This window comes from Sporolactobacillus caesalpiniae (assembly GCF_040513385.1).
Taxonomy (GTDB): domain Bacteria; phylum Bacillota; class Bacilli; order Bacillales; family Sporolactobacillaceae; genus Sporolactobacillus.
In genome coordinates this window covers 172,073-229,743 of the sequence record NZ_JBEVCB010000007.1, presented here as the reverse complement: position 1 = coordinate 229,743, position 57,671 = coordinate 172,073, and the positions used below count along the sequence as shown (strand labels likewise).

Genomic DNA, 57,671 nt, shown 5'->3' with positions numbered 1-57,671 from the left:
TGCGTGTCTGACGATGAATCGCATCGACCTGCCGCACTTTGTCTGGTCGCTGGCGCAGATTGCGGCAGGTACACCGGACAATATCATCTCTGTCCCTGATGCGGTTGCGCGCGATGCCGTCTTAGCGCTTGAACGGATGCTTGCGCAATCTTGAGCAGGTGTCCCCATGTGGCTCGTATAGGACAAAACAACAGTGATGATGGGGTCGAAACTTTTCATTGATAAAAAAACGATCAATTAAAACGTCAATCAATCGGATCTTTTGAATTCGGCTGGTTGACGTTTTTTAACAGGTCAAGAAAGTTTAATGATTTTGCCTTGCTAGTACGATTAGCGTCATGAAAAAGGAAATTGTAAAGGAACTTTCGCTAAGTACGCATACGTCCTGTATGCAACGCGAAAGCCATCCCATCCTGTGAAAGTACATCCTGTGCACAACGCAGAAGTCACCGCGTCCTGTGGAAGTAGGAACTTCTGCTAATTGTAAAGGGAGATCAGGTTAAGCCCCCAATCTGATAAATGGACGGAAAAATTTCTCTTAATGAGAAAATGAACTAAAAAGTAGCTTAAATAGACGGAGAGATTCCGCTTATCAACTTGAAAAACGTGAAAATGGGGGATTTTTCTTGGCATAACCGGAAAAATTCCCCTTATCTCCCGCCGAAACGAGCTCTATTCTGATTTAACCGAAAAATATCCGCTTATTTTATACGCTACTTAATTAAGGACCAGAATGCTTAATGAAAAAGAAGTGAGATGGATGGAACATTGATTCATACACACATAAAAGTATGTTGAAAGCGGAGAGGCAATTCTATTTCTCTCCGCTTTTTTGGGAAAAAATGGAGTTGAAAAATCGGTATGGTCTTTCAGAAACTGATGATCACTTTACATCGATTTGATCGAAAGTTTTCACAACCCAATAAAAGGAGAAAGCTTTCTTTGTCGAATGATCCGTTTGTATTTTAAGTTGTTGGTATCTGAAGTTGCCTATGGATTCAACCGATTTTTCAGTAGCCTCTTGAGAGACTCTGGTGTTCCACATAGAATGGGCATTAATAATCCTTCCGTTTAGGGATTTTAAAATAATCCTTGACAAAATTAGACAGCGCTTTCATAATGCTGTTAGATGCTTAATTTGGGCTAGGTCAGATCGGACGAGAACACGTTTGGATAAAAGAACACCGTTGTACTGGAAGTTGACGCTAAGATGATCGCAGCGAAGTGTTTGCGACCTGAATGTCTATAAATTGGGAAATGCTTCTGACAGAATGAAAACGAGATAAAGGAGATAAGGGCTATGTTATTAGGCAGTATTGAGGCAGGCGGGACTAAGTTTGTGTGCGCGGTAGGAAATGAAGACTATCGAGTGATTGAAAAAGTATCGATCCCTACGACAGATCCAAGTACCACGTTCACTAAGGTAATCGATTTTTTCAAACAATTTAAGGATTTGGCTGCGCTATCGATAGCCTCTTTCGGACCAATCGAAATACAAAAAAACAACAAATTATATGGATACATTACCGAAACTCCTAAAAAAGGGTGGAGCAAAGTTGATTTTGTAGGACCTATCAAAAAGGAATTAACTATTCCCATATATTTTACAACCGATGTTAATGGATCGGCATATGGAGAATACATTATGGCACAACTGTTTAATGAAAAAATACAGTCTTTAGTATATCTAACAATCGGAACAGGCATTGGCGGCGGTGCCATAATAGACGGAGCGATACTAGGATCCCAGGGACATACTGAAATGGGGCATGTCTATGTCAAACGACATCCTGATGATTTGGAATTCAAAGGCATCTGTCCCTTTCATAAAGATTGTCTGGAGGGCCTAGCATCCGGCCCAACATTTGAAGCCAGAACGGGTATTAAAGGAAAAGATATTCCGAGTGATCATCACGTCTGGGATATTATGGCGTACTATGTTGCTCAAGCCGCTATTCAGCAAACGATGATTCTCAGACCGGACAATATAGTGTTTGGTGGCGGCGTAGTCAGTGAGGCTTTTCTAGAGAAAGTCAGACGCGACTTTGCTGAACTCAACAACAATTACATCAAAGTTCCGGATCTAACTACGTATATAAGAATGCCACGAGTTAAAGATAACGGATCAGCAACACTAGGAAACTTTGCATTGGCATTCAAAGAATTAAGTAAGTGACAGACTCAGGGTTTACAGAGGAAGATCACATTCCCATATATATTGAAAAACATCAACGACTGCCTGATTTTTTAACAGGTGGTCGTTTTGTCAACCCAAAGTTTAAAAATGTTCGATGTTATAAATGCGAATTAAACAAACTGCGTCAGTTGTCGATAATACGTTTGAGTTTTATCGGTATTAAAGGAGGCAGTTAAAGGTGATAAAAGAGAAAAGAGAGAGAAAGCATTTAAGTTTTACCGGGTTTATGATGATTTTTCTCATTGTTGTCATAGTCATACCCAATTTTTTCTTTGGAATGATTATCATTCAGCAGGTGAAAAAATCAAGTCAAGTACAGTTGGATGACACGACGACGAACAGCATTAAACTCTTAAATAAGAACTTAAGTCAATTCATTGATGGCAAGGTTCATGTTGTCACGAAATTGAGTAATCAGTTAACGGGTGACATTGACAGCAATAAAGTTAAAGCAGCTCTTGGGAATATTCAGGGAGCAGATCAGGATCAAGCGGCGTTGTATCTTGCCAATACGAAAGGCGAACTTGCCTTTTTCCCTTCGTCTGTCAAAGTTCCTAAAAGTCTTGATCCTCGCACGCGACCTTGGTACAAACAGGCAATGGAGTATCCGGGACAGTTAATCATCACATCTCCATATCGCTCTTCTGATGGATCTAATGTCACGACGGTAACCCTTGCGCAAACAACAAAAGATGGCAAGGGTGTCATTGGTATGGACATAAAACTGGATAAGATTAACGAATTGGTCAACCAAGCAAAAGTCGGAGCATCAGGCTATGTCTCTCTACTTGATCGTGAAAATAAATGGGTGGTTAATAAGAATAATAAGATTGGAGTAAAGGCTGCTGATTCGTTTACGAAGCAATTGGCAAGCAATAGGTCCAAACCCTTTGTGTATCATGATCAGAAAATTTACAGTGCGATCAATAGTCTTACGGGTTGGCGAGTTGCCGGTATCATGAATGTTAAAGATATTAATGGACTAGTGAATCCGCTCGCGTTCACCATTATTTGCAGTGTTATTGTTAATTTGATTATTGTCATTCTGCTAACGGTATGGCTGGTTCGTAAATATGTGACAAAACCATTGAAAAAAATGGTTACTGTATTTGAAAGAATAAGCAATAATGACCTGACTGAAGAGCTGGATACGTCAATGAGAACCAATGAGGAATTCACGCAACTTGGGCGGAGCACCAATAAAATGCTGGTTTCGCTAAAAGAAATTGTCCATACGTTGAGCAGTAAATCTGAATTGCTGGCTGCGTCCTCTGAAGAACTGACCGCTTCTACTGAAGAAAACAAGGCGACAACGGATGAGATTGCGCACTCGATCGAGCAGATTGCAGGTGCGGCAGATCAGCAGACAGGCGGAATTCAGAAGCTGACAAAAAATGCTCAATTGATTAACCAATCCATTGCTTCCGTGACCGATCAGATGAATCAGCTCACGATGCGCTATGAAGATTCGAGAAAAATTATTGATAACGGGCAGGAAACCGTTGATGTAACGAACAATCAAATGGCTAAGATTAAGCAAACGGTTACTCAATTGGCCGAAATGGTTGGCAACCTAAGTAAACAGTCGCAAGAGATTAATGAAATCATTCATGTGATCAATGATGTTGCCTCGCAAACTCAGCTGTTGTCACTGAATGCCTCCATTGAAGCTGCCCGTGCAGGCGAACATGGAAAAGGCTTTGCTGTTGTTGCGACTGAGATTCAAAAACTGTCCGCTCAATCCTCTGAAAATGCCGACCGCATCAGCTCCATCATTTCAACGATTCAGGAAGATACGGAACGTGTTGTCCAATCAATGAATATGGGGATTGAAGAAGTCGATAAAGGGATCGATGCAGTTAAAGAAAGCGATCAATCGTTTAGCGACATTGAGGCATTCGTGAATCATTCGATTGCAGAAATCGAGAAGATATCAAAGATCATCCGTCAAATTGCTGATTCAACGGAACAAGCGACGGCTGCGTATCGCCCGATTGAAGCCTTTGCTGAGCAGACTTCTGAGCAGACACAAGGTGTGTCGGCAGCAACCGAAGAACAATCGGCGTCTATTGGCGAAATAGCCAGAAGCGCAACCGAACTCAGTGCTATCGCGGATGAACTGAACCAAATTGTCCAAACATTTAAGACAGAGAAATAAATACTTTTATTGATTAAACCGTCCTGTGGTCTTATGGGATGGTTATTTTTTTACACCTTCGCGCAGAAAAACGCCGACCTTGCTGATCAGTTTACCTAAACAAAAATTGACGTCTTTTTCGTTCAGATTTTTTATGTCAAAATTGCAAGGAGGTATAGTTTTGAATGAAAGAAAAATGTGACGGTTTTCAGAGTCTTCTCCTTTCATGCATGGGACAACTAGGTAGTCACATAAATTTTTATAGCATGCATTTGGAGGCTGACGTATATGATTCGTTTTTCTGTTGTTCAAGTACCCATTGAAACGATTGATCCGCTCTATTTTGAGTTTATTTCGGAAGAGCGGCTGTCTGAAATGGTTCGACGGGTTCAGTTATCCTCTCCACTTGAACATGCCGTTTGGGTTGAGCGGAAAGAGAATCCAAACGGTTACTGGCTTGTCGATAACTATGCGGACTACATGGCGTATAAGCAATGCGGCTATTCATCTATTACCTGTTTGTGCCGTCCGCGGACATCTCAAGTTCGCCATATGTTGGAACTGTTACGGGACATGTATTCATGAGATGCAGAGACAGTATTCAAAGAAAAACGTCTGAATAATTGAAACCACAGTTTAAAAGTGGATAAGCAGATATTTTTACAAAAATGAAAGCGCATTCTAAAATGGGAACTGTGAGTAATTTTGCAGAAAACGAGAATAGGTTGGACTATTTTTTGCTCTGCAAAAATATAATGAATCCAGGGGAAAGTACCGCTCTGTTGCGATATAGGACTCCAGGTTCCATATGGGAGGTTTTGCGATTATGACAAAGGGTACAGCAGTCATTACAGGAGCAGGACAAGGAATTGGAAAGGGTATTGCAGCACGTTTGGCAAAGGATGGATTCGCAGTTGTTCTGAGCGATGTGAATGAAAAGGTATTGACGAGCACGATCAAAGAATTCGAAGATGCCGGCTACCAGGCGGCGGGATCTATTAGTGATGTAACAAAGCCTGAAGATCAGAAGGCACTCGTCCGTAAGGCGGTTGATACATTTGGAAGCGTTGACGTTTTTGTTAATAACGCCGGGGTTGCGCATGTCGGTCCGGTGATGGACTTAAAGGAGCAAAATTTGGACCTTCTGTTTAAGGTGAATGTATACGGCACGGTGTACGGGATGCAAGCAGCGGCCGATCAAATGAAAAATCAGGAGAACGGCGGAAAGATTATTAACGCTTGCAGTATTGCCGGACATCAGAGCTTCCCGATGATGGGGCTCTACTCAGCAACCAAATTTGCCGTGCGCGGCTTTACTCAGGCTGCAGCAAAGGAACTTGCCAAAGATCATATTACGGTCAATGCCTATTGTCCGGGAATCGTCGGCACCGGCATGTGGGACCGTATTGACGATGTCATGACGAACTATCAAGGGACCAAAAAAGGTGAAGCGTTCAAGAAGGCGATCGAGAGCATCTCACTGGGACGACCTGAAGAACCCGAAGACATTGCTAATTTCGTTTCGTTCCTGGCTTCGAGTGATTCCAACTACATCACCGGCCAGTCCGTGCTCGTTGACGGTGGGATTGTGTTTAACTGATGCATAGATTCTACGAAAATTGAAAGCGCTATAATAAAGATCAGCCCGCATCGGAAAGTTGGTGCGGGTTGATTATGCACATAAACGATAAAGATCATATCCGGTGTATCCAGTCCCGTAGCAGACACACAACTGACTCGGATTTCCTAATCGGCTCATTTGTTTACGAATCGCTTCTGTTTGATAATGAATCATCACGATGTACTTCTTCCTTCTTCGACAACCGCATCCGCTATTTTTGCCATAGAGACGTCTAAACCTATATATTTCTTGATATCAATCGTAGTGCGAGTTCCTTTTCGTAGGATGCTTCTGTATGGAAGGGAAGAAATTTAAGTGATAAAAAATGTTGCAGTTGGGATTTATTTAATATACAATAATCCTCATACAATTACTTTGATAATTAAATAGTCAGCTTCTTATCAAGAGTGGTGGAGGGACCGGCCCAATGAAACCCAACAACCAGCGCGTGAACGCATGGTGTTAATTCCTGCAGATCTATTCTGAAAGATAAGAGACCAATTGACTCAATTCATTGCGAGTTTAATAAAATTGTCTCCTTATCTCATGGGGACAATTTTTTTATTCTTCAATAAGATTAAGAGGTGGTGCAACGAGAAGATTTTTTACTCAAAGGCAAAATATGTGATCATTAAATCTTAGTTTACATATGGGATAAATAAAAATGAAGAAATGTTTCATAAACAAGAAAAATAATTCTGTATTTTCATCGGTATTAATTAGAGACAGATGGGACGATCGGCATGGACAAGGAGAAAGTGTATCGTGATTTAATACAACAAATGCGGGCCCTGTTTGATCAGGAATTTGATTTGGTTGCAAACATGAGTAATATGGTCTCTCTTATTTTTGAAAAGGTTCCCGGGCTAAACGGAACGACCTTTTACCGATGGAAGAATGATGAATTAATTCTTGGACCGTTTCAGGGCAGGGTTGCTTGCATGCATATTCCTCTTCAGAAAGGCGTGTGCGGTAAGGTAGCTTTTACGAAAAAGACGGAAATTGTCCCGGATGTTCATCAGTTTCCTGGTCATATTGCGTGTGATCAGCGTTCGAAATCAGAGATTGTCGTTCCTGTTTTTGAACCGGACAGTAATCGATTCTTTGGCGTTTTGGATTTAGACAGCCCATTAGTGAATCACTTTGATGCCGTAGATGCCAGGCATCTGGAACAGCTGGCACCATTGGTTTTTGGTATTCAGAAAGGGGATGAACGCTAATCATGGATCGTCGGAGGAGGTGCGGTTTTGGTTGATTTTAAGCCTTCCGAACGTGCTCGGAAGCTGCCTGTTAATTTTTTTGACCAGTTGGATAATAAATTGGCTGCTATTGAAAAGACAGGGGCACCGTTCATTAATTTATCCAAGGGGAATCCCGATCTGCCGACTCCGGAACACATTGTAGCTTCGTTAAAGTCGGCGGTGGATCAGCCGGAAAATCATGCTTATCCCCCGTTTCTCGGAAAAGAAAAGGTACGAGTGGCAATTGCTGATTTTTATAAAAAGGAGTATGGAGTCACATTGGATCCGGTCAATGAGATCGCTGTTTTCCATGGCGCGCATATCGGCATCACCGGGATCCCGCAAGCGCTGCTTAACCCGGACGATTACATGCTGATTACGGATCCTTGTTATCCGATCTATTATTCTTCGGCCATGCTCTCGCAGGCAAGAACCTATGCTATGCCGCTTGAGGAGTCAAATCGATATCTTCCTGATTATCGAAGCATTCCGGACGATGTGCTGCAAAACGCGCGGCTCCTTATGCTCAATTATCCGAACAATCCGACCGGTGCGCTGGCAACGAAGGATTTCTTTCGAAAAACGATTGATTTTGCCCGGACACATCGCATTCCGGTTGTTAATGACTTTGCCTATGCTTCACTTGGATTTGATCATAATAAGCCGCTGAGTCTGCTCCAAATTGAACAAGCAAAGAGCGTTGCGGTCGAAGTATATACTCTATCGAAAACATATAATATGGCAGGCTGGCGGTTCGGGTTTGCTGTGGGCAATGCTTCAGTTATAAAGGCATTGAATCACTTCCAAATGCATGCCTGCAGCACGGTGTTCGGTGCGGTTCAAGATGCCGCGGCATGCGCGCTGCAATCATCGCAAGAGTGTGCACGCGAGCTGGTTCACATCTATCAACGGAGGCGTGATGTGCTCATCGGTGGGTTAAGTCGAATCGGTTGGAATGTTGCTTCTCCGCCGGGCACATTTTTTGCCTGGCTAAAGGTACCTGCAGGATACAACAGTCAGTCTTTCTCGGATATGTTGTTTCGCGAAGCACACATTGTGACGGCTCCGGGGATTGGATTCGGGAATAATGGCAACGACTTTATAAGGATCAGTCTCGTACACAGTGAAGACGTGCTGGTGGAGGCGGTCAGACGAATTGACGCGTTGCACTTATTTTAATAGGTTGGGAGATTGAGAGTGTAGGATGATAAAGATAGATTTAACAGGTCAAAATGTATTCGTTACCGGAGGCGGTTCTGGGATCGGCAAGGGGATTGCCGACCTCTTTCTCGAAGCCGGTGCCGCGGTGGCTGTCGCTGATGTCGCTTTTGAACAAAAAGCGGAACGAAAATCCGGTCGTTTGGTGCATCTCAAATTGGATGTGACGGATAAGAAGGATGTCAACCAAGCGGTGAAGACAGCTGCCGATCTTCTGGGGGGACCAATAAATGTTGTCGTGAACAGCGCGGGCATCTCGACGATGGATTATGCTGTGGACATTAAGGAAGAAGATTGGGACCGCGTTATGGATGTCAACGCTAAAGGAACTTTTCTTGTATCACAAGCGGTTGCCCGTCAGATGAATGAGCATGGGATTGAAGGGAGGATCATTAATATTGCGTCACAGGCTGGCAAGAACGGCTACCGCTGCATGGGAAATTATTGTTCATCAAAGCATGCGGTACTCGGATTCACGAAGGTCATGGCAGTCGAGCTGGCACATCAACAGATTCTGGTCAATGCAATCTGTCCGGGCATTGTCGAAACAAGTATGAAGCATCGGGAGCGAATTGACGGTGCCAAGCTCAGAACTATGACACCGGAACAGATCTATCAGGAAGATTGCTCGCAAGTACCGCTGGGAAGAACGGCGCTTCCATCTGATGTGGCAAATGTTGCTCTGTTTTTGGCTAGTCCGCTTTCTTCCTATATGACTGGTCAAGCAATCAATGTAACTGGCGGTATGACCATGAATTAAAGACCGGCGTTATCATTTTGTTATTAAAGGAGTTCAAAGCAATGTCTTTTCACGTGGTTTCCAGAGTCGGACCGCAGCAGTATAGTTCTGAAGAAGGTGCCTATGATTATCTGCCGAAATTTCTCGAAGCATTGTCTGCCACGCGGATTCTAATTCTTCATGGCATCAAGTCATGGCAAAAGGCGGCACCGTATTTCCCAGATCTAGCTCAGGCAGGCTTTGATGTGTTCGACATGACGTTTGGCGGTGAATGTTCGCACAAAGAGATTGATCGAGTCATTGAAGAGATTCACAGGTTGGGGATTGATCTGGTCATTGGAATCGGCGGGGGAAAGGTCATCGATACGGCGAAAGCTGCAGCAGTTAAATCGGGTGGAATTCAACTTGTGATCCTGCCGACGATGGCAAGCAACTGTGCCGCATGGTCGGCACTCAGCGTTCTTTATAAGGATAACGGAATTTCGATTGGGCATGAACTCTATCCGAGACAGTCCAGCCTTGTTCTTATCGAGCCTAGAGTGATTTTGGATTCTCCTTTGGATTATTTTATCGCGGGAATTGCCGATACATTGGCGAAATGGTATGAGTCCGACAGCTTGCTGGCACGTGTCGGTACCAATCACCTCTCGCTCATGTATGCACGCGAGTCTGCCAAAATCTGCCGAGATATTCCTTTGAATCACGGCGCGCAGGCGGTCGAGGATATGAAGCAGGGCGTTTTATCGGACGCCTGGCAGCTTGTCATGGAAACGAACATTATCGCGGGTGGTTTGGTCGGCGGTTTTGGAGATGCCTATGGACGCGCGACTGCGGCGCATTCCATACATGATGCGCTCACTTATTTTCCAGAAACGGTGCATCTGCTGCATGGAGTAAAAGTGGCTTATGGCATTATGGTCCAGTTAGCGCTTGAAAAAAAGTGGGATGAAATTGGGCGCCTACTGCCGTTTTACCATCGTCTGAAGCTGCCGGCAAGTTTACAGGATTTGCATCTTAATAAACGTTCTGAGGAAGATATTCGTCAGTTAGCTGCTTATGCAGTCAGCCCGGATAAAACCATTCATTTGCTCCCTTTTAAAGTGACGGAGGATTCTGTTCTTGAAGCCATTACGCAGCTTGATAAGTATACGGCTGACTCTGCAGAAAGGAATAACTAGGTCTTAAAACCAAGTAATCCTACTAGAAAATATATAAAAGGAGGCGCTAACCGGTGACGTCGGAAATCATACGTACCGAACATGTAGTTAAAACCTTTACTGTTGATAAAAAGGCGCACTCTGTACTAAAAGATGTCAATCTCTCCATAGAAACGGGCGAGATCTTCGGTATCATCGGGTACAGCGGTGCCGGAAAATCAACGCTTGTCCGTTGCTTTAATGGGATCGAAAAAGCGACTGAAGGCAGTATCTTCTTTGAAGGGCAGAATATTGTCGGGTTAAAATCGCGGGAATTAAGAGCGATCCGTAGGAAAATCGGTATGATTTTTCAGCAATTCAATCTTATGCCGTCTCGAACTGTTTTTGGCAATATAGCGCTTCCTCTAAAACATAGTAGATTGTCAAAGCAGCAGATTAATAAACGGATTACCGAATTACTGGAACTTGTTGATCTGCCGGACAAACGAGATGCCTATCCCTCACAGCTGTCCGGTGGGCAGAAACAGCGGGTGGCCATTGCACGAGCCCTAGTAAACCATCCGAAAATACTTTTGTGCGATGAAGCGACAAGCGCTTTGGATCCGAAAACAACGAAATCGATCCTTTATCTCTTGAAAAAATTGAATAAGGAACTCGGCTTAACGATCGTGGTGATTACGCACGAAATGTCTGTGGTCAAGGAGATATGCCAGAAGGTCTCAGTCCTTGACAAGGGGAAGATCATTGAACATGGCGATGTTTATTCTGTCTTCTCTAATCCGCAGCAGGAGCTGACGCGGTCATTCATTGAAACAACATCTGCGCTTGGTAGTGTGAAGGCATTAATTGAAACGCAGTCTCCCGTTGTGCAGCTGCAGCCGGGACAATTGCTGCTTAAAATAAGCTATACGACAAGCAGCGTCTCAGAGCCGCTAATCTCCTATATTTCGAGAACGTTTCATGTTGACGCCAATATTGTGTTTGGCGACATTCAAATTTTGAGCGGCAATCCGCTCGGCGGACTCATTGTTATTTTGAGTGGTCAGAAGTCGGCTATTGATCGCGCGCTTGAGTATGTGAAACAAAGACATGTTGCTGTCGAGGTGTTGAATCATGGATAACGTGTTGCAATTCTTGCTTCCGAATGTTTCTCAAGTCATGGATGAATTTTATCTCTCAATCATTCAAACACTGCAAATGGTCTTTGTATCCGGACTGATTTCTTTTGTACTCAGCCTGATTATCGGCATTGTGCTCGTTTCTACAAGAAAGGGCGGTATCCTAGCGAATTCTTTTGTCTTTAACCTGTTTGATAAATTAATCAACCTGTTCCGTTCAATTCCATTCATTATTCTCATTGCGGCTCTGATTCCGCTTACCCGTTTGATTTCTGGAACTGCCGTCGGCGTACAGGGAACCCTTTTTCCGCTCATTGTCGGAATAACTCCTTTTTTCTCGAGACAGATTGAATCTGCTTTGAGCGAGGTGGATGACGGACTGATTGAATCAGGGATCGCTATGGGTTTATCGCCTTTTCAAATTATCGTTTCCGTCTACTTAAAAGAAGGCATTTCGTCTATCGTACGTGTGACGACAATCACGGTGATCAGTTTGATCGGACTTACTGCGATTGTCGGTGTTGTCGGAGGCGGCGGGATTGGTGATTTCGCCATTCGTTACGGCTATCAGCAAAATCAGCTAGATGCAACGTATGTGTCCATTATTGTTTTACTCGTTTTTGTCAGCATCGTTCAGATACTAGGCACATTTATTTCAAAAAAAACCACACATTAGGAGGCGTTTCTCATGAAAAAGATTACTAAATTCAGCAGTTTTATCCTCATTCTCAGTTTTGTCCTGGTTCTTGCGGCTTGCGGTTCATCTTCGTCGGGTGCTAACTCAAATAAAGTCAAAGAAGTGAAGGTGGGGGTTGTCGGAAACAGTGATGATCCGATCTGGGAGCAGGTTAATAAGAATTTGAAGAAGGACAACATCCAGGTTAAGCTGGTCAAGTTCACTGACGGTATCATTGCCAATCAATCTGAGTCTAATAAAGAACTGGATTTAACTGCATTCCAGCATCATGCATTCTTAAATCAGGAAATAAAACAAAAAGGTTATAAATTTACCGTCATCGGTGAGTCGTATATTGTTCCTTTAAATGTCTATTCAAAAAAGATTAAAAGTCTCAAACAAATTAAAAGCGGAGATAAAATTGCGATTCCGAACAATGTCACCAATGCCGGCCGCGCCCTTAAGGTTCTGGAGAGTGCGGGACTGATCAAGCTTGATCCAAGTAAAGGGTACTCACCTGCTGTGAAGGATATTACGGAAAACAAAAAGAATGTGAAGATTGTTGAAGTAGATCCGGCCAAAATTCCTAGTCTGCTTCCGGACTTTGCGGCGGGCATAACAAACAGTAACTTTATTATTGATAATAAAATGAATCCTGTCACCGACTCTATTTATCGCATTAAACCTGATCTGAATGATCCGAACAATAAACCATGGATTAACGTCATTGTTGCGCGTACAGCTGACAAGAATAACAACACATATAAGAAAGTGGTCGATGCTTATCATACGGCATCGGTCGCAAATAAAATTAAGAAGCTTTACAATGGGGTTTATGTCCCAGCGTTTAAGTATTAAAAGAAACATAACCTTCTTTTATCATGCAATAAATAGTATGCTACTGATAAAATGGTAAGGAGTCATCACGAAACTACAAAAAGCGAGGCGATTGTGATTATGGCAAAGGTTGAAAGCTTTACACTTGATCATACGAAAGTCAAGGCCCCATATGTCCGATTAATTGCGACACAAAAAGGACCAAAGGGCGATGTAATTCAAAATTATGATTTGCGGTTTGTACAGCCAAATGAAAATGCGATTCCGACAGCAGGGCTGCATACGATTGAACACATGCTGGCAAGTCTGCTGCGTGATCGGCTGGAAGGTGTGATTGACTGCTCGCCGTTCGGTTGCCGCACGGGATTTCATTTGATTCTTTGGGGAGAACATGATCCGATTGACGTTGCCAAAGCGCTGAAGGGTTCTCTTGAATTTATCGCGAATGAATCTACTTGGGATGACGTTCAAGGAACAACGATTGAAAGTTGCGGCAATTACCGTGATCACTCACTCTTCTCAGCTAAAGAATGGGCGAAAAAGGTTGTCGATGAAGGTATCAGCTCTGACCCATTCGAACGCAAAGTGGTTAAGGAATCCTTGTAATTGCAGGTGGAAGCAGCAAATTGTGTGAGTGGAGGTCATCCAAGCGTAGTTTGTGATGCTGCCGTATAAATCTCAATACCTAGGATAAAAAAGAAGCGAAGTGATCTGAGCCTATTGTTCTAGCGGGCTTGGATCGCTTCTTTGTGTTGAAGGGAAAGCGATTAAACAGATGAAAACAATGTCATCGATCACAAGCCGCCCTAGGATTGAACGAGAGAAAACGCCTACACTTTGTTACCGTCTACAGATTCGTCGGAACGAGGATCGTTTTGAGCAATACAACACTTTTCTGCTTTATCTAAAAATTTAGCATATTATCCCAACACGCCAATACTTTATATAAAACGGGATTTGTCATCAATGGGCAATCGTTTAGTCCCATTCGTGGGGGGATTACGCATGAAATTCGAGGATTATCAGCCTTATTTAAGTCCTGCGCTTGCCAAGGCGACGGATCTGATTGCAGTCAGTGGCAAGGGATGCTATTTGACTGACAGTAAGGGTGATCGGTATCTGGATTTTGTTCAGGGGATTGCAGTCAATGCATTGGGCCACTGCCATCCGAAGGTTGTTGAGGCCATAAAAACGCAGACAGAAAAGCTGATTACGGCATCGTTTAATGTGGTCAATTATCCGACGACGCTTGAACTTGCGAAACGGATGGCCGAGGTGACGCCGGGTGCGTTGAACTCGGTATTTTTCTCCAATGGAGGAGCGGAAGCAATCGATGGTGCGTTGAAGCTGGCGAAGGCCTATACAAAAAGACCGGCGATTATTGCGTTCCAAGGCTCTTTTCATGGACGGTCGTTCGGAGCGCTATCTGTAACCGGCTCGAACGCATACTATCGCAAGTATTATGAGCCTATGGTCGGTTCGGTTTACTTTACGGCATATCCTTCGACGGATTTATGTCCTAAGGGTTTCAATGCGGAGCAAAGAACAGAGTATTGCTTGAATGAGCTTGACCGGCTTTTTCAGAATCTCGTGGCGCCTGATCAGGTAGCCGCGATTATTATGGAGCCTGTTCAAGGGGAAGGTGGTTATGTTGTTCCTTCGAAGGCATTCGTACAGGGAATTCGCGAACGCTGCGATCAGTACGGTATTCTGCTGATTTTGGATGAAATTCAATCTGGTTACGGACGAACAGGGAAAATGTTTGCCAGTGAACATTTTGGTGTGGTGCCGGATATTATGACGGTAGGAAAAGCGATTGCCGGCGGTCTGCCGATGAGTGCGGTCATTTCAACGCAAGTGATTATGGCTGAATGGCGATCGGGCATGCATGGCACCACTTTTGGCGGCAATCCGATTTGTGCGGCTGCGGCTTTGGCAGTATTGGATGAATTCAAACAATCGTATCTGCTGGAGCACGTGAATGAGGAAGGCGTGTACTTAAGAAACAGATTAGTTCGGCTGCAGAAGAAATATAGCTGCATTTCCGATGTTCGTGGACTGGGCCTAATGCTGGCAATTGAATTCTCCCATCCGGATGGCAGTCCGGCCGGAGATCTATTGGAAGCCGTCAGAGCAGCTTGTCTGAAAAATAGATTACTGACTCTTTCATGTGGTGTACACCATAATGGCATGCGATTTGCTACGCCGCTTAATGTGACCAACGATGAGATTGATCAGGGCATCACGATTATCGAATCTGTTCTAGATCAACTTTACGCTCAATGAGAAAGGAACTGAGGTTATGGCAAAAAAGAAAGTCCTTTACTATAACATCGACGATACCTTGGATTATGAACATAATTTGTTACGTGAGTGGGGGATTGAGGATCTAGAATTGATTGAAATCAAAGATTATGACAGCGTACAGTCGTTTGCTCACTATGCGAAAGAGGCAGATGGGGTTGTTGTCGAATATCAGCAAATTACCCGGGAAATTATGGAGCAATTGCCGAATTTGAAAATAATTGCACTTCAAGCGATCGGTGTCGATAACGTGGATGTCGAAGCAGCGACTAATTTTGGCGTGTGTGTGACCAACTGCCCGGGTTTTTGTTCGGAGGAAGTGGCGCTTCATACGATTGGGCTGATGATTGATCTGACCCGGAAAATCACACTACTCGATCGGTTGGTGCGACAGGGAAAATGGGATCCGTTATATGGCTATAAGACACACCGGCTGACAGGCAAAACTGTTGGACTCTATTTCTTCGGAAGCATTCCCAAAGCGATGATACCGATGCTTCACGCGCTGAAGGTGAAGATCCTTGCCTATGCTCCGACAAAAACAGGGGCCTTCTTAAGAGAATACGGCGTCTATAAAGCCGAAACATTTGAGGAGTTACTGATGCAATCCGATATTCTGTCGCTGCACTGTCCGCTTCTGGAATCGACCACACATCTCATTTCCGAACGAGAATTGAAGCTGATGAAAAAGGATGCCTTTCTGGTTAACACCGCGCGCGGTAAGGTCGTTGATGAGGCGGCACTGGCAAAAGCATTAAAAACAGGAGAAATCAAAGCCGCAGCGGTTGATGTCATTGAAGATGAAGCGACGGAAAACAGTCCGTTATTTGCTTTAGAAAATACGATCATTACCCCGCACTCAGCCTTTGTCTCCGAAGATTCCTTTTATGATGCACGGAAGACTACCTTGGAACAACTCGTACAGCGATTGAGCAAAAATGAAAAACCGGCTAATTTAGTGAATCGGGATGACAAGATTCAATAGGAATCATTAGCACTATAAATTCCGGCAAGGTGTGGTAGACAAATGAGCGATATTTACCGAAAAGTCCAATTCCAGCTAACTCGCTGAGTACGGAGCTAACCTGTTGAATAAATCGGCTAACCTGTTGAATACGGAGCTAACCTGCTAAATAAACTGCTAACCTGTTGAATACGGAGATAACCTGCTAAATAAACTGCTGACCTGCTGAATACGGAGCTAACCTGCTAAATGAATCGCTAACCTGTTGAATACTCAGCTAACCTGCTAAATAAATCGCTAAACCTGTTGAATACTCAGCTAACCTGCTAAATAAATCGCTAACCTGTTGAATACGGAGCTAACCTGTTGAATAATCGTCTAACCTGCTAAATAAATCGCTAACCTGTTGAATAATCGTCTAACCTGCTAAATAAATCGCTAACCTGCTGAATACTCAGTTAACCTGCTGAAAAATCAATTTAGCAAAATCTGATCTTACCATTGTTCATTTTGTGCAGGAGATATCTCTAAACAAGTCGAATTTAATCATTGAAATGAAAATTAGAAAGGAAGTCGATGTATGTTTCTTAAGCCTGTAGAATTACCATTCTATATTGAACAATATCAAGCTTATGTACGGAGATTGCCCCCTAGTAAACTTAGAAATGATCTCGAGGCGCAATACAAAAAATATTGGACCGGATTCAAAGGCGAAAAATTATTAGAACCCATACTTGCATCGCTCCCTGATAAAGATTATCTTACAATTCACGATCTCCGTTTATTCAATGGCGTCCACTATTTTCAAATTGATTATCTAGTCCTCACGGCAAAATTCATTTTAATACTGGAAGTCAAAAATATTGCAGGAACATTGACACTTGATTTTCTATCGCACAGTCTTACGCGAACGCTCAACAATAAACGAGAAGTATTTCAAGATCCAACGGTTCAGTCAGAAATGCTAAGCCGACAACTACAAGATTGGCTTGCAGAACACTGCGACTACCTTCCTGAGATTCCGGTTGAAGATTTAGTTGTTTTCGCTAGTCCGGCCACCTTTATCCGATTTTTAAATGCGAATAATCATAAGGAACAAAAAGTGATCCGTAGTTCGCAAATGAAGAAAAAAGTTGCAGCTATCAATAGTAGAATGACTACAAGAATTATTTCATCAAAGATGCTCAGATCCGTTTCAGAAGAGCTTTTGAAGAACCATCATCCCAAAACACTGGATCTTATTGGTGATGGGTCTGTGAGCGTTGAAGAATTAATCAAAGGTGTGCAATGTCCCTATTGTGAATGCATTCCGATGATTCGACTTCACCGAAATTGGAAGTGTCCAAGCTGTCAGCAAACATCACCCAAAGCTTACCTTCGTGCGCTTCGTGATTATCGACTATTAATGGGTTCAAAAATTACAACTCAGGATTGTAAAGAATTTCTGCAACTAGCCTCCTCCTCAACCTCAAAATATCTACTTCAAACAACTCACCCAAACCATTCTGGTAATACAAGAGCGAGAATGTATTATTTATCAAGTTCAGAAAGAAGGAAATAAAGAATTATTTCGAGTAATGGAACAATAGTGTTTTGAAAAGATATAAAAATAGTAAATCGCTACTATCTGTTGCTTTATTCTGATTTATCAGACGAATTTGTGGTTTGTCACATTGTTTCCTAGAAAACTGAGTTCGACAAGGAGGAAATAATTGTGGTCAATCAAGGTTCTCATGTTATCGAAATTGATGGAGGGTTTCATGTTTGGACGCGTAAGGTGGGTGAAAGCCCGATAAAAGTACTGCTTATGCACGGTGGTCCCGGCATGACACACGACTATCTCGAACCCTTTGAGGATGTGCTCCCTAGGAATTGAAATTATTTTTACGACCAGTTGGGGTCTTATTTTTCTGATCAGCCGGATGATGCCGGTCTATGGACTATTGTGCATTTTTGCAAGAAAATTGAATCCGTTCGTACAAAGCTGGATCTGGATCAGTTCTATTTGCTCAGCTATTCTTAAATTCATTGATGACGTGGAGAAGAAGAAGGAAATTTAAAAGTAATTGATCAGTTATATGGCCGGATCTGACTATCTAAATTGAGATTAGGGTTCTGATTTCTTTCGCTCTACTCTAGTTTGAAGGATGATTCGTATTTCTCTTTTTCATGAATAATCTTGCTATCTTCACTATTTTCCTTTAGTTTATAAGTATCATTCTAGTTATTGAGAAGGGGAAAAATGTCAAACTCAAAGATATGCATTAATGATTGTACGTCGGTATCAATTATTCCGGATTTCCTCAACTTTCTGGATTATATCGGATCACATCAGGTAAAGCTGACAAGCAGGGGCGCGATGCAGCGGAAGGATTTGATAGCTGCTTACGGGTTCGTGCAGGATCCAAAGCCGGAGATTCCGGTAACAGCGAATCAATTGGATTATCCGGCTCTGCATTTGTTCTTTCAGCTTGCAAATGGACTGGGATTACTACGCAAAATGAGTCAAGGATCGGCAAGATATCTTGTGCTTCAAAAGAAAAATGCGGATGAATTTAAACAAAAATCAACGGAAGAACAGTATGTATTGCTGCTTAAGACGTTTTGGATTGATGTCGATTGGGATGAGACGCAAGGCGGGAAGCATCATCGTGGACCGGATAATATTGATTTTTTGTTTCAAGAGTTGACCACCTATCCTGCAGGTGAAAAAATAAATGTGAATGCGCATTCGGATAGTAAAGAGATGCTTGTGCAATTTGGATTTTATCTCTATTATTTCGAGTTCTTTGGGCTGTGGTCTTTTGAACGCGATGTTGAGAAAGAACAGACACAATCTTTGCTAAGAATATGTCCGCGAAACATTACATTGACGTCACTTTTTAAAAGATTGGCGCTTCCTCTAGAAGAGACGTGGGTTTATGCCTCATATGATGACACCCCATCTTTTTTAGATCCACTTTTTACGAACAGCGAGCGCAACGAGCCGGATGAAGATTATGAGGAAAAGAGGGTCACCGAAGAACAATTTTATGCAAAAATTGTTCCACTGTTTGCAGGCAACCTAAATCTTGATTTAGGTGAAAAGGTGAAACCTGATGATCAGAAGGTTTCAGCGTATGTATTTAAAGTCCGACTTCGACCGTCATGCTGGCGCAAGATTCAACTATCCGGATCTTGCACGATGGAGCAACTTCACATGGTGATTCAAAGTGCCTTTGATTTTGATAATGATCATTTGTATGCGTTTTTTATGGATGGCAGGAAGTATGGAAGGAATGGGATCTATGCTCCGATGGACAATCAGGGACCGCATACGCCTCAGGTAACCATTGATAGCTTGCATCTTTATGAGGGACAATCCTTTATGTATCTTTTTGATTATGGTGATGAATGGACGTTCGCCATAGACGTCGTGAAAATTGTCCCTGGTGAAACGTGTGACGCTCTGGTTTGTGAGTCTAAAGGTCAGGCTCCTGATCAGTATGCGTGGTGATACATTATCGAATAGGGGATTCCAATATTGCTATCACTAATAATCTGTTAAACTGAAAACACAAGGTTTGTATTTCATGGATGGTGATACATTTGGAGCAATACCTATTTAAAATGGATCGTGAATTGTTTGATCTTAATGTTATGGAAATGGACAAGGTACTCAGCGATTTTTATAAAAAAACAGGTGTGAAATCGGATGAGTCCTTTGAGATGGTTAATGATCAGGGCACATTAAGGAAATTCAAGATAAATTGGGAAGATGGGACGCTGCAGGGACGCGGAATTAAGGGCTTTTTTTCTCCTTATGACGCGGCCTATTTATTCATTTCTCAGACAACAGACGGCGTGATTCGGGTTTCTTCGCCGCTTTATGAGACTTTGCCACAGGAGAATGATCGCGATTCGTTGAACGAAGCGGATGGAACAACATTGGCGGCAATAAAGGGGTTTCGAGGAGATCCGGAAATTTGGTTCCAATTTTATCAGGAGGCACAGGCATTTCTCGTTGGTGCGAACGATAATCAATTGGTTTGTCTGCCCTACATCAATGAGATCCGAACGTTTGATTACCAGACGCGCACAGTGGAATCGATTCTTCACCGATTTAAAGGCAGAGTTATGCTAAGTGACGAAGTTGGCCTTGGGAAAACGATTGAAGCGGGTATGGCTATGCTTGAATACATCATGCGCGGGCTGGTAAAAAAAGTGCTGATTCTCACGCCGCCTTCACTTGTCCAACAGTGGGAAAATGAAATGAAACGTAAATTCAATCAAGATTTTATTAAAGCAGACGATCCGAATTTTAAGAAGATGGGCGTGCAAGCATGGTCTCATTACAAGAAAATCATCGCTTCGCTGTCTACCGCGAAAAGGCAGCCACACAGACAAGCGATAGCTAACGAGCATTATGATCTGGTTATCGTTGACGAGGCGCATCATTTGCGAAACCGCAAAACGCAGGCTTGGAGCTTCGTGAATGCGATCAATAAAAAGTATATTTTTCTGCTCACCGCAACGCCGGTTCAGAATCATTTGGAAGAATTGTATAATCTGATTACACTGTTAAAACCAGGCCAATTAAGGACTTATCGATATTTCAAACGTAATTTCATTGACAGCAAGGATGGCATTGAAGTGAAAAATTCGGACAGGTTGAAGGATTTACTATCCGACGTGATGATACGTAACAAGCGAAGTAATGTCGATGTGCGGTTCACGAAAAGGAAGGCGTACACGGCCACTGTTGAACTGCCCCATGCACAGCATGAATTGTATGATGATCTCAGTACGTTTATTCGCAATAAATATCGGGAACAGTCTCCCTCGATCAGTCGATTCCAGCTAAAAAATCTTCAGGAACAGATGGGCAGTGCCTTTACATCGATGTTGCCGACTCTTGAACGGCTTGCTGAAAATCCAAAACTGTCTGTATTCGATCGAAAGGCACTTGCTAAATTTGTAGAAAGAGCGCGAATGATTATGGCTGAAGAAGACAATCAAAATCCGAAGATTCAACAGTTATTGGAAATACTCAGCCGGTTTGGCGATAAAATGATTGTTTTTACAAAATATAAAACTACACAGATTTTTCTAACGCGCTTATTGAAAAAGCATGGACTTAAAGTCGCAGAATTTCATGGAGGACTTAGGCGTATGGAAAAGGAAGAACAGGTGGCTTTCTTTAAAGAACAGGCGGATGTGCTTGTCAGCACGGAAGTCGGCGGCGAGGGGCGAAACTTGCAATTCTGTCACGGGATGATTAATTATGATCTACCTTGGAATCCGATGGCCATTGAACAGCGTATCGGAAGAATCCACCGCATTGGACAAACGAGGGATGTATTTGTTTATAACCTGGTCGCAAAGGACACAATTGAACACTATATTTTGGATTTGCTCGATCGGAAAATCAATATGTTTGAACTTGTTGTCGGTGAAGTGGATGCTATTCTCGGCGACATTGAAAGCGAGGAGGTTTTCTCTGACCTGATGATGGAGAATTGGGTCAAGGCAGATACCAAAGAAGATATAGAAAAAGGCATGGAAAAGATAGGTGACCGACTTTTTGAAAACAAGCAACAACTTTTAAAACAGAAGGAATTGGATGATCGTCTCTTTTAAACTAATTCCATCAAGTAGATGAAGTGGGTCGCTTAAGTGATGTAATGTTGACAGATAAAAGTGGCAGTACGAGGAGAAGAGGATTGACCATGAAGCTGCAACAATTTGTAACCAATGTGATTGAAGCAATCGGAGGTGTGGTTGATCCGGTAGAGTATGCTCTTTGTCATGTTTTGATTCCCGAATCCTACCAACCTAATTTTCAAAATAAAACCGAACTTGAACTGGTCTTTGACTATGAGGTTGCTGAAGAGCATCCTCAATCTGAATTTGTGACTTTTGGAAGCTTTATCCTTGATCAGATTTTAAAAATTGTCGATGAAAAGACTGTTTGTGCGGTTCGTTTTGCTGAAGTGGAACGGCGGCAACTCGCTAATCCGATCAAGAAAATGACCGATTTTCTTCAGAATGAGCGGAGCAGGCTTACGATTATAAATGAGCGGTCAATGATGGCCGCTTGGGCCGTTTTTCAATTCCATGTTACTTATGTGTCGGATGAGAAGGAGGAGCATTCAAATCAGATCTGGATGAATCTCATCACAGGAAAAAGATCAGATGCGATGAAACGGGAGCAGAGTCGAATTTTCTATCAATCGGATCCATTATATGATGAGCCTGTTCCGCAGGATCTAAAAATCGAGACGGCATTTCTTGCGGCGCGCCGTAGCTTGGAATTAGAGGAGACGAGACGCCCGGAGCGGCACCTGGGTGAAAAACAGTTGAAGAAAGATTTGGAGCGGATTGAAAATTATTATCGCGAATTAGAGAGAGAAAACGAACACAGGAGCGCGCGCAAGGGAATCAGTGAAGAAAAAGTCGGAGAAATTACTGCAAAAACGAAAGCGATTAAGATTGAAATGGAGAAACAAGTTGAAGAGATCAAGAAAAAGTATCAGGGTCATACAGAAATCAGACTCGATCACGGCATCATCTATTTTATCCCGATGCTGCAGTATGATATAGAACTTTCATTTCGTGCCGAACGCGATTTGCGAACTCTTTACTATAATTTTATTACACAGACATTTGAGTAGGTGAGTGGCTCGATATAAATAATAGATTTCCTCGAACAAAATGACTAACTCAAAGACCCCACTTGCTTTCTTTCTGTAACCGGTGAGGTTTTATTACATTTCCTTTTCAGTTTGTTATTCTTTATACACTCTCTATCAGAAAAGTGCTATTTTAATAGAGTACATAGTTTTTCAGATTTGTAACAATGAGTTGAAGCACGGGAGGTTTCAACAAAAAAAAGGGAGAGTGAAAAGTGAAGCTTCAAGCAAGACATTTGATTTCCAGCCTTTTGGCATTGGCTTTGGTTGCGCTGTCACTGAGCTTTACAAGTGGTACCGCGCAAGCAAGCTCTTCGTACAGTTCCTACGTCACTTCGTACACATTGAAAGTCCGCAGCAAGGCGAGCACTCACTATCGAACATTACGCACACTGAATATGGGCAATAAAGTCACGGTCACAAGTAAATATGGAAAATATTCTCGAATTAAGTATGGTAATACCACGGGTTATGTACAGACCCAGCATCTGAGCCGCAGCAAATATAAGTCCTACAGCGCCTATGTTACTTCTTATACGCTAAAGGTTCGCAGCAAGGCAAGCGTTCACTATTCAACGAAGCGTACGCTGAACATGGCGAACAAGGTTACAGTATTAGGCAAAGGCAATAAGTATGCTCTGATCAAATATGGCAGCACGACCGGCTATGTTCAAAATATCCACTTGAACAAGAGCAAGTTCAAATCGTTAAGTGCCTATGTCACTTCGTACACATTAAAAGTCCGTAGTGCAGCGAGTGTTCACTATACTCTGCAGAGTACTTTAGCGATGGGAAATAAGGTTACGGTACTAGGCAAGGGCAATAAATATGCACTGATCAGTTATGGTGGTAAGACCGGTTATGTGCAGAACATTCATCTGAATTCACAAGCTTTCCGATCCTACAATGCCTATGTCACATCGAATACGTTGAAAATTCGCGATAATGCGAGTGTGCATTACAACATTTTGAGTACGATGAAAAAAACAGATCAGGTCAGTGTTACTGGTTATGGGAATAAATATGCTCAAGTGATTCGAAATGGCATCAAGGGTTATGTACAAAAGAAATACTTGAGCACGACAAAGCCTCTTTCATATGATGTTCAACCTATTACTGTTTATCAGGCTTACATTGGGTATGACAAATTGAAAGTCTTTCAAGAACCGCTCAAAAATGCAGCAGTGATTGGAACACTTCGAGAAAAGACAAAGGTAAACGTGATTGGTCAGAGTGGAGATTGGCGAAAAATTCAGTATGAATCGCTTGTTGGATTTGTAGATAAAAAGTATTTAGAAACAGATTTAAACCATTTCAATCCACCTACAACGAGTACATCCGATTTTGGTGTAGATATTTCGCATTATCAAGGGTCTGTTGATGTTAATGCCATAAAAAATGCAGGTAATCGTTTTATCATTGTGAAGGCGACAGAAGGGCCTGATTATAAAACAGACCGCAACCGATTTTTTGACGATGCCTATTTTGAATCAAACGCAGTTTCAGCAAGCAAAATTGGTTTAAATGTCCATGCATACTATTTCTTCCGGGCAACAAATGAAGATGAAGCAAGAAACGAAGCTTCTCATTTTATTAACGTCATTAACAATGCGAGAAATAAGGGAGCTAAGATCCAATACTTATTTCTCGATGTTGAAACAACGAATGGCGTAAGTAAGGATCAACTTACTAAAAATGTACTTGCATTTCTAGCTCAGATGCGTGCGAACGGTATGAATCAACTGGGAATCTATTCAGGACTGTCATTCTATAACAATTCACTAGATCTCCCTCAGATTGTTGAATCGCAAAAAAATCAAAGTTCTAAGTTCCTCGTATGGCTTTCCCGTTATCGAGGCAAGGACAGTTATCTTGGACCTGGATTTACAGCAGATATCTGGCAGTACACGAGCTATGGGACTTCATCCGGTGTTGTCGGTGCAGTTGACAAGGATATCTGGTATTACACAGTTAATGGATTGTAATTATTAATGAATTCAGATCCCCTGTATGTTGCGGATGCTTCCGCTGCACACGTAGGGGATTTTTCTTTTGAATGCTGTGCGGCAATTCATTAGAATTGAACCATATACAGTCTGATCAAAGAACTTGGTTCGAAAGAATTGGAAAAGAGGGTGTGCGGTGTGAAAGGATTAAAGACGGCTATTGCAAACATACTATTGACCTTATCCATCTTATTTGTCTTCTACCTGACATTGATTCCGCATGGAGTCATCCACACCGGAACTGTTACCGGCACGCCTATCCAGCGCTTTAACGTTAATTTAAATCCACTAGTGATCTTTCAAAACGTTCAATCAGCTTCTCTATTCTATTTTATCATTGATGATCTGGGAAATATCTTGTTGTTTCTTCCCTTTGGTTTTTTTCTGACCATGAAGTATCCACAGTTCAGATGGCCTCATGCGATCTTTATGGGTGCACTTTTTTCCGCGACCATTGAATGGATTCAACTTTTTCTGCCCAACCGTATGACTGATATTGACGATGTGATTCTCAATACAACCGGTGCTGTTTTGGGTTACATGCTTTATCGGTTTGTTCAGCGTGAAGAATGTGGATGAGATGAAACCGTAGTGAATCATTACGGAACATGGACTTCCGAGAGGATATGTATGCCGGCGAACAATTTCGTTCATAGTACAAGTAGGGCAATCCTGCTCCGGACATTAGATCACAGGGAGATGCTTTTACATGACCAATGATGAACTGATCACCGAACTCGGATCAGAGGCAGTGCTGAATTATGAACGGAATACGGCGTTGTTTTATTTGCTGATGGAGAAAGGGATCATCACGCAAGAGGAATTTGACGAGAAGTTCAAGAAAATTCATGAACACTTCGATGAGCATTTGAAGGGCATTTTCGGCGATGAGATTGATTCTGAATAAAGAAACATATGGTTTTTTTCAACAAATCAGTGACGTTTTTTATTCATAACAAATAAAACTCATTGAAATACTATGGAATAGTCTTGACTATCTGTTTAATTTTTCGTACACTCAATACACCAATTAAATAATTCTTATCAAGAGTGGGGGAGGGACTGGCCCAATGAACCCCAACAACCAGCATGGGAAACGATGCACGGTGTTAAATCCAGCAGATCGATTCTGAGAGATAAGAAAAATAAAGTCGGACGGCAGCGGCGGTTATTTTTCTTGCACTCAAGAAAAGTAATCGTTTTTATTTTTGAACTGCCGCAAACTTTAACTAGGGAGAAGGGACACCATGAGCTGTACATGCATGATGGCATAATACAAGTAAATTTATAGGAATAATAATTAAATGAACCAACAGACAAAAATTGGGGGAAGAACAATGAAAAAGAAATTGGTTGCATCCTTGCTGGTATTTATTCTCTTACTGACCGTAACAGCTTGCGGGAATAGCGCAGCGTCTGATAAGAAAAAAGCGGTGAAGGTCACGACCGTTAATGTAGGAACAGAAGGCGCATACCCTCCTTATAACTATGTGAAATCGAATGGTCAAGCTGATGGCTATGATATTGCTGTGATGAGGGCGGTTGATAAAAAGGTACCGTCGCTCAAATTCAAGTATGTTCCTACGGCTTGGGATAGTATCTTCGTCGCGCTTGAATCGGGAAAATTTGACATTATTGCCAGTGACCTCGGAAAGAACCCGGAACGTGAAGCGAAATATTTGTTCTCTAAACAGCCTTATCTATACGGAAGTTCGCAAATCATCTATAAAGCGGGAAGAACGGACATTAAATCGCTAAAGGATCTGTTTGGCAAAAAAGTGGCGGCTGGCGTTGGAACGAACACAACGACCGCATTGGAAAAGTTCAATAAAGAAAATGGCAATAAAATAAAGATAAAATACACTGATGGAAATATTAACAATGCTTTGCAGGAAATTGATTCCAAACGAGTAGATGCGACCATCAGCAGCATCATCACGACCAAACTGACGGCAAAGAAACTTGGTATTAAGGTCGACGGGACAACAGCTCCTGAACTGGGAATTAGTCCGATTCATTTGCTCTATGTGAAAAATGATCGCGGAAGCAAATACCAAAAATTGATCGACAAAGCACTCATTTCTCTGCGTAAAGACGGCACGTTGGAGAAATTATCTATTAAATACCTTGGCAAAGACTATACAACCAAAGAAGCGGCAGAAAAACAGTAATTTACGTTTAGAGGAATAGGATAAACTAATGGGAAAAATTTTCGATCCGGTATTTATGATTCACTCGTTTCCTGAGGTGTTGCAGGCACTGCCTACGACACTGTTCATTGCTTTTATGTCTGCGGTGATTGGACTTGTGATTGCGTTTATTGTCTCGTTTATCAGGTATGCGAACATCAGGATCCTGAGCCCGCTCGCAAAGGTCTATATTTCATTTATCCGAGGAACTCCGGATCTGGTTCAAATCATGCTTGTGTATTACGGGATCCCTTTGTTTCTAAAAGCAATTAATGCAAAATTTGGCACGGCGTTCGATGTGAACGGTGTGCCAAGTATTGCTTTTGCGATTGTCGCACTTGCGATAAATGCGGGGGCTTATATGTCTGAGACCATGAGAAGTTCTCTGCTGGCAGTTGATGCCGGGCAATTAGAGGCATGCTACAGTGTCAATATGACGCGGCTTCAGGCGCTCCGGCGCGTGATTGTACCACAAGCGATCGGAATTGCGATTCCGCCGTTGTCCAATTCACTGATTTCCCTTATTAAGGAAACGTCGCTTGTCTTTACGATATCCATCATTGATATCATGGCTCAAGCAAAAATTGTCGGCTCACGTTCGTTTCGATTTTTTGAAATTTACGTGGTCGTATCCATTATTTATTGGGTGATCTGTGCGATCGTAGCCTTTGCTCTTTCCAAGGTAGAAATTTACGCGCGCCGCTATGAAAGGAAAGTAGACAAGTGATCCAATTAGAAAACATTACGAAATCGTTTAAAAAAACACAAGTCTTAAAAACTATTAATCTTACCATCAACCAAGGCGAAGTAGTGACTCTTATTGGCCCAAGCGGTGCGGGTAAAACGACGCTTCTGCGCTTACTAAACTGGCTGGAAGTGCCTGATTCAGGACGGATTACTGTGGGGGATGCCTCCATTGATGCATCGAAATACAGCAAACACGATGTGAGGCGTCTGCGCGGACAGAGCTCAATGGTCTTTCAACACTACAATCTATTCAAGAATAAGACGGTGCTTGAAAATGTTACGGAGAGTCTAGTTATCGTCTCGAAGCTAAAGCGAAAAGATGCCGAAGAGAAAGCTGAATCCTTGCTGAAAAAGGTCGGCATGGGAGATAAGCTGTACGATTATCCGGCTAATCTCTCAGGTGGGCAGCAGCAGCGCGTGGGTATTGCACGGGCGCTTGCAGTTGATCCCAAAGTCATGCTTTTCGACGAGCCGACGAGCGCACTTGATCCGGAATGGGTCGGTGAGATTCTTCATCTAATTAAGGAAATCGCTGCGCAAGGAATGACCATGATCTTGGTGTCACATGAGATGCGTTTCGTTCGGAGTGTGGCAAGCCGAATTATCTTCTTGGAGAACGGAGAACTCGTTGAAGATTCGAATCCGAAAGAACTTTTTGAGAACAGTAAAAGTGTTCGAACCAAGGCGTTTCTCCAAAAACTGACTTATGAGGAGGAATGACATGACTCAGTCTGGATTAGCAAAAGAAACGCTTCGGACGTTGGAATCATTATTTCACTGGTTTCATCGACATCCTGAGCTTGCACTCAATGAATTCGAGACGACGAAAAAGATTAGAGCAGTGCTTCAAGAGCATGACATCGACATTTTGCCGAATCCACTGGAGACAGGAGTCTTTGCGAAGATCGGCGGGAAAAAATTGGGTCCTTTAATCGCGTTGCGAGCGGACATAGATGCACTGCCGATCAACGAAGAATCCGGTTTGTCCTATTCTTCTGAGCATCCAGATCGGATGCACGCGTGTGGGCATGATTTTCACTTAACCAATTTACTGGCGACGGCGCTTGAATTAAAGAAAATTGAAGATCAGTTAAACGGAACTGTTTTACTTATTTTTCAACCGGCTGAAGAGGTAGATCATGGAGCCGACAAAGTCGTGCAGACCGGAATATTAAAGGGTGTGGAAACCATCTTTGGTCTCCATGTGAATGATGAGCTTCCGACCGGTGTCATCGGAGTGAAAGAAGGCAATCTGAATGCCGCAGTTGATCGCTTTTTTGTCACGTTCAACGGGAAGGGCGGTCATGCCGCTCATCCTGAAGGCGCCAATGATGTGATTGTCGCGACCGGTGAATTTATTGTCGCCGCTCAATCAATCGTCAGCCGAAATGTTAGTCCGTTTGAGCCAAGTGTGGTTTCGATTACTCATATTGAATCCGGAAAGACATGGAACGTGTTGCCGAATACCGCTTTGCTTGAAGGAACAGTCCGATCTTACGACAAAGCTGTGCGGGAGAAAATTAAAACGCGGTTGCGGGAAGTGACCAATGGAATTGCCGTCACCAATGGACTTACCGGTGAATTTAAGTGGGTGGACGGTGCTCCGGCAGTGGTCAATGATGGTCGCTTAACGAAACTGGTTGAAGAGGTTGCAAGAAAGAACAACTTTGAAGTGGTGGAATTGGAACCGAGCATGGGTGGCGAGGATTTTTCCAGCTATCAGCAGATTATTCCCGGTACTTTCTTTAATGTAGGGGTAAATTCCCCTTATCCAGTTCATAATAGTAAATTCAAAGTCGATCCCAAAGCCTTTGAGACTTCTGTTCCTTTATTTGTCGCTCTGGTCAAGACCTACTTCGAAAGGAGTCCGCATGATGGTGAAACTCTTTTATCCTGATTTCTTTAATGATGTGTTCGGCCCGATCATGCAGCCGGGTTCGAGCGGCAGCTTTGCCGGTACCAGTCGTGTTGGCCGAGTGGCGCATTATCTAATAAAATCGCCGCTTTTGCGTACGACGATTTCATTTAATCCCAGTGACAAACGGCATCTGAGAAATCTAGGAAATATGATGGATGATCGAGGTTATCTTGGTGGTTTGCAGGACTTTGCTCCTGATGATGTTCGGCTCTTTGATGCGCACAAGCTTGCAAGAAAAAAAGGTATTTCTTATGAATTTACTGCTTTGGAGGAAGAGAACGCTTACCAAGGGAGTGTGCAGTTTGACTTAATCGGCCGAGACGGTCAAACGGGACAATTAATCGGGCAGTCTGTAGGCGGCGGAATGATTGAGATTTATGAAGTCAATGGCTATCCGATTCACTGGCAGGCGGATACCTTCGGCCTACTGATTCAGGATCCGGATGGCGCGTATGCCGATCAAGTGGCCGACCTGATTGACCGTTTCGAAGATAAATACGTCACGCATAAACAGTTGAAAAATAAACAGGATGAATCCGGTTATTTTATTGAATTTTCATCCGCTATTTCTGTAAAAGATCTGGAACACTTTTTTGAAAACGAGGACTTTCTCTTTTTTCCGGCGCTCTTGCCGGTTGTCACCACAGTAGGGCGTAAACCTCAATTGTTTCGAACGGTTGATGAATGGATTGAGCTTTCGCATGATCGGCAGCAGAGCTTCGTTCAGACAGCAATTGATTATGAAAAAGGTTTCTCCGGATGGAGCGAGGCAGAGATTGTTTCCTACTTCGAGAAAATCGCGCGTATCTTAACTAACCAGATCCATGCGCTGGAGAATTTGGGGTATGCGAATGTTCCGGACACACCGCTGCTTCCAGTTTATGGAAAGCAGTGGAACCGTTATAAAAAGAATTCAAGCCATTTGGTTGATTCGCTGACCTCGCGAATCATGGATTATGCATATTCAACAAACGCGAAGATTCCCGGTGTTGTTATTGTTCCGGGCCCAATGGGAACCGGTGGCGGATATCTGTATTCTGCGCTTGAAGCGGTGCGTGAGGCGCGTGGTTTTCCCCACGAAAAATTAGTGGAAGGCTTGATTGTGGCTGCGGGACTCGGCGCGATTGCATTTACACACGCGCATGCCTCGGGCGAGTCCGGTTGCGTTGGAGAATCGGGCATCTGCTGCGCGATGGCGTCCGGCGCAATCACCTGGATGGCGGGAGGAACAGGTGAGCAGGTGCAGCATGCCGCTTCGATGGCATTGCAGGCGAACATCGGGATTCCATGTGATCCTATTCCCGGCGGACTGGAATTTCCATGTCTCACCCGCACGGTTCGTGCCGCGGTCACTGCACCTATGTATGCTGATATGGCGCTTTCGGGGATTGATCCATTAATCCCTTATCACGAAGTGCTCTATGCCATTGAGAGAAACCGCCTAGAGAATCAAAAGGCCGTATGCGGACCTCTGTGCGGCGTAAATTGTACGTTAACCGCACAAAAATGCGCCTTGTTCCTCAAAGATGAGGTCATGGGCGATAAGCTGAAGTATACCGCGCCGGTTTCATAAAAAAGTCATTTGTTATATGAAGAAACAGCATTGAAATCAGTGCTGTTTTTTTATTGCTCTCTTCATTGACTGATGTGTTAGCATGAAAATAAGTAAAATAGACCTTTGATTGCGAGATCCATTTATTTAAGAGGAGGCATTTGCATGGATACAGTCATTAATAACGGAACTTTGATTGATGGGAACGGCGGTGAACCCATTAAAGACGCGGTCATTTTTATGGAGGACAATCAGATTAAGGCAGTTGGACAAGCAGGACGAGTAGCGATTCCTAATTCAGGAGTCAGTATCATTGATGCGCAGGGCGGCTACATTCTTCCAGGCTTTTTTGATTTGCACGTTCATCTCTTGATTGAACCATGCAACATTGCGGAAGCACTGAAAAACCCGTTCAGTTTGAAATTTTTCCAAGCAGTTCATCATATGCGCGATCTTCTCGATGCCGGGGTTACTTCGGTTAGAGACGCTGGTTATACAGATGCGGGTGTTAAAGAAGCGGTTAACCGCGGGATTGTCGCCGGTCCGCGCATGCAGGTAAGTGTGACTGCTTTGACGAGTACCGGCGGTCACGGGGACAGCTGGGTACCGTCGGGAGTTGATGTGACCATGCCGTTCATGAATGCATACCCATCGTTGCCAAATGGCATTTGTAACGGTGTTGACGAGGTAAGACAGAAGGTACGTGAAGTGATTCGAGATGGTGCCGATATTGTGAAGGTCCATGCAACGGGCGGAGTGATGAGTCCGACCGACACGCCTCAATTCACAGAGTTCACGATGGACGAACTAGAGGCGATTGTGGAGGAGGCAAACCTGCGCGGTCGCAAAGTCATGGCACACGCGCAAGGCAATTTGGGTGTCAAATTCTGCGCACGTGCCGGTGTTCATTCGGTGGAGCATGGCATTTATCTGGACGATGAAGCTATTGAGCTTTTACTTGAAAACGGGACATATCTCATCCCTACTCTGCTCGCCGGTGTCTCAGCAGCCAAAGATGTGGCACATATGTCGAAGTTTTCGTTGGAGAAGGCTAAGGAAGTGGTCGGTATTCACCATGAGAGCATTGCCAAGGCATATCAGGCCGGAGTAAAAATTGCTATGGGTACGGATTCTGGGGTTATGCCTCATGGACAGAATTTGCAGGAACTGGGTTTGATGTGCGCGATTGGCATGAGCCCGATGGAATCGATCGTCGCGTCTACGAAAGTTGCAGCCGAATGCATGGGCTGGGATGACAAACTCGGAACCGTCGAGACCGGGAAATTGGCTGATCTCGTGATCCTAAGCAAAGATCCGCTCCGCGATATTCATATTGTCGAGGATCGTAAAAACGTAGTCACCGTTATCAAGGACGGCAAGATTGTCAAAGATATTCGAAAAACAGGCGAAGAAGTTAGTGAAAAAAAAGAAGAGATTGAGATACAGTGAGTCACCGATAAGTAAATGTAGAAGCAATATGAAGCGCAGGCTTGATTTTGAGCCTGTTTTTTGTTAGATAAAAAGCTATGATGAACGTTTCTAATTAGAAAAAGATTGTGAGTGAACAGCAGCCTAGTCATTCATGTCATGTAGGTTGCTCTGAATAACTATAAGTCGAAACAAATTCAAATGCGGCACTGTCATCTCACTTCGTAATCATGGTGTATTATAATAGAAACAATGTGTGATTTAGTTAAGGGGCGACGTTATGGATAAAGAGCAATCACTGAAACTAATTGAAGAATTATCGAATGCAAACGGGGTTTCAGCTTTTGAAGATGAAGTTACCGCTATTTTTTCGGATGCGGTACGGCCATTTGGCAAAGTTGAGGAAGATCATATGCGCAATGTGTACGTACAGAGGAATGGGAACAGCGGCAAAAGGCCGATTGTTCAGCTTGATGCGCATAGTGATGAGGTCGGGTTCATGGTTCAGGCGATCAAACCAAATGGCATGCTGCAATTCGTCATGGTTGGCCACTGGGCGGCAGTGAACATTCCTGCTCATAAAGTTCGCGTGCGTAATCGAGACGGTGTTTATATTCCGGCGATTATTTCCAGTACGCCGCCCCACTTCATGACAGCGGAGCAGCGTAAGGTAGTTCCGCAAATTGCCGATATGGCGATTGATGTTGGCGCGACTTCGGCGGAAGAAGTGGCGCACGATTTCAAAATTGATATTGGTGCTCCGGTTGTTCCGGATGTGACCTGTGACTATTTGGAAGACAAGGATTTGCTGCTTGGCAAGGCTTTTGATAATCGCATTGGAACAGCGTGTATGGTTGATGTTTTGCGTGAACTTGACGGCCTTGAGCTTGGTGTGGATGTTGTCGGATCTTTATCTGCCCAGGAAGAGGTCGGTGATCGAGGCGCTCAGGTGACGGTACGGAAAATTCAGCCGGATTTATCCATTGTTCTTGAGGGTCCGCCGGCGGATGACACGTTCATGCCGGACTACATGATTCAGACCGGAATGAGACGGGGGCCGATGCTGCGTGATCTCGATACATCGATCATTGTCAATCCACGATTCCAGAAATACTGTTTGGATACTGCTAAGCGGCACACTATTAAAGCACAACGAGCGGTGCGAACGGGCGGAGGAAATGACGGTGCCGTGATAAATCTCTATCAAGGCGCTCCTACCGTTGTGGTTGGTGTTCCGGTACGCTATGCGCATACCCCCTATTGTTATGTGGCTTTTGAAGATTATGTATCGACACTGAATTTAGTGACAGAGCTTCTTAAATCATTGGATGCCGAAACCATAGGTGGATTCTAACATGAAAGATTAAGCATTTTGGCAATGGCTAAATGAAATAAGACCGTTGAAGAAGGAGGGAAGAAGTTGGGAGTCAAGGGGAAAAAAGTAATTGCCTTTATTGCCCATCCAGATGATGAAACGTTTCTAAGCGGTACTTTAGCTAGATTGGTGCGAGAAGGGAACAAAGTACTTGTGGTGATCGCTACAAATGGAGATAAAGGGACGCACGATCGGGCGCAAACATCGGAACAGGTGACGGCTATCCGTCGGGCTGAAATGGAGCGAGCTGCCAATGTGCTTGGAATTACTGTGAGCTGGCTTAATTTTTCCGATGGAACCCTGTTTGCTAGAGAAGCAGAACTAAAAGAGAAGGTGTTTCGGAACATTAGATTGGAAAATCCGGACATTTTGTTTACTTTTGATCCTTTTAAAAAATATGATGTTCACTCTGATCATATCACGATTGGGCGTGTTGCTTCCGAGGCCGGTTATTTGGCGGACGGTTTCTGCTATTATCCCGAACATCTGGAAGAAGGAATTGAACCGTCAAAGCCCCAGGAGACCTATCTTTTCAATCCCGAGGAGCCTAATTATTCGGTCGATATCCGTGAAACATTCCATTTGAAAGTTCAATCAGCGGAGCAGCATGCCAGTCAGTTTGGCGGCGGCTCCTTTAAAGAGCAGCTTCTGAATCGAATACGTTTGGAAGGCGGCAATGAACAGGATTTGTATCTTGAATCTTTTCATAAGCTGCACGATAGTGATCTCTTGATTTAACAGGTGTTACGAGAAGGGGGGGAGAGTTTGGAAACAATTGAAATCAGGCCGATTAATCAGGATAAAGAATTGGACGAGGCGTTGGACTTGTGGTCGAATGTTTTTCCGAAGAGTCGAGCATTCTTCGAACAAAGGATTCGACTTGATCCTGTATGCAGCCGTGAAACAACATGGATCGCTAGAGTGAATGGGAAGCTCGCTGGAGCTGTTCAAATTTTCCCGCTCCTACTCTCGTATAACGGTCTGGTCCTCAAATGCGGCGGTATCGGGAACGTTGCCGCTCTCCCTCAATATAGGGGCAAGCATTTGATCCGCACAATTCTGAAGCATCAAACGATGTGGATGGCTGATCATGGCTATGATCTATCACTTCTGTTCACCGGAATCAACTCTTTTTATGAAAAAGAGGGGTGGCATACGTTCCGAGTAAATCGCTTGCTGCTGGATGTGGATGAGCTCCCGAAGATTGAAGTGCCAAATCATTATAGAATTAGAGAACTTGAGGAGCGCGATCTGAAACAGGTGCAGCATGTATACAAGGTGTTTTGTGCTTCTCAGGTGGGATCTGTGGTTCGAAGCGATGAATACTGGCGTGGTCAAGTAAAATGGCGGCAAGAACGAAATGAAAAATTTCTAAATGCCTTTGACGGTGATAGGCTCGTTGCCTATTTGAGGTATGAAGTGACAGGTGAAGGCAGAGTTGAGCTGGTCGAATGCTGCTGCTTGCCGGCACATGAAGGCGCAACGCTTTCCTTGATCAATCGGATCAAGACGATCGGTGCCAACGTTCAGAGTTTATGCGTTCCGTTTTCAGAACAGCATTTTCTGCAGACACTTTTTAATAAATGGGGTGCCCGCTCTGAAGAGTACTCAGGAACAATGTGGAAAGTTGTGCGGTTTCGTGAATTCTGCAAAAAAATACAACCTGTACTCTTAAAGCGATCTAAAGATTTTGGAGATGGGGCGATTCTTGTCAGAAGCGGATCGGAAGAGGTTATTTTTCATTTTGCAAATGGAGCGGAAGCGATTAAAACTCCTGGTGGGTCGTTAATCTGTCAAAGCCTGATTGAGAGAAAGCCAGAGGATTTTATAAAGGATGTACTTGTCGGAACGTCGCTGGATCATGAGCAGTATGCATTGCTTTTCCCGAGAACGTCCTATGGATTCTGGCAATCTGATCGTTTTTGAAAAAATGACTAAAGAACTTTTCTCTAAATAAGTGGAAGGTTCTTTTTTCTATTTGATATGCATGTGTCATTGATCATTTTAAGGAAATTATTGGTCAATAAGTCATAGACTCTACGACTAAACTATGAGAAAATTAGAAAATAATTAATATAGTAAAAATAGCCAGGGCTTTCTTGTTCCTTCTAACAGGGTCAGCCCATAGACATGGTTCAAGAGAGCGGAACGAATCTATTAAATTTGAAGGAAATACATAGGGGTTGAAAGGTACATATGAAAAAGTTAATCACTGGTGCGCTGATTCTTGCGCTTCTGTTTGCATCATTTGGAATTCCGGTTGGTGGACGGGCCTATGCGAGCGGTTCTTACAGCGCTTATGTGAATACATATACGTTGAAGGTGCGGAATAAGGCGAGTAAGAAATTCAAAACGCTGCGCGCTCTGAACATGGGAAATAAGGTGAAAGTGACGAGCCAGCGCGGCTCATATTCACGAATCAGCTATAAAGGAACGACCGGATATGTTCAGTCAAAGCATTTAAATACGCAAAAGTTTCAGACTTATGCGGCTTATGTGACTGCCTATTCATTGAAGGTACGCAGTAAAGCCAGCGTCCATTACTCTGTGAGGCAAACGCTTAGTATGAGCAATCAAGTATCGGTTATTGGCAAGGGAAATAAGTACGCGCTCATCAGTGTCGGCGGAATCAAGGGTTACGTCCGTAACCAGTGCCTGACGACCACTCCGTTTGCGTCATATGCCGCATATGTTACATCTCCAACGTTGAAAATTCGTGATCACGCGAGTACAAAATATCAGATTCTGCGAACGATGCAGTTTAGAGATCAAGTGACGATTAGCGGAATGGGCAAAAAGTATGCTCAGGTCCAAATTGATGGCATGACCGGATATGTTCAGGCAAAATATCTGAGTGCAACGAGGCCGGCGGAAATCAGCACCTTTGCCACGCAGTATCCATACTCGCTTGACGCAGCGGTAAACAAGCAGGTGAATGCTTCACCACAAACAGATAATCATTACACGTTGTATGTGCCGAAGGATAGTCTGACTTTTGACGGATCGAAGTGGACGTTTAATTGGGACACGGACGCCCGTGGCGGTGCGGACGGTAATGCGTGGATTGTTAAACGTTATGGGCAAGGAGCTCAGCCGTCAACGGTTCAGCAAGTAAACGATGCGTGGTACCAAATCGGGACAAGCACAGGCTGGGTTAATCCTTCAACTGACGATTTGCGCTCTGTTCTTGATCCAAATAGTTTTCCTGATAATGCAGCTGAATTCTATCAATTTCTCAATCTATCAACAACAACCGGAGTTAACGCGGATGAAGTGAATAATAAACTATTAAATGGCAGGGGCATACTTGCCGGAAAAGCCGCAACATTTATTCAAGCGGCGAATGAGCAGCATATCAATGAAATCTATTTGATCGCTCACGCGCTGCTTGAAACCGGTAATGGCGCTTCAGCTTTGGCAACAGGCCAGATCACCGTGTCCTCGGTAAATGGACAATCCGTGGAGCCCAAAGTGGTTTATAATATGTTCGGGATCGGCGCGGTTGATTCCGATCCGAATACAAAAGGTGCGGAATTCGCCTATAGTCATCGCTGGTTCACACCAGAAGCGGCTATTCTAGGCGGAGCGCAATTTATCGGACAAAGCTATATCAACAACGCAGCTTATCATCAGGATACGCTGTATAAAATGCGTTGGAATCCGGCGAATACCGGAAACGCAACGCATCAATACGCGTCTGATATCAATTGGGCTGTAAAACAGGCGCGGATCATGAACTACTACTATGGGCTGTTGTCTGGCTACACGTTACGTTTTGATCTGCCGACGTATCAGTGAGTATGAGTAAAGCTCGGTGGACAGAAAAACATTCCCACCGAGCTTTATTGCATGATCTGGTATTTAGCTTAGTTCTATTTACGCATCAACTTAATTAATTAAATGAGAACTTGAAACCTATATTAATGAACATATCAGAATTGAAGAATCAGCGCCCACAAAAATTGTGCATATAATAAACTCCTGTTTTGCACGCGGCAAAACAGGAGTTTTATATCAAACCAAGGGTCACTAGATTAATGGGTCAACACATTTTGATCATAAAGATGAACGAGATTTTTGGGATTGAGCAATTCGGATGCGTTTGCCGGAGCAAATGGTATCTCGGAAAGGATGTCTTTAATCGTTGTTCCGGTATTCATTGATTGATTTACGATCTCACATGTTTTGCTGTATCCAATGAAAGGAGCCAGCGCAGTTGCTAAGACTGAGCAATTTTCCGCTTCACGTAAACAGTTTATTTGATTGACCTTGATACCATCTATGCAGTTGGCTCTAAATGTCCGTAATGTTTTTTGTAAGAGTCGTGTGGATACGATTAAGTCCCGGACGATAATCGGTTCAAACGCGTTGAGCTCCAGTTGACCGGCTTCGGCGGCCAGGGTAATGGTCGCGTCATAACCGATGACTTGAAACGCGACTTGATTAACCAGTTCGGGAATGACAGGATTAACTTTTCCAGGCATAATGGACGATCCGGCTTGTTTTTTCGGCAAATTCAACTCATTGAATCCAAACTGCGGTCCACTTGAAAGCAATCGAAGGTCGTTTGCCATTTTCGATAGATTAATTGCGAGCAGTTTATAGGCATGAGAAAGTTGGACAAATGAATCAACGTTTTGGGTCGCGTCGATGAGATTGTCCGCTTGGCGCAGATTTTCGCCAAAGAGTTCGCTGGCTTTGGGAACGATGTGATGAACATAATAAGCGGTCGCATTAACGGATGTACCGATTGCTGTTCCACCGAGGTTCAATGTTTTTAAACCACTGCGACTGCGCTCGATTTCGGATGAATTTCGTGAAATCGCTGCGGCAAAGGCCTTGAATGTGTCGCCGACCGTTGTCGGCAGCGCGTCTTGCAATTGTGTCCGGCCAAGCTTGATGACATTTTTCAGTTCGTCGGCTTTTTGACATAGGCTTTCTAAAAAGTTTCCCATCTCCTCAGTCAGCGCGCGGCTCAATCGCAGTAAAGCCAATTTGCTTGCAGATGGGAATACATCGTTTGTTGATTGACATCTGTTGACGTCATCATTCGGATGAACTAAATCGTACTCGCCTTTGCGTCCGCCGAGCCATTCGATGGCTCGATTCGCGATTACCTCATTGGTGTTCATATTAATTGATGTGCCAGCACTTCCTTGAATTGGTGGAACAATAAAATGAAGATCAAGCTGTCGATCCATTATTTCATCACAAGCCCGAACAATGGCATCTGCCTTAGCAACACTTAGCGTACCATCTTCCTGATTCGTGAGTGCTGCAGCTTTTTTAATTAGCGCTAAACCGTTAATCAGCTCCGGATCGAGTCTTTCATCAGTCACAGCAAAATTTTCCTTTGCGCGCAGTGAATGAATGCCATAGTAAGCGAATTCAGGGACTTGTTTTGTACCAAGCGAATCTTTTTCGTCTCTCACGAAATCATTCCTCCAATTCATTTCATCATGCATGTTAAAAATAGATGATATTAAATCGGTTGGCTATACTTTCGTGCGAACTCGTTGAATAAAAAAATTGGCATGCTCTTTTTTTTATGAAATAATATTTTTTGTAAAATAAATTAACAAAATAATGATGCTATGTAATATTATCTAACAATTGCTTTTGCTTTCTTGATCAGCGGCTAATATAATGAATTCGGAAAGTAATAAATAAACGGTGAAGGAGTTGTGATCGTCCGGATGGATTCGATTGACCGAAAAATAGTGAACCGGCTGCAGCAAAATGCGCGTGTGTCGATCAAGGCATTGGCAGATGAATGTTTTATCTCCTCGCCGACGATTTCGGCACGTATTCATCAGATGGAGAAGCAAGGAATTATTAAAAACTATCATACGTTGATTGATTACAAAAAGGTGGGCTATCACATCAAAGCCTATATCAATTTAAAGGTTGAACCTACTGATAAAAATGAATTCTATAACTATATTAAACAAATCCCCAATGTGCTTGAATGTGATTGTGTCTCGGGTGAGTTCGCGATGTTGATTAAAGTCATTTTCGAGAGTACCGAACTGCTGGATTCGTTCATAAATGAGCTGCAGCATTTTGGAAAAACAAATACACAGATCGTGTTTTCTACCCCAGTTAATGTCAGAGGAATCCCATTAAATTAGAAACGATTTTTTGAAAATTTTCATGCCGTGAAAATTGAGTTAAGATAGAATTAAGTTTAGAAGTATTTGCTACTTAATCACATGGATAAAGGGATGTCACAATGCAGAATAATTCACATGCAGCCTGTACAACCGTACTGGTTGGCAAAGGCGCGACGTTAGATGGATCGACGATGATTGCACGGAACGGAGACAGTTATGAAGTGCTTGTTCCCAAGAAGGTCACGGTACATCCGCATCAAGTGTTGGAGAAAGAAGAAACCTATGTATCTCCGGGAAACCGCTTCACGATCACTTTGCCAAAGGAACAGTATCGCTATACGGCGATACCGGATCGTGAGGATCGTTATGTAACGTTCGAAGACGCAGGAATCAATGAAAAAAACGTCGGCATGAGCGCGACGGAAAGCATCTACGGAAATGCGCGTGTTCTGGGCTATGATCCGCTGGTTGAAAACGGAATTGCTGAGGATTGCATGGTTACCGTGGTTCTGCCCTATATTAATTCGGCGCGTGAAGGTGTGCTGAGATTGGGGAAGATTGTGGAAGAATTCGGCGCTGCCGAGTCAAATGGCGTACTGTTCTCAGATAAGGATGAGGTTTGGTATATGGAGATTGCGACCGGTCATCAATGGGTGGCGCAACGCATCCCTGATGATTCATATGCAGTCGTCGCCAATCAGACGGCGATCCAGGAAATAGATCCGCACGACAAGGACAATTTCCTGCTGGCGACGCATTTGATCGAATTTATTGAGAAACATCACCTCAATACCGGATGTGAAACCATCAATTTCAGAAACATCTTCGGCACACAAACGCTGTTCGATCATCACTACAATACGCCGCGTGTCTGGTACGGTCAGAAATACTTGAACCCGGAAGCAGAACAAGATCCGATGTCCAACGATCTGCCGTTCCTACGCAAAGCAAATCGGAAAATCGGTGTCGAGGATATTACCTACATCCTGGACTCGCACTATCAGGAAACGCCGTATGATCCGCTTGGGGGCGGGAGCGAGACAGATCGTACAACATTCCGCGCGATTTCGCTGAACAGGACGCAAGACTCGCATATTTTACAGATTCGTCCCGATGTTCCGAGTGAATTTGCATGCGTTCAATGGATATCACTTGCCGGCACGTTCAGCCCGTATGTTCCGTTTTACACGAATATCACATCCGTGCCCGAATCGTATGAAGTCACGCCGCTCAAGCTGTCGCTCTCTTCAGCGTACTGGCTCTACAAAACGATTCCGGTCATTGTTGAACCGCATTACACCGCTTTTCTGAAGCAAGTACTCGATTATAAAGATCATTTGCACAGCCGCTTTCTCGGTAAAATTGCGGAAACCGATGAACAAGCGAAAAAGCTGGATGCGCAGCAGGTATCTGAGCTGCTGACTAAAGCAAGCGGCGAAAGCGCTGAAATTGCACTGCACGAGACACGTAAGCTTCTGCAAGACCTAACGACAAAATCAATGAGCATGTCAAAGTTGACATTTAATATGGATAAAAATTTGTGAAACATGACTGTTGCGTTCAAAAAAAGCACTTTTAACTGATGGTTAATCGATCATTTGAGGTGCTTTTTTGGTAGAAAAATCAGTATAGCATTTTTGAAAAATCATTATTTTTGATGTGTAATGTATGTGGGTGATGTATATCGGAAGGAGGACTTAATATGAAACGGAAGCAGTTTATCTGACGGAGCAATTAGATCGGAAATTGGCGGAGTTAGCTGCAGCTAAAGGTATAGCCCAGGCAGAAGTGATCCGAGAGGGATTGGAAATGTATTTACAGTCCTTTGAAGATAAAGCTCAAGAATGGGCTGATTTCATTCTGCAGGAGAAACAATCGAAGGTGTCACGTTCGTTAATCCTTTAGTATAACATAGAATCTTGAAAATTCGAAAAAATGGTACAGATAAGCTGAGATACAGATGAGTGGAGGAATCAGAATGAAGATTACAGTGATTGGTGCAGGAGCAATGGGACTAAGATATGGAGTGCTCCTACAAGAAGCGGGAAACGATATTGATTTTGTTGAACCATGGATACCGAGTTATCAGGCGATCCGCGAACAAGGTGGCGTCTATGTTTCTCGTGACCATCAGAATCAGCATTTGGTGCCGGTTGATGTTTTCCTGCCTGCTGACTATACGCAGACTCCGGATCTGGTGATTTTATTTACAAAGCAGATGCAGTCAGGAGAAGCGATGCAGGTTTGTCACCATTTTATTGGCGAGCACACTTACGTATTGACGAATCAGAACGGAATCGGTTCGGTGGAAGAGATTCGCAAGTATGTCCCGGATGAACGAATCATCGCTGGGATCGCATTGATCGCGACTGTGCTTGATGCACCGGGAAAAGTAGATTTTATGGGAGCCAAAGGCGCGGCGCATACGCAGCTGGTGAATGTCACGGAAAAGCCGGATACATTCACGCATGAGGTCGTCCGGGAATTTGAAAAAGCGGGCATGAATCCAACGCTTCAAACGAACTACATGGGAACGTTGTGGTCTAAACTGCTCATGAATTCGGTTATCAACACGTTGTGCACGTTGATGGACATCACGATGGGCGAGTATGTTGCCTATTCCGGAGCGGATGATTTGTCTCGCCGGCTGATCGACGAAGGCTATGCGGCAGGTCTTGCGGATGGTGTCAAATTTATGCAAAGCCGCGAAGAAATGCTGCAGATCATTGATCATGAAAGTTCGCAGGTCAATCCGCTCCACCATCCGTCGATGTATCAGGATATGGTTAATAGCCGTCCAACGGAAGTTGATTATATCAATGGATATATTGTGAAAACTGCAAAGAAACATAGCCTAGAGGCGAAAAGTCATGAGATGCTCGTGGACTTGCTTCATTTGGCGGAGAACGCGAAGCGGGTGACTCAGGCATAAGCTTAGATATGAGCAGATAGAAAAAAGGCGGTTTCCACTTGATTCGTGGATGCCGCCTTTTTTCTGCTTCACTGAGATCAGTAAAAACTTCCTTTGATCAGTTCCGGATAAGAATTAAAGAGGAGGTAGCCGTCTGCTCCGTCAAAGGTCATGCCTTCGGTTTCACGCGTATTGTTCACAATCTTGGTGCTGTAGGATTTGTAGTTTCCAAGGTCGACACCGACAAAAGAATTATCTCCAACCAGGTATAGACGGTTGAGCGCTCTACTGTACGTGATGCTTTGCAGATACTTGCCAACTTTTTGTTTTACGCGAAAGGCAGGTTTTACTGACACCTTAGTACCATTTATCGTTCCTTTAAAGATGATGTAACTTGCTTTGTAGTTTCCGGAAAGATTGCCGACAATGCCAAGGTAGAAATGATTAGCATCCACCATAGCGAGGGTGTGCGGATTGTATTCGTATTTGCTGGTGCTGTTGCGCAGCTTGAAACTCCAATGCTGGACTGTGTTCAAATTGGCATCATATTTGTACAGTTTGATGGATTTGCCGGTTCCTCTCAGGTTCGCATGTTTGTAATCTGTATCACGGAGCATATAGAGATTCTGACCGTCTGTGGACAGCGTTTGTCCGTGACCGATTGTCATGAGTCCACTGATGGACATTTGGTTAAAAAAGTCGTCGGCGCCCGCAGACTGATAACCATTGTTCACGTAGCTTGGACTGCTATTGTATTTATACCAATAGGCAGATCTGAAATCGTTGTTTTTTGCTTGCATGCCGCCTGGCAGATTCTTCGGGAATTTGGTGATGTAGCCTTTATTGCTTCCTGTCGACCAAACCGTATAGATCATGTCATTTAATAGGGCGAAGCTTTGAGGGTTACTTAATTGATTTCCCGGTTTATTGGATCGAATGCTTGAATTGTACTTATCATCGAGAAAAGGCAGCCAGGCGTATGTGTTAAAACCAATTTTTCTTCCGGAAGTTTCATACGAGTTGATTTGTACCTGATCTAGCGAAACGTTCATGTGACCATAGCCATCTCTTCCGTTGGCTGTTGTTTTGTCGAGGTTCATGTCGTAGCCTTTTTTATTCTTTACAAGCTTGAGCTTGCTCCATTTTTGTTTGATTTTTATGGTTTGAGCAGAAGCGGTGGAAGTAAAACCTGCTGAGGCAAAAAGTAGGATTGAAGAAAATAGAATAATACTTATTCTTGAAAATTGCTTCATTGTAAACGAGGGCCTCCTATAAAATTAAATTATCTTAATGGAATAAGATGGAAAACACATACTTTATTCTACTTGATTCAATCGTTAATTTATATATCTAATCATTAATTAATGGGAAAATCGAACTGTTTTAATGAAAGGAAAACTGTAGACGGAGCGACTTGATTAAGTGCGGAACAGAAAAGATGAGAGAATGAGTCATTCTCTCATGAAAAATTATTTCATAAAATTCATCTACGACATCGCCACATGAGTGACAACGAGGATACTGCCAACTAATCCTGCCTCAACCAAAATATCAAAGAAGACATGGAATTTGACCGGATCGGGAAACTCATGCTTGACATAAGTATAATGGTGATCTCTTGAAGCACTCGTCCAAGTGTCGTACATAAAATAAGAGTCGCACTTGATTCGTTGCATGCAGCGCTGATTTAAGTCAGAGGATGTCATCGCTTTGCCAATTAAAGTATGTAATTTTTGCACAATTCTCTGCTTGTACGCATGCATGACCGCCTCTAATTTTTCCTCATCGTTTTGCCATTTACCGGTCAGACGAACCAGTCGGTCGTCTACAAAGGCTACATTTCTAAATCTGCGTTCCTTGCTTAAATAAATCACTAAAGTACCTTTTTGATATTTGGTGTAAGGTGCATTCGGAAATTCCATATCCAAGGGTTTGTCGACCTCCTCATTTGCTGGGGGACTGGACAAGGTGTACAACATTCTTTTTTTATTATGCTGAATCTGTTAAATGATAGTCAAGATAAAAATATAGAAATTTGTGACAATTACGGAAACTCATTACGATTAAAGATAACTACTACCTTGAACCATTCCAACATTGATTAAAGCTTGTCTTGATCTTTCATCTTGTGACAAAGTAAAATGAATGAGAGCCTCAACTATTATAGTGCATCTAAGAGCAACCAATGACGGAGAGAAGGAACAGATTTTGCTTATTTTTGTCGATGTGATTTTACCTGTATTTTTCATATTTCTTACCGGATTTGTATTACAAAGAATATTTAAACTGGATTTAAAGCCGATTTCGACACTTGCTGTCTATTTATTGTTGCCATTTCTTGTTTTCGATATCTTTTATACAACCCCGATGAATCTCAGTTTCTATTATATTGTTGTGACATCACTAATCATTATGGTTCTATTAATTGGTGTCGGCCTTATTTCAAGCCGCATGCTTCACTACAGTAAAAGTGAACGGAATGCGTTTCTGCTCTCCACAATTTTCCCTAACAGCGGTAATTATGGCGTGCCGATCATCTTGTTCGCCTTTGGAAAACAGGGTGTGGTTTACGCGATGCCGCTGATGGTGTTTCATGCGATTTTGATGGGTTTTATTGGTATCTATATTGCCGCAAACGGACGTGGAAGCGTGAAGATGGCACTTCAGACCGTGCTTAAGCAACCGATGAATTATGTTATTATTCCGGCTTTACTTTTGCAGAAATTCCAAATCCAAATCCCTGGCAATTTTATGAAAAGTATTGAGCTTGTCAGCAACACATCAATTCCGATTATTATGATTATTCTCGGTATGCAGCTCGCCAATGTGAGCGTGCGCAACATGAGTTGGGGACGGATCAGCTTGGCAACGTTCATCCGGCTAATCATCTCACCGGTACTCGCCTTTCTCGTGTGTTTGCTGTTTCCCATCGATCCTTTGCTCAGAAATGTTATCATCGTCATGGCGGCAATGCCAAGTGCTGCAAACACAACGCTATATGCGATCCAATTCAACGCTAATCCGCAATTCGTCTCCAGCTGCACATTAATCACCACCTTGATCAGCGCTTTATCCCTTGACGTGCTGCTCGGGTGGTTCTGAGTGAGGTAAGGCAGGTGTGTTGCCTTGCTCACTCCCTAACTTTATAGGAAGGTTGGCAGATTTTGTTGGTTTCGTCTTTATTTATGACAACTTGAATGATTTTCTGATAAGCTGTATTAAATAGAATGTGGAGGATATCTCTGACATTCTTATTTAATTTTCGCGCGATTTCAGAAGAGTATAATGGCCTTTGTTCTTGCTTAAGCAGGGTCACAATATCTGAAACTAGGTCATTTGACGGTTGCAATTGGCGCATCGAAATCAACTCCCTCAACGATTTAGTGTAAATAGATTCTTCTATACCTAGTATTTCATAAAAATGGAAGAAAAATCGTGATAAGAAAGTCGCGAAAATAATAGGTAATCTATAAATTTTCTGTGAAATCATAAAGTTAGTCATAGGTCTTTACGCTTAGTGATCAACGCTCAGAAATCATTAGGGTCAAAGTGCTGCGTCTCGTATATAATAAGGGTTAACGAACACGCTCAAAATGAATGTCGGCGGACAAATCCATACATAGAGGTTTTCATGATGCTTAAAGTAATTCTTTTTGATTTTGATGGAACGTTGGCGGATTCGAAAGAGGCATTTCTTTCGGCGTATAATGATTTGGCTCAGCGGCATGATTTTAAAAAAATAACACTTGAGGCTTTCGATACTTTAAAATCATGCTCCATGAGAGAGCGCTGCTCGATGCTGGACATCCCGTTCCATAAAATCCCTTTTCTGATTGGTGAGCTTTCTAAACTCTACCAGAACTCGTTGAAGAAAATATCTTTGATGGAGGGTACGCGGGAGATGCTTAGCGAACTAAGTGCCGCTGGGTATGCGCTTGCGATTCTTTCATCAAATGAAGAAAAAAATATACGCGTGTTTCTGAAGGTCCATGGCTTGGACTGCTTTTCAACGGTGATGTGCTCGAAGAAATTGTTTGCTAAGGATCGGTTGATGCGCAAATATTTGAAGCAAAATCGGTTGATGCCTTCCCAAGTGATCTATATTGGAGATGAAGAACGCGACATTCTAGCGAGCAGAAAAAGCGGGATTCGCGTGATTTGGGCAGCGTGGGGATTTGACGGTATTGAAAATGTACGAAAAGCTGGACCGGATTTTATCGCCAATCATCCTAAAGATGTGGCGCCTCTTGTCAGCGGACTTTAAGTTTTCGAAGAAACGGGGGAACCGAACATGGGCCATCCACGTTTTCTTATCAGTTGAAGTAAAGCACAAAAAAAAACGGACCGCGTGTGATGGCGGTCCGTTTTGATCTAACTGTTCGCTTAGTTTGAAAAATATTTCTTAATTGTTGCTTGGAGCTCAGTCTGATCGAGAATAATCTGGCTGTTATTGGCCTTGAGCAGATCATCGTACATTTTCACGCCGCGTCCTTTGACTTGGCGATATTTAATTTGTTCTTCCGGATGAAAATCACCTTTGACGCCTAAACCCACGCTGACCATGTCTTCCGTTGACATGTTGGTCGCAATCAGGAACTTAGATAGCGAGCGGGACAGGGCCGGAAGACGGGTCACGTTCGACGGTTGCATGACTTTCTTGGCAATGCCGATCAGTGCGGCTTGCTGCAGCTGTTGGCGGCCATAGTCGGTGCCAGGCAGAGAGTAGCGTTCGTGGCAAAGTTCCGTGACCATTTCACCGCTCAATTTTTGACTACCCGGTGAAAAGGTTTTGCCCTGATTTCTCGAGTACCATGCGTGCGTAAGTGTCACTTTAAATGGCAGATTCATCTCAATACCGCCGAGTGCGTCGACCATGTATTGCAGCCCCCAATAATTTGTTTCGGCATAATAATGGATCGGGACGCCGGTAAGATTGGATACGGCAGTTACAGCATCGACGATTCCTTTCTTCGTTCCATGCTTCACTTGAGAGATGTATTGAACACTAGTCAGTTTTGTGTGGCCGTATCCTTGCATGTACACACGTGTGTCACGCGGGATGCTGAGCATGTTGTACGTGTGATTGTTTAAATCAGCATGGATCAGAACCATTGAATCCGTATGGCTCGCAGTATTGCCTTTTCGCGCATCTGAGCCGATCAGAAGAACATTAAATACACCGGCCTTTTCTTTATAATTTTTAACTTTACTATTATTTTTGGTTGAACCGACTGCCTGCAGATTATTAAAATGATTTTCCGGTTTAAGCTTATGGTACTCAAAAAAACCGTAGGCAGTACTGGCGACAAGCAGGAAGGCAAGTGTTAATAGGACATAACGAAGGACTCTGTGGCGCTTTCTTGATTTTCTAAATGTACTTCTTGAATTTTGCGGTTCCCTTTTCTTAGCCATGATTTTCTCCTTTGTGAAATGCGCTTCTACAGTAGACCGGAACAAAGTACAAATGAACCGGCACGAAAGGTTTCGATCAACCGTCCGTTTTTTTCATTCCATTCAATTAGTATAGCAAAATTTCGACTTTTTGTTTAAAATGTGTCGAAAAAAGTCTTCACTCGTTCATAAATGTGTGATTGCATTAAGAGGTCGGATGAACCTATGCAACGCACATATTGCCTTGTACGCCACCATATAATGGATTAAAAGTTGAATTTACCGGAGGTGTGTGACAATGGAATTAATTCAAGAGGCAGATACACTGGAGCTTGTCCATGAGCATGGTAATTGGTCGCTCAGCCGGGAAACGGGTTTTTCACCGGTGCAGCTTCTAACGGCATCTGCCGCTGCCTGCAGCACTTATGTATTTGAGAAACTGCTTGATGAACGCGGCATTCCTTATGAAATGAAGAATGTGTCGTTTAATTATCAATTAGGCGTTTATTACCCGAATCCAATCGGTAAAATTGATGTGCATTTTTTTATAAAAGCAAATCAGCGTGTACGTGAGGAAATTGAGCATGTCTTTTATCAAATCGCAGAAAACTGCCCGATCATTCAATCACTGCACCCACGCATTAAAATAAATGAGTCAATCGTTTTTATTTGAGAAAACGGTTCCGGCTCATTAGCGGCGGGTCCCTTTTATTTTATAAATTACAGATAATTGAAATTTTCTTACAGTAAGACAATTTTTTTATTACAAAAACCTCTTCTTGTTCCGATATATAAATAAGAGCGAAAAGAAGGGGTTTGTGTCGAAAAATGTCTAAAAAAGGAAAAATTCATTGGAACCAGTTATTAAAATTAAATTTGCAACGTTCAATGATCATTGCAGCGGTATGTTTTACGATCATTCCTGCGACCATTGTTGGTGTGTATTCATTCATTAACGCTAAGGGCGCAGTCACGGAACAGATGGAAATCAGCGCGGAAAACAGTGTAGATCTGCTGAATCAAAATATCTCACAGATGATTGACGAAGAAAAAACGCGGCTGGATTATTTAGCCAGCCATGTTTCAGCTGTAAAGATGACGAATGGAGAGAACCGTGAGATCCTAAATACACTGCTCTCCCAACAGCAGTCCGACAGCGGGCTCGCTCAAGTCTATGTTGGCGATCAAAAGAAGCACTACGTGTACACGCCGCAATCACTGATTAAACCAGATGGCTTTGATCCGACGAAACGGCCGTGGTTCAAAAGTGCGATGGCCAATCCTCACCACATTATCGTGAACGAGCCTTACAATTCAGAATTGGTTAAGGACTATGTCGTATCGATGTCGGAGACTACGACAGACGGCAAAGGGGTCGTCGCAATAGATCTTAAATTGGATGATATTCAAAAAATATCAAATAACGTAAATATAGGTAAAAAAGGCTACTCATTTATCATGAGCAGCGACGGAAATATCGTTGCTCACCCAAATTTGAAGCCGGGCACTAAAGTTCCGGATGCTAAGTTAATGAGACTCGTAAAAAAAGGGAAACAAGGCGCATTAGATACACTATTTAAAGGTGTGCCTAAAAGAGATATTTACGTAACGAATAAAGACACCGGATGGATCATTGTCGGGTCGCTGCTGCAAAGCGAGGTAACGGATAATACGAATAGTATTCTGCTTCGTTCCATTGTAGTCGGACTCATCACGGCAATCATTGGGGCCTTGGTCGCTTTGTTTGCAGTCGTATTGATTATTCGTCCGATAAATAACCTGATTAGTGTTGCGAAGAAGGTTGCCGATAAAGATTTGACCAACTACGCGCAAGCTGATGGATTTGAAGAATTCAAGCACCTTGGTCATGGATTTAATCGCATGATTGATTCGTTAAATGATGTGCTGACAGGCGTGGATGACAAGGCGACAGCTCTGGCGTCATCGTCTGAGGAACTAACCGCCTCAACGGAAGAAAATAAAGCGACCTCCGATGAAGTCGCGCATTCGATCCAGGAAATCGCGGCTGGCGCACAAGATCAAAATCAGAAGGTCGAATCTTCAAAACAAAACGTGACAGCCATTTATCAAGAAATCGAGAATATTTCGGCGAAGGCGGCCACACTGCGCGATAAGTCAGACGCGGCAATGGGTACTGTGAACAGCGGGAAGCTCTCATTAAATCAAGTAACGAATCAAATTAGAACCATTCGCACGACAAACAGCCAAGTGACCGGTGAACTGAATGGATTAGTGGAGAAGATGGAATTAATCAGTTATACGAATAACCTGATTAATGACATAGCCGCACAAACACATCTCTTATCTTTGAACGCGGCCATTGAAGCTGCACGTGCAGGCGAACATGGCAAAGGGTTCAGCGTTGTAGCGGAAGAAATTCAAAAACTGGCCAATCAGTCCTCAGAGTCGACAAAGAAAATTTCTGAAATAGAAGGTGCTATTTCAGAAAAAGTTCGCGAACTGGTGCAGTCGATGCAGAACAGTTCGGATCAGGTCGATCAGGGAATGGTCGTGGCTGACGAAGCGACAAAGACCTTTACGGATATAGAAGAAACCGTGACATCTGTATCCGAAGCAACGAATGAAGTAACCCATTCTGTACAGACGATTGCAGGACAAACAAGTGAAATCGTTAAAAGTATTGACGACATTGCGAATCTGTCGGAAAATGCCAGCGGGCTTACTGAAAATGTGTCTGCTGCCGCTGAACAGCAATCAGCGTCTATGGAAGAAATAGCTAATAACGCGACAAATCTGTCATCGCTTGCCGATGACCTGAGACAAGTGGTTGCTCAATTTGTGATTAACAAAAAATAATCAGCCATATATGAAAGAGAAGTAAGCAGTCCTTGTTATTTGGGGCTGTTTTTTTTGTTGTATTATCCAGTGACGATTTCCGGGGGAATTCAACAATAACGATTCTTGTCGGATTGGCTGGATGAACGCATATAATGTCTACTCAGGGTTTCAATCGTTCGCTGCTTCCATTGAAGTACGGTTTTTTGTGATACTCGGTGACGTTCGGCGATGTGACTGAGCGAATAGCCATGAATGATGTGCATCCTGTATAGTGTGTATTCTGTTTCAGTAAAAGCGGGAAAAGGCATTTGAATGTGACTATTCTTGGCAGGAGTACTGATTCGTGGTACCGTTTCATCGAAATTTATCTCAAGTACATGATGAAGTCGTTCTTCTCTAGCTCGTTTCTTAACGTAATTGTCAAATTGCTTCTCAACTTCATTCTGAATCATGATTAGAAAAAAGCTGTTTGGTTTTTGGTCATCCGGAACCACTGAACAATCAAATGATTGATCCGCATGGCGAATGGCATCACTAAGTAATCTTATGAGTGGTTCGTGGAGAAAAATGTTGCGCTTTTTTGCCATAGCAAGAATAATTGGCTCCACACATTTTATCAGATAGTGAAAAGCAACTTCCGGATTTGGCTCATTCGGGCACAAATACTGAGAATAGGTCATGGATAGCATCCTTTCGGTGAGGTAGTGAAAAGAATTTGCGAGTGGGTTAATCAGTGCAAAGCAGGAAAAATAACATTGGCATAATTACCTATTATTATAAACGAACAAATTGGTGATGAGATTTCGATAAATTATTATAATTCCGACTAATTTGTGAACAAAGGTAAAAAAGATAGTTAAAGACGGATTATTAAGTTCGTTTTTAACGTAAATGACGATTCATCTCTCGGAAAAAGAGGGGAGATGAATCGTCATTTTTTTAATGGTCATTAAATTTGTTCAGCAAGTGCAAGCAGACCCTCAGCAGTTTCGTCGGTAGTGACGAGTACATTCAAATGTCCGCCGTTTAGTGCACCCAAGATTCCGGGGATTTTTTCTGCCGATTCCGCCACACCAATTGAATAACGTGTATTATGCAGTATTTCAAGGGGAATGGAGAGCGTTCGGTCTGCAAGATGCGTTTGAATTTCATTGCCGTAATGGTCAAAAAAACGAGAGCAAATATCGCCGACCGCATGTTCTTCTTTGAATTGGTCAACGGAACTGTCACTGTAGAAGGCGCGCCACGTCGAATGTCCCGTGCTGTTGATTGATCCGATACCGAAAACCGCGATGGTGATGTTGCGCCACATGTTCGAAACCTCTTTATAATAATGTGTTTGCATCCAATCCTTCTTCATTGACGGTTTCTCAACAACAGCCGGAACGTCGATCATTAAGGATCGGGCTTTTAACTTTTCCGCCGCTTGAAAACAAATCGTATTGACATGATAGCGGCTTTCTAATTTACCAGCCGGTCCGCCAACCATGGGTACACAGAAGATATTCTCATGTAGCTCTGTAGGATCGAGTGCCTCAACTGCGGTCGCAAGTGTGCTGCCCCAAGAGAATCCGATCACGTCGTTATCTTCAAGAATGGAATCAAGAAACTTGGAAGCCGCTTGACCGATGGCCGTCCGTTTAACGTAAGTCGGCTGTTCCGGATCAACTGGGATTACAATCGCTTTTTTTAAATGAAATTGGTTCTCTAATTTTTCTGCTAGTGAAAGATCATTGAGATCGTAGTTGATCGTGATTTTTACAATACCTTCATCACGAATTTTTTTGAGAATTCTGCTGATGGATGTGCGGTTAATGCCGGTCTTTTGAGCGATTTCATTTTGAGTCAGATTCTGTTCATAGTAAAATTGAGCAATTTGAATATATTTTTTCTTTAAATCGTCATTAATCATAGAAACACCTCATTTCGCACAAATGGTCAATTGATATGAAAATGTGCATACGGTTATAAGGTAATTATATTCCAAGGGTAGTAATTTGTAAAATATAGTATGTAAGCGTTTAAATACAGTCACAAATATGCAACATGATAACAATTGACAATGAATAAATATGATTTATACTGAAAAAGTAATCACAAATGGTCAAATGAATCACAAATGTTCGATCTGCATTTATTCCAATTATGTGTAGGAGGTTTTATCATGAGTGGATGGCTTGGCATTGAAGGGAAGACGATTATTGTAACAGGTGGTTCTTCAGGAATTGGAAAAGCAGTTGTTGAGGCCCTATTAGAAAATGATGCTCATGTCGTGTTGGCGGATTTGCATGAACCGGAACAGGAACTCTATGACAAGGCAAAAGATAACCAACTCGTATTTGTGTCAACGAATGTTACCGAACGATCAAGCGTTGTCAATCTCGTGAATGAAACAAAAAAGCAGTTTGGCACCATTGATGCCATCGTTAATAATGCAGGCATTAATATACCGCGACTCTTGATTGATCCAAAAGAATCAAACAGCAAATTCGAATTAAGCGATGCGACATTCGATAAAATCGTCAGCATTAATCAAAAAGGTGTTTTTCTCTGTTCACAGATTGCTGGAAGAGAAATGGTCAAGGCGGGCAAAGGCGTCATTGTCAATATGGTTTCTGAAAGCGGTTTAGAGGGCTCGGAAGGGCAAAGTGCTTATGCTGCGACGAAGGCTGCGATCTACAGTTTTACCCGTTCTTGGGCAAAAGAACTAGGTAAATACAATGTTCGAGTTGTTGGTCTTGCACCGGGAATTCTCGAAAAAACAGGACTTAGAACTCCGGCGTATGAAGAAGCCTTGGCCTACACACGCGGCATAACTGTTGAACAACTCCGTCAGGGATACACAAATAAATCCATTCCGCTTAGACGCGATGGAAAGTTGAAGGAAGTTGCTGATCTTGTCGCGTTCTTAAGTTCAGATCGAGCGAGCTATATCACAGGAACGACCTATACTATTGCGGGTGGAAAAACAAGAGGGTAAAGCAGGCGTGATAACGAAAAGCGGGAAGGTGATTCAGAATGTACTCCATTGTGGTCTGTGCTCATGGCGATCTTGCAGAATCGCTAAAACGATCCGTCGAAATGATTTTTGGAGAAGTAAAGAATCTTTTTCCCATTCGCTTCGTTCCAGGGGAGAATGTGGAAGATATCAAAAAGAAACTGACAGCAACAGTTGCTGACAATCAGTTAAAAGATACATTGATTTTTACTGATATTTTTTGTGGAAGCCCTTACAATTCTGCTGCAGCCTATGCGATGACCCATGATGGTGTTGAATTGATCAGCGGCGTCAGTCTTCCACTTTGCCTTGAGGCGGTTTCTAATCAGAATTTAAAAACGCTTGAGGAGATTGTCGAGTGGCTGAAGCAGGTTGCTCCGGAAACAGTTAAAGTGCTGAGGGATGTTTTAAAAGAACAGGAGGAGGATTTCTAATGATTATTCATTTTGCTCGAATAGACGATCGCTTAATCCATGGGCAAGTGACTACGGTTTGGGTAAAAAAAGCGAATGCGAAAAGAATTATCATTGCCAGCGATGAAGTGGCAAATGATGAAATTCGCAAAACATTGTTGAAACAAGCAGCACCACCAGGAACCAAGGTCAATGTATGCGAGGTGGATAAGGCAGTAAAGGTCTATTTTAATCCCGTATACCAAAATGAAACCGTTTTCTATTTATTCACTAATCCAACAGATGTGCTGCGAATGGTTGAACAACATGTTCCAATTAAAACCGTGAATATCGGCGGCATGGCTTATCGTGAAGGCAAGACACAAATAACGAAGGCCGTTTCACTAGGATTGGAAGACATTGACGCTTTCAAAAAATTAAATGCACTTGATGTCAAACTAGAGCTGCGTGTCGTGGACAGCGACGCACCGATCAACATTATGAAAAAAATCGAGGGATTGTCTTCGACTAAATAAAGGGGGCGAGATCTATGGAAATACAATTATACCAAGTCATACTCATCTTTATTTTCTCCTGTATCGCCGGTATGGGCAGTGTTCTTGACGAATTTCAAACCCACCGTCCATTGATTGCTTGTACCATTATCGGTTTAATTCTTGGCGATATTCAAACGGGCATTATTTTGGGAGGTACATTGGAACTCATCGCTCTTGGCTGGATGAATATTGGCGCAGCTCAATCCCCAGACTCAGCTCTGGCCAGTATTATTTCGGCAATCCTTGTTATTGTCGGTCATCAAAACATTCAAGCGGGTATTGCGATTGCGTTGCCGGTAGCGGCTGCGGGGCAAGTGCTCACCGTTTTCGCCCGCACAATTACTGTGTTTTTCCAACATGCTGCCGACCGTGCCGCAGAAAAGCTGAACTTCAGGCTTATCGATTTCTTGCATCTGTCCGCCCTTGTGGTTCAAGCGCTGCGCGTCGCCATTCCGGCATTGTTGGTTACCGTATTTATGAATGCCGGGAGTGTCCAACATCTTCTCAATTCGATTCCTGAAGTTGTAACCGGAGGATTGAACGTAGCCGGAGGATTTATCGTCGCGGTAGGGTATGCGATGGTGCTCAATATGATGGGTGCAAAATATCTGATGCCGTTTTTCTTCCTAGGATTTATCTTGGCATCGTACTTGAACTTCAGCTTGCTCAGCTTTGGGGCAATTGGCCTGATTGTCGCGTTTATCTATACACAGCTCAATCCAAAATATCAGGAATCAAAACAAGCAGCAACCACAGCGGGATCATCGGCGCCGCTTGCTGATGACATGCTTGAGGATTAGGAGGAGATGGCGATGAGTGAAGCGGTTAAAAAATTAACTAAAAGAGAACTGTTCAATATGTTTGTTCGTTCTAATTTTCAACAGGCATCCTTTAACTATGAACGTATCCATGCACTGGGTTTCTGTTTTGACATGATTCCTGCAATCAAAAAGTTTTACAAGACGGATGAAGAACGGAGACTCGCGCTAAAACGTCATTTAGCATTCTTTAATACGACTCCGGCAGTCTGTGGTCCTGTAGTGGGTGTGACTGCGGCGATGGAAGAAGCGCGTTCTGATGGCGAAGCGATTGATGATGGCGCGATTAATAGTTTGAAAGTTGGACTGATGGGACCGCTCGCCGGTGTCGGTGATCCGCTCATCTGGGGCACTTTGCGACCGATCACCGCGGCACTGGGTGCATCCTTCGCGCTCAATGGCAGCATCTTCGGACCATTGCTGTTTTTCATCAGTTTTAATCTGGTTCGGCTCGCACTGAAATGGTATGGACTCACTTATGGCTATCGCGCAGGTATGGGCATCGTCAAGGATATGGCTTCAAACGCCTTAACCAAGCTGACAGAAGGCGCAAGCATTCTCGGACTCTTTGTCATGGGTGTGCTGGTTACCAAATGGACGAAAATCAATGTTCCTGTCGTCATCTCGCAAACGACCAATCAGGCAGGTGTTAAGTCAACGATGACCGTGCAAGGAATTCTTGATCAGCTGTGTCCAGGCTTACTTGCTCTAGGTCTCACACTGCTGATGATGTATTTGCTCAAGAAGAAGGCTAGTCCGATTCTGCTCATCTTTGCATTGTTTGGTGTAGGTATCCTTGGTTATTGGTTAGGGATTCTTAAATAAATGAAGAGAAAAAATGAAAAATGAGAGGGAGAATGAAAAAATGGAAACAACTGCGCTGAGACTGTATGGAAAAGAAGATTTGAGACTGGAAAAATTTGAACTTCCGGAAATCAAAAGTGATGAAATTCTTGCTGAAGTTGTGACGGACAGCATCTGCATGTCTTCATGGAAAGAAGCCAAAATAGCTGCTGATCACAAGAAAGTTCCAAATGACATTGCAGAAAGTCCAATTATCGTCGGACACGAATTTTGCGGAAAAATTATTAAAGTAGGGGATAAATGGAAGGATAAATTCGAAGAAGGCAGCAAGTTTGCGATTCAGCCAAATCTACAGCTGCCGGATCGGCCGGATTGCCCGGGCTACTCGTTCCCATATATAGGCGGAGATGCGACGTATGTAGTGATTCCAAAAGAAGTAATGGAACAGGACTGCCTTCTGGAATATAACGGCGACACCTATTTCGAAGGCTCATTATTGGAACCGCTGTCGTGTGTGATCGGCGGATTTAACGCCAATTATCATCTCGTCGAGGGAACCTACGATCATAAGATGGGCATTAAAGAAGGCGGAAATCTTCTAATTATGGGCGGAACGGGACCAATGGGGCTGCTGCAAATCGATTATGCTTTGCATGGACCGATTAATCCCAAAAATCTCGTCGTTACCGATCTCTCAGATGAGAAGATTGAGGCTGCGGCAAAATTGTATTCCCCTGAAGATGCTAAAAAAGATGGGATCAATCTTCACTAT

The 57,671-nt window shown here is 43.2% G+C and carries 54 protein-coding genes and 2 riboswitches (2 of these 56 running past the window's edge); of the genes, 47 read left to right on the top strand and 7 right to left on the bottom strand.

Features of this window, described 5'->3' with window-relative positions; genetic code table 11:
* The 33 genes from nadA to ABWW58_RS15135 all read left to right on the top strand — a co-directional run.
* Positions 1 to 154, top strand: the 3' portion of a protein-coding gene (nadA, locus tag ABWW58_RS15295) for a quinolinate synthase NadA (protein ID WP_353869930.1). The gene continues 947 nt to the left of window position 1, outside the view; only the last 154 of its 1,101 coding nucleotides appear in the window; the start codon falls outside the window, past its left edge; its stop codon occupies positions 152 to 154.
* Between the two features lie 1,146 nt (positions 155 to 1,300).
* Positions 1,301 to 2,176, top strand: a complete 876-nt coding sequence (gene scrK / locus ABWW58_RS15290) for a fructokinase ScrK (protein ID WP_353869929.1) — start codon at positions 1,301 to 1,303, stop codon at positions 2,174 to 2,176.
* 199 nt (positions 2,177 to 2,375) lie between these two features.
* Complete coding sequence (locus tag ABWW58_RS15285) at positions 2,376 to 4,355, top strand: methyl-accepting chemotaxis protein (RefSeq protein WP_353869928.1); 1,980 nt, start codon at positions 2,376 to 2,378, stop codon at positions 4,353 to 4,355.
* A gap of 267 nt (positions 4,356 to 4,622) precedes the next feature.
* Positions 4,623 to 4,919, top strand: coding sequence for a hypothetical protein (locus tag ABWW58_RS15280; RefSeq protein WP_353869927.1), 297 nt, complete (start codon positions 4,623 to 4,625; stop codon positions 4,917 to 4,919).
* 241 nt (positions 4,920 to 5,160) lie between these two features.
* Positions 5,161 to 5,934 (top strand): acetoin reductase, encoded by a 774-nt coding sequence (locus ABWW58_RS15275; RefSeq protein ID WP_353869926.1) that lies wholly within the window; start codon positions 5,161 to 5,163, stop codon positions 5,932 to 5,934.
* 416 nt (positions 5,935 to 6,350) lie between these two features.
* Positions 6,351 to 6,451, top strand: a riboswitch (SAM riboswitch).
* A 247-nt stretch (positions 6,452 to 6,698) separates the two neighbouring features.
* Positions 6,699 to 7,175, top strand: coding sequence for a free L-methionine (R)-S-oxide reductase MsrC (gene msrC / locus ABWW58_RS15270; protein WP_353869925.1), 477 nt, complete (start codon positions 6,699 to 6,701; stop codon positions 7,173 to 7,175).
* A 27-nt stretch (positions 7,176 to 7,202) separates the two neighbouring features.
* Complete coding sequence (locus ABWW58_RS15265; RefSeq protein ID WP_353869924.1) at positions 7,203 to 8,375, top strand: aminotransferase class I/II-fold pyridoxal phosphate-dependent enzyme; 1,173 nt, start codon at positions 7,203 to 7,205, stop codon at positions 8,373 to 8,375.
* Between the two features lie 25 nt (positions 8,376 to 8,400).
* Positions 8,401 to 9,174: an SDR family NAD(P)-dependent oxidoreductase gene (locus ABWW58_RS15260; protein ID WP_353869923.1), complete on the top strand. Its 774-nt coding sequence runs from the start codon at positions 8,401 to 8,403 to the stop codon at positions 9,172 to 9,174.
* Positions 9,175 to 9,215: 41 nt separating this feature from the next.
* Positions 9,216 to 10,331, top strand: coding sequence for an iron-containing alcohol dehydrogenase family protein (locus ABWW58_RS15255; RefSeq protein ID WP_353869922.1), 1,116 nt, complete (start codon positions 9,216 to 9,218; stop codon positions 10,329 to 10,331).
* A 53-nt stretch (positions 10,332 to 10,384) separates the two neighbouring features.
* Positions 10,385 to 11,431, top strand: coding sequence for a methionine ABC transporter ATP-binding protein (locus tag ABWW58_RS15250; RefSeq protein ID WP_445783445.1), 1,047 nt, complete (start codon positions 10,385 to 10,387; stop codon positions 11,429 to 11,431).
* Positions 11,424 to 12,104, top strand: a complete 681-nt coding sequence (locus tag ABWW58_RS15245; protein WP_353869921.1) for a methionine ABC transporter permease — start codon at positions 11,424 to 11,426, stop codon at positions 12,102 to 12,104. The genes ABWW58_RS15250 and ABWW58_RS15245 overlap by 8 nt, the downstream gene beginning before the upstream one ends.
* Positions 12,105 to 12,116: 12 nt before the next feature.
* Positions 12,117 to 12,962, top strand: coding sequence for a MetQ/NlpA family ABC transporter substrate-binding protein (locus ABWW58_RS15240; RefSeq protein ID WP_093674031.1), 846 nt, complete (start codon positions 12,117 to 12,119; stop codon positions 12,960 to 12,962).
* Positions 12,963 to 13,061: 99 nt separating this feature from the next.
* The gene (locus tag ABWW58_RS15235; protein ID WP_093674051.1) at positions 13,062 to 13,547 is read left to right on the top strand and encodes an S-ribosylhomocysteine lyase; all 486 of its coding nucleotides are present in this window, start codon (positions 13,062 to 13,064) and stop codon (positions 13,545 to 13,547) included.
* Positions 13,548 to 13,946: 399 nt separating this feature from the next.
* Positions 13,947 to 15,227, top strand: coding sequence for an aspartate aminotransferase family protein (locus tag ABWW58_RS15230; RefSeq protein ID WP_353869920.1), 1,281 nt, complete (start codon positions 13,947 to 13,949; stop codon positions 15,225 to 15,227).
* A gap of 16 nt (positions 15,228 to 15,243) precedes the next feature.
* Positions 15,244 to 16,230: a C-terminal binding protein gene (locus ABWW58_RS15225; protein ID WP_353869919.1), complete on the top strand. Its 987-nt coding sequence runs from the start codon at positions 15,244 to 15,246 to the stop codon at positions 16,228 to 16,230.
* Positions 16,231 to 16,789: 559 nt separating this feature from the next.
* Positions 16,790 to 17,770, top strand: a complete 981-nt coding sequence (locus ABWW58_RS15220) for a nuclease-related domain-containing protein (protein WP_353869918.1) — start codon at positions 16,790 to 16,792, stop codon at positions 17,768 to 17,770.
* 153 nt (positions 17,771 to 17,923) lie between these two features.
* Positions 17,924 to 18,085: a hypothetical protein gene (locus ABWW58_RS15215; protein WP_353869917.1), complete on the top strand. Its 162-nt coding sequence runs from the start codon at positions 17,924 to 17,926 to the stop codon at positions 18,083 to 18,085.
* 366 nt (positions 18,086 to 18,451) lie between these two features.
* Complete coding sequence (locus ABWW58_RS15210) at positions 18,452 to 19,705, top strand: plasmid pRiA4b ORF-3 family protein (RefSeq protein WP_353869916.1); 1,254 nt, start codon at positions 18,452 to 18,454, stop codon at positions 19,703 to 19,705.
* 83 nt (positions 19,706 to 19,788) lie between these two features.
* A complete protein-coding gene (locus ABWW58_RS15205) occupies positions 19,789 to 21,828 on the top strand; it encodes a DEAD/DEAH box helicase (RefSeq protein WP_353870021.1) in 2,040 nt (679 codons plus the stop codon).
* Positions 21,829 to 21,917: 89 nt separating this feature from the next.
* Complete coding sequence (locus ABWW58_RS15200; RefSeq protein WP_353869915.1) at positions 21,918 to 22,862, top strand: hypothetical protein; 945 nt, start codon at positions 21,918 to 21,920, stop codon at positions 22,860 to 22,862.
* Between the two features lie 233 nt (positions 22,863 to 23,095).
* Positions 23,096 to 24,865, top strand: coding sequence for an SH3 domain-containing protein (locus tag ABWW58_RS15195; RefSeq protein WP_353869914.1), 1,770 nt, complete (start codon positions 23,096 to 23,098; stop codon positions 24,863 to 24,865).
* A 159-nt stretch (positions 24,866 to 25,024) separates the two neighbouring features.
* Complete coding sequence (locus ABWW58_RS15190) at positions 25,025 to 25,465, top strand: VanZ family protein (RefSeq protein WP_353869913.1); 441 nt, start codon at positions 25,025 to 25,027, stop codon at positions 25,463 to 25,465.
* A gap of 130 nt (positions 25,466 to 25,595) precedes the next feature.
* Positions 25,596 to 25,793 carry a hypothetical protein gene (locus ABWW58_RS15185; RefSeq protein WP_093672572.1) on the top strand — a complete coding sequence of 66 codons (198 nt, stop codon included), beginning with the start codon at positions 25,596 to 25,598 and terminating at the stop codon, positions 25,791 to 25,793.
* Between the two features lie 131 nt (positions 25,794 to 25,924).
* Positions 25,925 to 26,029: riboswitch (SAM riboswitch) on the top strand.
* A gap of 194 nt (positions 26,030 to 26,223) precedes the next feature.
* Entirely contained in the window at positions 26,224 to 27,057 is an 834-nt protein-coding gene (locus tag ABWW58_RS15180; RefSeq protein WP_353869912.1) for a transporter substrate-binding domain-containing protein, read from the top strand.
* Positions 27,058 to 27,085: 28 nt separating this feature from the next.
* Positions 27,086 to 27,802 (top strand): amino acid ABC transporter permease, encoded by a 717-nt coding sequence (locus ABWW58_RS15175; protein ID WP_353869911.1) that lies wholly within the window; start codon positions 27,086 to 27,088, stop codon positions 27,800 to 27,802.
* Positions 27,799 to 28,542 (top strand): amino acid ABC transporter ATP-binding protein, encoded by a 744-nt coding sequence (locus ABWW58_RS15170; RefSeq protein ID WP_353869910.1) that lies wholly within the window; start codon positions 27,799 to 27,801, stop codon positions 28,540 to 28,542. Before ABWW58_RS15175 ends, ABWW58_RS15170 begins: the two co-directional genes overlap by 4 nt.
* A gap of 1 nt (position 28,543) precedes the next feature.
* Entirely contained in the window at positions 28,544 to 29,719 is a 1,176-nt protein-coding gene (locus ABWW58_RS15165) for an amidohydrolase (protein WP_353869909.1), read from the top strand.
* On the top strand, positions 29,697 to 31,313 hold the full coding sequence (locus tag ABWW58_RS15160; protein ID WP_353869908.1) for an L-serine ammonia-lyase, iron-sulfur-dependent, subunit alpha: 1,617 nt from the start codon (positions 29,697 to 29,699) through the stop codon (positions 31,311 to 31,313). Before ABWW58_RS15165 ends, ABWW58_RS15160 begins: the two co-directional genes overlap by 23 nt.
* A gap of 144 nt (positions 31,314 to 31,457) precedes the next feature.
* Positions 31,458 to 32,741: a metal-dependent hydrolase family protein gene (locus ABWW58_RS15155; protein WP_353869907.1), complete on the top strand. Its 1,284-nt coding sequence runs from the start codon at positions 31,458 to 31,460 to the stop codon at positions 32,739 to 32,741.
* A 259-nt stretch (positions 32,742 to 33,000) separates the two neighbouring features.
* Positions 33,001 to 34,074 carry a M42 family metallopeptidase gene (locus ABWW58_RS15150; RefSeq protein ID WP_353869906.1) on the top strand — a complete coding sequence of 358 codons (1,074 nt, stop codon included), beginning with the start codon at positions 33,001 to 33,003 and terminating at the stop codon, positions 34,072 to 34,074.
* Positions 34,075 to 34,140: 66 nt separating this feature from the next.
* Positions 34,141 to 34,833 carry a PIG-L deacetylase family protein gene (locus tag ABWW58_RS15145; RefSeq protein ID WP_353869905.1) on the top strand — a complete coding sequence of 231 codons (693 nt, stop codon included), beginning with the start codon at positions 34,141 to 34,143 and terminating at the stop codon, positions 34,831 to 34,833.
* Between the two features lie 27 nt (positions 34,834 to 34,860).
* Entirely contained in the window at positions 34,861 to 36,021 is a 1,161-nt protein-coding gene (locus ABWW58_RS15140; RefSeq protein ID WP_353869904.1) for a GNAT family N-acetyltransferase, read from the top strand.
* A gap of 270 nt (positions 36,022 to 36,291) precedes the next feature.
* Entirely contained in the window at positions 36,292 to 37,893 is a 1,602-nt protein-coding gene (locus ABWW58_RS15135) for an SH3 domain-containing protein (RefSeq protein WP_353869903.1), read from the top strand.
* 236 nt (positions 37,894 to 38,129) lie between these two features.
* On the opposite strand, the gene ABWW58_RS15130 is transcribed toward ABWW58_RS15135, so the two are convergent.
* Entirely contained in the window at positions 38,130 to 39,527 is a 1,398-nt protein-coding gene (locus tag ABWW58_RS15130) for an aspartate ammonia-lyase (protein WP_353869902.1), read from the bottom strand.
* 264 nt (positions 39,528 to 39,791) lie between these two features.
* Here ABWW58_RS15130 and ABWW58_RS15125 point away from each other — a divergent pair, with 264 nt between their 5' ends.
* The 4 genes from ABWW58_RS15125 to ABWW58_RS15110 all read left to right on the top strand — a co-directional run bounded on the left by ABWW58_RS15125 (position 39,792) and on the right by ABWW58_RS15110 (position 43,140).
* A complete protein-coding gene (locus tag ABWW58_RS15125; RefSeq protein ID WP_353869901.1) occupies positions 39,792 to 40,226 on the top strand; it encodes an Lrp/AsnC family transcriptional regulator in 435 nt (144 codons plus the stop codon).
* A gap of 101 nt (positions 40,227 to 40,327) precedes the next feature.
* The gene (locus ABWW58_RS15120) at positions 40,328 to 41,752 is read left to right on the top strand and encodes a C69 family dipeptidase (protein WP_353869900.1); all 1,425 of its coding nucleotides are present in this window, start codon (positions 40,328 to 40,330) and stop codon (positions 41,750 to 41,752) included.
* Positions 41,753 to 41,930: 178 nt separating this feature from the next.
* Positions 41,931 to 42,113: a ribbon-helix-helix domain-containing protein gene (locus ABWW58_RS15115; RefSeq protein WP_353870020.1), complete on the top strand. Its 183-nt coding sequence runs from the start codon at positions 41,931 to 41,933 to the stop codon at positions 42,111 to 42,113.
* 73 nt (positions 42,114 to 42,186) lie between these two features.
* A complete protein-coding gene (locus ABWW58_RS15110) occupies positions 42,187 to 43,140 on the top strand; it encodes a ketopantoate reductase family protein (protein ID WP_353869899.1) in 954 nt (317 codons plus the stop codon).
* A gap of 77 nt (positions 43,141 to 43,217) precedes the next feature.
* Here the strand turns inward: ABWW58_RS15110 and ABWW58_RS15105 are convergent, their stop codons facing one another.
* Positions 43,218 to 44,372, bottom strand: a complete 1,155-nt coding sequence (locus tag ABWW58_RS15105) for a hypothetical protein (protein WP_353869898.1) — start codon at positions 44,370 to 44,372, stop codon at positions 43,218 to 43,220.
* Positions 44,373 to 44,606: 234 nt separating this feature from the next.
* On the bottom strand, positions 44,607 to 45,047 hold the full coding sequence (locus tag ABWW58_RS15100; RefSeq protein WP_353869897.1) for a hypothetical protein: 441 nt from the start codon (positions 45,045 to 45,047) through the stop codon (positions 44,607 to 44,609).
* Positions 45,048 to 45,327: 280 nt separating this feature from the next.
* On the opposite strand from ABWW58_RS15100, the gene ABWW58_RS15095 reads away from it, so the two are divergent.
* Positions 45,328 to 46,221, top strand: a complete 894-nt coding sequence (locus ABWW58_RS15095; RefSeq protein WP_353869896.1) for an AEC family transporter — start codon at positions 45,328 to 45,330, stop codon at positions 46,219 to 46,221.
* A gap of 28 nt (positions 46,222 to 46,249) precedes the next feature.
* Here ABWW58_RS15095 and ABWW58_RS15090 read toward each other — a convergent pair whose 3' ends face one another.
* The gene (locus tag ABWW58_RS15090; protein ID WP_353869895.1) at positions 46,250 to 46,477 is read right to left on the bottom strand and encodes a hypothetical protein; all 228 of its coding nucleotides are present in this window, start codon (positions 46,475 to 46,477) and stop codon (positions 46,250 to 46,252) included.
* Positions 46,478 to 46,753: 276 nt separating this feature from the next.
* Here ABWW58_RS15090 and ABWW58_RS15085 point away from each other — a divergent pair, with 276 nt between their 5' ends.
* Positions 46,754 to 47,383, top strand: coding sequence for an HAD-IA family hydrolase (locus ABWW58_RS15085; protein WP_353869894.1), 630 nt, complete (start codon positions 46,754 to 46,756; stop codon positions 47,381 to 47,383).
* A gap of 119 nt (positions 47,384 to 47,502) precedes the next feature.
* On the opposite strand, the gene ABWW58_RS15080 is transcribed toward ABWW58_RS15085, so the two are convergent.
* Positions 47,503 to 48,531: an LCP family protein gene (locus ABWW58_RS15080; RefSeq protein ID WP_353869893.1), complete on the bottom strand. Its 1,029-nt coding sequence runs from the start codon at positions 48,529 to 48,531 to the stop codon at positions 47,503 to 47,505.
* Between the two features lie 277 nt (positions 48,532 to 48,808).
* Here ABWW58_RS15080 and ABWW58_RS15075 point away from each other — a divergent pair, with 277 nt between their 5' ends.
* The gene (locus ABWW58_RS15075) at positions 48,809 to 49,183 is read left to right on the top strand and encodes an OsmC family protein (RefSeq protein ID WP_353869892.1); all 375 of its coding nucleotides are present in this window, start codon (positions 48,809 to 48,811) and stop codon (positions 49,181 to 49,183) included.
* Positions 49,184 to 49,338: 155 nt separating this feature from the next.
* The gene (locus ABWW58_RS15070; RefSeq protein WP_353869891.1) at positions 49,339 to 51,348 is read left to right on the top strand and encodes a methyl-accepting chemotaxis protein; all 2,010 of its coding nucleotides are present in this window, start codon (positions 49,339 to 49,341) and stop codon (positions 51,346 to 51,348) included.
* Positions 51,349 to 51,437: 89 nt separating this feature from the next.
* On the opposite strand, the gene ABWW58_RS15065 is transcribed toward ABWW58_RS15070, so the two are convergent.
* Both ABWW58_RS15065 and ABWW58_RS15060 read right to left on the bottom strand, forming a co-directional pair.
* A complete protein-coding gene (locus ABWW58_RS15065; RefSeq protein ID WP_353869890.1) occupies positions 51,438 to 52,010 on the bottom strand; it encodes a sigma-70 RNA polymerase sigma factor region 4 domain-containing protein in 573 nt (190 codons plus the stop codon).
* Positions 52,011 to 52,279: 269 nt separating this feature from the next.
* On the bottom strand, positions 52,280 to 53,242 hold the full coding sequence (locus tag ABWW58_RS15060; protein ID WP_353869889.1) for a sugar-binding transcriptional regulator: 963 nt from the start codon (positions 53,240 to 53,242) through the stop codon (positions 52,280 to 52,282).
* A gap of 252 nt (positions 53,243 to 53,494) precedes the next feature.
* Between ABWW58_RS15060 and ABWW58_RS15055 the strand changes: the two genes are divergently transcribed.
* The 6 genes in view from ABWW58_RS15055 to ABWW58_RS15030 are tightly spaced (at most 40 nt apart) and all read left to right on the top strand, a layout consistent with a single transcriptional unit that may run on beyond the window.
* Entirely contained in the window at positions 53,495 to 54,310 is an 816-nt protein-coding gene (locus ABWW58_RS15055; protein ID WP_353869888.1) for an SDR family oxidoreductase, read from the top strand.
* 38 nt (positions 54,311 to 54,348) lie between these two features.
* Entirely contained in the window at positions 54,349 to 54,762 is a 414-nt protein-coding gene (locus ABWW58_RS15050; RefSeq protein WP_353869887.1) for a PTS sugar transporter subunit IIA, read from the top strand.
* Positions 54,762 to 55,256 carry a mannose/fructose/sorbose PTS transporter subunit IIB gene (locus tag ABWW58_RS15045; RefSeq protein ID WP_353869886.1) on the top strand — a complete coding sequence of 165 codons (495 nt, stop codon included), beginning with the start codon at positions 54,762 to 54,764 and terminating at the stop codon, positions 55,254 to 55,256. The genes ABWW58_RS15050 and ABWW58_RS15045 overlap by 1 nt, the downstream gene beginning before the upstream one ends.
* A gap of 20 nt (positions 55,257 to 55,276) precedes the next feature.
* Positions 55,277 to 56,077, top strand: a complete 801-nt coding sequence (locus ABWW58_RS15040; protein ID WP_353870019.1) for a PTS mannose/fructose/sorbose transporter subunit IIC — start codon at positions 55,277 to 55,279, stop codon at positions 56,075 to 56,077.
* A gap of 12 nt (positions 56,078 to 56,089) precedes the next feature.
* A complete protein-coding gene (locus ABWW58_RS15035) occupies positions 56,090 to 56,920 on the top strand; it encodes a mannose/fructose/sorbose PTS transporter subunit IID (protein WP_353869885.1) in 831 nt (276 codons plus the stop codon).
* Between the two features lie 40 nt (positions 56,921 to 56,960).
* Positions 56,961 to 57,671, top strand: partial view of a zinc-binding dehydrogenase gene (locus tag ABWW58_RS15030; RefSeq protein ID WP_353869884.1) — the 5' portion only. The gene runs 552 nt beyond the window's last position; 711 of the gene's 1,263 nt are visible here — the first part of the coding sequence; the start codon lies at positions 56,961 to 56,963; its stop codon lies off the right edge, out of view.

Bases quoted from the DNA above. Each gene is read 5' to 3' on its own strand.
- ABWW58_RS15260 (WP_353869923.1), top strand. From the start codon at position 8,401: ATGATAAAGATAGATTTAACAGGTCAAAATGTATTCGTTACCGGAGGC.
- ABWW58_RS15120 (WP_353869900.1), top strand. From the start codon at position 40,328: ATGCAGAATAATTCACATGCAGCCTGTACAACCGTACTGGTTGGCAAA.
- ABWW58_RS15135 (WP_353869903.1), top strand. From the start codon at position 36,292: ATGAAAAAGTTAATCACTGGTGCGCTGATTCTTGCGCTTCTGTTTGCA.
- ABWW58_RS15070 (WP_353869891.1), top strand. From the start codon at position 49,339: ATGTCTAAAAAAGGAAAAATTCATTGGAACCAGTTATTAAAATTAAAT.
- ABWW58_RS15065 (WP_353869890.1), bottom strand. From the start codon at position 52,010: ATGACCTATTCTCAGTATTTGTGCCCGAATGAGCCAAATCCGGAAGTT.
- ABWW58_RS15080 (WP_353869893.1), bottom strand. From the start codon at position 48,531: ATGGCTAAGAAAAGGGAACCGCAAAATTCAAGAAGTACATTTAGAAAA.
- ABWW58_RS15230 (WP_353869920.1), top strand. From the start codon at position 13,947: ATGAAATTCGAGGATTATCAGCCTTATTTAAGTCCTGCGCTTGCCAAG.
- ABWW58_RS15235 (WP_093674051.1), top strand. From the start codon at position 13,062: ATGGCAAAGGTTGAAAGCTTTACACTTGATCATACGAAAGTCAAGGCC.
- ABWW58_RS15180 (WP_353869912.1), top strand. From the start codon at position 26,224: ATGAAAAAGAAATTGGTTGCATCCTTGCTGGTATTTATTCTCTTACTG.
- ABWW58_RS15245 (WP_353869921.1), top strand. From the start codon at position 11,424: ATGGATAACGTGTTGCAATTCTTGCTTCCGAATGTTTCTCAAGTCATG.
- ABWW58_RS15075 (WP_353869892.1), top strand. From the start codon at position 48,809: ATGGAATTAATTCAAGAGGCAGATACACTGGAGCTTGTCCATGAGCAT.
- msrC (WP_353869925.1), top strand. From the start codon at position 6,699: ATGGACAAGGAGAAAGTGTATCGTGATTTAATACAACAAATGCGGGCC.
- ABWW58_RS15220 (WP_353869918.1), top strand. From the start codon at position 16,790: ATGTTTCTTAAGCCTGTAGAATTACCATTCTATATTGAACAATATCAA.
- ABWW58_RS15255 (WP_353869922.1), top strand. From the start codon at position 9,216: ATGTCTTTTCACGTGGTTTCCAGAGTCGGACCGCAGCAGTATAGTTCT.
- ABWW58_RS15165 (WP_353869909.1), top strand. From the start codon at position 28,544: ATGACTCAGTCTGGATTAGCAAAAGAAACGCTTCGGACGTTGGAATCA.
- ABWW58_RS15050 (WP_353869887.1), top strand. From the start codon at position 54,349: ATGTACTCCATTGTGGTCTGTGCTCATGGCGATCTTGCAGAATCGCTA.
- ABWW58_RS15090 (WP_353869895.1), bottom strand. From the start codon at position 46,477: ATGCGCCAATTGCAACCGTCAAATGACCTAGTTTCAGATATTGTGACC.
- ABWW58_RS15225 (WP_353869919.1), top strand. From the start codon at position 15,244: ATGGCAAAAAAGAAAGTCCTTTACTATAACATCGACGATACCTTGGAT.
- ABWW58_RS15085 (WP_353869894.1), top strand. From the start codon at position 46,754: ATGCTTAAAGTAATTCTTTTTGATTTTGATGGAACGTTGGCGGATTCG.
- ABWW58_RS15125 (WP_353869901.1), top strand. From the start codon at position 39,792: ATGGATTCGATTGACCGAAAAATAGTGAACCGGCTGCAGCAAAATGCG.
- ABWW58_RS15200 (WP_353869915.1), top strand. From the start codon at position 21,918: ATGAAGCTGCAACAATTTGTAACCAATGTGATTGAAGCAATCGGAGGT.
- ABWW58_RS15160 (WP_353869908.1), top strand. From the start codon at position 29,697: ATGGTGAAACTCTTTTATCCTGATTTCTTTAATGATGTGTTCGGCCCG.
- ABWW58_RS15210 (WP_353869916.1), top strand. From the start codon at position 18,452: ATGTCAAACTCAAAGATATGCATTAATGATTGTACGTCGGTATCAATT.
- ABWW58_RS15275 (WP_353869926.1), top strand. From the start codon at position 5,161: ATGACAAAGGGTACAGCAGTCATTACAGGAGCAGGACAAGGAATTGGA.
- ABWW58_RS15110 (WP_353869899.1), top strand. From the start codon at position 42,187: ATGAAGATTACAGTGATTGGTGCAGGAGCAATGGGACTAAGATATGGA.
- ABWW58_RS15185 (WP_093672572.1), top strand. From the start codon at position 25,596: ATGACCAATGATGAACTGATCACCGAACTCGGATCAGAGGCAGTGCTG.
- ABWW58_RS15055 (WP_353869888.1), top strand. From the start codon at position 53,495: ATGAGTGGATGGCTTGGCATTGAAGGGAAGACGATTATTGTAACAGGT.
- ABWW58_RS15060 (WP_353869889.1), bottom strand. From the start codon at position 53,242: ATGATTAATGACGATTTAAAGAAAAAATATATTCAAATTGCTCAATTT.
- ABWW58_RS15155 (WP_353869907.1), top strand. From the start codon at position 31,458: ATGGATACAGTCATTAATAACGGAACTTTGATTGATGGGAACGGCGGT.
- ABWW58_RS15280 (WP_353869927.1), top strand. From the start codon at position 4,623: ATGATTCGTTTTTCTGTTGTTCAAGTACCCATTGAAACGATTGATCCG.
- ABWW58_RS15150 (WP_353869906.1), top strand. From the start codon at position 33,001: ATGGATAAAGAGCAATCACTGAAACTAATTGAAGAATTATCGAATGCA.
- ABWW58_RS15175 (WP_353869911.1), top strand. From the start codon at position 27,086: ATGGGAAAAATTTTCGATCCGGTATTTATGATTCACTCGTTTCCTGAG.
- scrK (WP_353869929.1), top strand. From the start codon at position 1,301: ATGTTATTAGGCAGTATTGAGGCAGGCGGGACTAAGTTTGTGTGCGCG.
- ABWW58_RS15045 (WP_353869886.1), top strand. From the start codon at position 54,762: ATGATTATTCATTTTGCTCGAATAGACGATCGCTTAATCCATGGGCAA.
- ABWW58_RS15105 (WP_353869898.1), bottom strand. From the start codon at position 44,372: ATGAAGCAATTTTCAAGAATAAGTATTATTCTATTTTCTTCAATCCTA.
- ABWW58_RS15240 (WP_093674031.1), top strand. From the start codon at position 12,117: ATGAAAAAGATTACTAAATTCAGCAGTTTTATCCTCATTCTCAGTTTT.
- ABWW58_RS15035 (WP_353869885.1), top strand. From the start codon at position 56,090: ATGAGTGAAGCGGTTAAAAAATTAACTAAAAGAGAACTGTTCAATATG.